The sequence below is a fragment of the Streptomyces sp. NPDC055099 genome, from assembly GCF_053607685.1.
The window spans coordinates 582928-639098 of sequence record NZ_JBSGUA010000003.1 but is presented as its reverse complement, the minus strand read 5'-3'; the positions used below and the strand labels follow the sequence as shown (position 1 = coordinate 639098).

The following is a 56171-nucleotide window of genomic DNA, read 5'->3' as shown; positions in this document are numbered from 1 at the left end:
ACCACCCGGTCGACCGTGGCCGCGTCCCGTCCTGCCGTGAACGGCAGCGTGTTGCCGCCCTCTATTCGGAAGGGCTCACCCGAGACGGTCCGGTTGGTGCCGCCCGCCTCGGCCACGAGCAGCAGGCCCGCCGCGTGATCCCAGGCCAGCTCCCAGGAGAAGGCGACCGCGTCCAACTCGCCCCGGGCGATGGCCAGATACTCGAGCCCGGCCGAGCCGCAGGGCCGCGGCGCGACGCCCGCCACGCGCAGGCCGAGCAGGGCCTGCTTCTGCTCGGGGGTGGTGAAGTCCGGGTGCGAGGTCGCCACCTCGAGGACCTCCCCGGGTGAACCGGCCACGAGCCGCTCGCCGTCGAGCCAGGCGCCCTTGCCGCGCAGCGCGACCGCCATCTCGTCGAGCGCCGGGGCGTACGTCCAGGAGGCGATGACCTCACCGCGCCACGCCAGCGCGATCAGCATGCAGAAGCCGGGGTCGCCGTGCACGAACTGCCTAGTGCCGTCCACGGGGTCGACGATCCACACCGCCGCGTCGGTGCGTATCGCCTCGTACAGCGCGGGGTCCTCGTGCACCGCTTCTTCGCCCACGACCACGGAGCCGGGGAGGAGCGTGGTGAGTGCTTCCGTCAGCTGCTCCTCGGCGAGCCGGTCGGCCACCGTCACGAGGTCGTGCGGCCCGCTCTTCTGGAGGACATCGCCCTCGGCGAGCTGGCGGAACCGCGGCATGACCTCGGCCGCCGCGGCCTTGCGGAGGGCTTCTTCGACATCGGGGACGCCACGTACAAGAAAGTCTTCGATCGCTTCGATCATGCATCCATGAGAGCACGCCGGACTGACAATCCGTACGGCTCGGGAAAAGGGGGCATGGATTCGAGATGAATCCCACGTGACCTGCCCTCAGGGCCCTCCCCCCAGGTCAGTAGGGCGACTCACCTCAGCAGGGCGACTCCCTGTCCTCTCAGCAGGGCGACCCAGCCCTCAGTAGGGCGACTCCCGATCCTCGATGTGGCGGCGCAAGCGGGCCGTGTCGGCGTCCGTCCAGCCCTCCCGGGGGACGACCGCCGCCCACCCGTCCACCGGGCCCGCCCCATAGCGGTGGCCGTGGGGCGCCTCCACCCCGTAGGACACCGCCATGTCCACCGACGTCTGCCAGAAGGTGACCGCGGGGAACCAGCGGATCGCCGGGGTGATGTCCGGGCCCAGGGGGCTGTCGAGCCACTCGGGGCGGTGCAGGAGCAGGGCGGTCGACCACCAGACGACCGGGTCCGAGGCGTTTTGCAGGTAGACGGTCCGGGGGCGTTCCCAGACCGCGGGAGGACCCGGCCGCTTCAGGTCCCGCTCGGGGAACTGGGCGAACCGCACGTTCCTGCCGCCCTCGTACAGCGGCCGCCAGACCGGGCTCCCGGCCTCCCGGTGCTCGCGGATCTCCCGCGACATCGGAGCGAAGTTCGGCGTGCCGACGATCAGCGCCCCGTCCGTCCGGGCCAGGAGGTCGTCCACCCCGTCGAACGACGACTCGATCGCGAACCCGCCCAGGCTCTCCCCGGTCACGACGAGCTTGGGCCGGTCGTCCTCGGGCAGCTCGGACCACTTCGCGAGGACCGCGTCCACGAGCTGCCGGGTGGCCTGCGCGGCACGCTCCTTGTCGACCAGGAAGGAGACCCAGCTCGGCAGGTAGGAGTACTGGACGGCGACGATGGCCGTGTCGCCGTCGTGCATGTACTCCAGGGGCTCGCTGATGTCGGCGTTGACCCAGCCGGTCCCCGTCGTCCCGGCGATCGCCAGCACGTCCCGCTCGAACGCGCCGGTCCGCTCCAGCTCCCGCACGGCGAGCCGGGCCTTCGCCGCGAACGGGTCCCGGCTGCTGAAGGCCTCCGGCGCCGACGCGCTGACGTAGACGCGGACGGGGTCCTTCGCGGGCCTGCCCGTGTACGCGCCGATCTGCTGCTTCGTCGGCGTGGACCCCGCGAAGTTACGGCCCTGGAACCCGAGGTCCTGCCACTGCAGGAGCGAGCCGGGCCCGCCGGAGACCAGCGGGGACTCCGGCTGCCGAATGCCTTCCTCGGTGCCGCCGTTCGTCGCGTACGCGATGCGGTCCGCGAGGTCGATGACACCGCGCTGGAAGACCACGTCGCGCAGCCCGACCGTGACGATCAGCGCGCTCAGCGCGACGCCGAGACCGACGGCGACGGGCAGCGGCACGAACCGGTGCAGTCCGCGGATCAGTCTGCGCGCCCCCAGCCGGACACCACGCGCCACGAGCAGGAACAGCGCCCAGAGCAGCACGGCGATCAGCATGATGACCGGCGTGTGCCAGGCCATCGTCGGCGGCAGGCCCTGCAGCTCGCGCAGCCGCCGCTGCGCGTGGTCGCTCTCGGTGATCAGCCAGACGGTGAGGACGAGCCCGGCCACCCAGTACGCCTGCCAGAGGTGGGCCCGCGTCTTCTCGCTCGGCCGCCACCGGAACAGCGCGCGGCAGGCGGTGGCGACCAGCGAGCCGATCGCGTAGCCGATGCCCGCCGTGATCCCTCCGACGACGCCCTGCAGGAACCAGGGGCGGGGCACGAGGGACGGCGTGAGCGAGAGCCAGAAGAAGACGGTGCCGAAGCAGACGGCGGTGAGGTCGGGCCAGCGCCGGACGAGGTGGGCGGGGCCGGGCCGCTCCCAGTACGGCCGCCTCGCGATCGCGCGGACCCGCCCCGCGACCCGCCGCACGGCTCCCCGCGCGGCCTCTCGCCAGGCGCCCGCGCGTCCGGGCTCGCTCTTCGCCGAACGCCTCAGGTTCACCGCCACCTCCCGCTCACCCGAACCACTCGTACCGCGCATATCTCCAATACCGCGCATACCTCGCAAACAGTACGCAGAGGGTGCGGGGGCGGGCGCGCTAACGCTCGGCGTTGAGTGCGTCGACCGCCCCCCTCGCGTCCCCGACGGTCAGATAGTCGACGGCGACGAAGTTCACCGGCCTGCCCCGCTGCCGCTCGCAGTCGTGCACGCGGTCGAGCACGGCGCCGCGCCGGTTGACCGTGCCCGCGTCGAGGCGGCTGCCGCCGTCGATGGTGATGAAGTGGTTGAGCAGGAAGAGCCGCTTGTCGGAGCCGCCCCGGTGCGGGACGCAGGTCATGTCCGCGGGGCTGCGGAAGGCGAACGGGGTCTCCATGCCGTACCGGTAGAAGTTGCGGTACCAGGCCTGCGGCCCGTCGGCGCGCTCGGCGAACACGACCAGGCGCCGACCGCTGTCGATCATCTCGCCCAGCTTGGGCCACGGCTTGTCCGGGTCCGGGTCCGGCGTGAAGAGGAGGTCCGTGAGCCCCGCCTCCTCGAAGGCGTCCGCCGTCTCCTCGGCGCTGACGGCGTCCTGCACGATCAGCGTGATCACGTCGGTGGGGTGGGCCCGCAGCCAGTCTCCGGTCTCGCGCAGGGTCGGCACGAGACCGATCGCCCCGGCCCTGCACACCGAGTGGCAGAGCCACAGTCCGTCGCGGGGCGGGTTGAACTTGTTGATCGCGGCCTTGATCTGCCCCTGAAGGCGCGGCGAGAAGTCCGACCCCTCCAGGCGTTCGGCGATCTGTTCGGGCCCTTCCCACGTGTAGGTGTCGATCTGCATCGCGCGTACGCCGCCGTTGAGCTGGGCCGTGATGCCCGGGTCCTGGAGGGGCCCGATGAACTGGTCGGCCGTGGTGGACATCGCGTTGTGCGAGGTGAGCTGGGCGATCTCGTCGTACGGGCGGTCACAGAGCCGTGCGCTGCCCTGACAGACCCGCGGTTCGGGGCGGCCGGCCGCGAGGGGCGCGAGCATCACACTCCCGAGCGCGGCCCCCGCCACCCCGACGGCGAGCATCTGGACCCGGCGCGGGCTGACCGCGACGGCCGGTCCCGCCTGCCACATCCAGCCGGCGGTGACGAGCAGCGCGCCCGCCCCGAGCAGGATGTACGCCGTCATGGTGGCCATGCCGATGACGCCGGCCAGGGCCGCGTCCCCCACGTCGTGGACGAGCCGCGACACGGACTCCGGCCAGGACGAGGGCGTGTCGATCATGCCGTCGCCGGTGACCGCGCGGGCGGACAGGGCGGCGAGGCCGGTCAGGAGACCGCCCGCGGCCAGCGCCCAGCCGAGGTCCATGAGGCGGCGCGCGGGAGCCCGCGGACCGGTGAACCACAGGACCGCCAGGGCGGCGGCGCCGAACAGGGCGGCGAGCGGTTCGACCACGCCTGTGGCGAGGTGCGTGACGGAGCGCGCGCGGTGCAGCGGGGCGAGCTCGTCCCGCGAGGTGTCGAGGTCGGCGGTGATGTTCCAGGTGTCGCCGCCCGCGGTCGCCCGCAGTCGCTCGGTGGCCAGGCGGGTGCGGTCGGAGACCGCCTCGGGCCCAACGGCGGCGAGCGCCGAGGCCACGTCCCCGCTCTCCAGGGCCACCTCGACCTCGGGACGCAGCGCGTCACGGCTGCTCTCGGGCACCACCTGGAGCAGCGCGCGGGCGGCGGTGACCGCCTGCTCTTTGGACAGCGCGAAGGTGGGGAGCCCGGCGGGCGCCACTCCGGTGCTCACGGCCCGCGCGGCCCCGTCGAGGTCCGCGAGGAAGGCGGGGAAGTCGGGTTCGGGCTCGCGCTGCACGGAGGCGACGAGATCACCGAAGTACGTCTGTGCCAGAGCCCCGACATTGGTGAGGACCGGCCGCAGGTCGGCCGTGAGCCGCAGCGTCTCGTGGTCTCCGCGCAGATAGCCGGTCACTTCCTCGATCTGCCGGTCGGCCATGGCGCGCAAGGTCTCCGGGGGAAGCACGATCTTCAGGTTGGACGTCACCGCCGCTTCGGGGACCGGCAGCCGTCCAAGGAGGTCGCGGGCGACCGGGAGGTTCTGCGGGTCCACCAGGACTTCGTTGTAGAGGCGGTCGTAGGCGTCCTGGTCCTTCAGGACGCCCTGGTGGAAGTCGGAGCTGAGGATCGTGCCGCGCGCCGTCGCCGTGAGGGCCAGGACCGCCGCGCACAGCACCGCGACGACCCAGGCGAGGGGCCGCAGCCACCGCAGGCGATTCAGGCGGTGGCGCTGGCGACGCGGGCGCGGGCGGGACGCGCGCTCTTCCATGGCTTCAGATTGAGTGCCTCCCGTACGCATGGCTAGTCGGCTACGCAGGTGCGCCGGACATCCCTGCCGCACAACCACGGTGGCCCGTCCTGCCCGTCCTGCCCGTCCTTCCGGTCCTTCCGGTCGCCGCGTGTGCCGGGCGACCGCACGATGGACGGATGCACGCCCGCCCCGCCTCGCGGCTGCTGCGGCGTCCGGTCACGACGGCGACCGCGGTCAGCGCCACCGTCGCCGTTCTCGTCCTCACCAACCTCGCGAACAACCGCTGGGCGCGGGACTGGAGCCTGCCCGTCTCCCTCCTGGCCACGGCGGTGCTGCTCGCGATCGTGTACTGGTCCGGCGGGCGGTGGGCCGACGTGGGCCTCGCGCGCGGCACCCTCCTACGCGGTCTGGGGTGGGCGCTGGCCCTGATCGGCGTCGTCGCCGCGGGGTACGCCGTGGCGGCCGCGCTGCCGGTCACCCGCGGTCTGTTCGAGGACCAGCGGCAGAGCGGCCTGAGCGGCGGGGAGGTCGCACTGCGGGTGCTGGTGACGGTTCCGTTCGGCACGGTCCTGCTGGAGGAAGTGGCTTTCCGGGGCGTCCTGTTCGGGCTGCTGCTGCGTACCCGCGGGCCCCTGGCCGCGACCTTGATCTCGTCGGGGCTCTTCGGCCTCTGGCACATCCTGCCGTCGCTCGGGCTCGCCGACGCCAAGCCCGCGCTGGGCGGCGCCTTCGGGGACTCGGTCCTGGGCGTGATCGTCGTCGACGCCGGGGCCGTCCTCTTCACCGCCCTGGCGGGCTGCCTCTTCTGCGAACTGCGTCGCCGCAGCACGAGCCTGCTCGCCCCGATGGGACTGCACTGGGCCACGAACGCCCTCGGGTACGTCTTCGGCTTCCTGCTGCGGTGAACCGAAAGGCTTCCTGTTGCGGTGAACCGAAATCGAAACCGAAGCCGAAGCCGAAGCCGAGACCGCATGCCCGCTGAATCGGCGCCCCCGGGGGAAGTGCCACGGCCGACGAACCGGCATATGGTGCATTTCAAGGCGTAAAACCCTCCTTGGAGGCTTCCTCATCCGCCGCCCCGCCCCGAAAGGGTCACTCCATGCATCCCTCCCTCAACCCGGCCACACTGGCCGGGCTGCGCCGGCCGCGCCCCTACCCCGCCGTCACGGTCCTGCTGCCGACCCACCGCAGGGAACCGGACAACGCCCAGGATCCCGTTCGGCTGCGCAATCTGGTCGCCGAGGCCAAGGAGCGCCTGAAGTCCGACCCGGCCGTGGCCAGGGAACAGCGGATCGACGTGGCCGCCCAGCTCGACCGGGCGGTGGCCGAGATCGACCTGGTGCACGCCGAGGACGGGCTCGCCGTCTTCGCCGCCCCCGGTGAGCACCAGGTGTGGTCGCTGGCCAGGACGGTGCCGTCGCGCGTGGTGCTCTCGGACACCTTCCTCACGCGTAACGTCGTCGCGGCGCAGGCCGCCGAGCGTCCGTACTGGGTCCTCGCCGTCTCGGCCGACCGCGTCTCGCTGTGGAGCGGCACCCCGGAGCGGGTCGTCGAGCACACGGCGGACGGCTTCCCGCTCACCCGGAGCCTCGAAGACCCCGACGCCGAGCGCAAGGAGCGGATCGGCGACGTGCCGAGCACCTTCAGCGACGAGCACACCCGCAAGTTCCTGCGCGAGGCGGACCATGCCGCGGCCGGTGTGCTCCACGCTCACCCGCGCCCCCTGTTCGTGGCCGGGGAGACCCAGGCCCTCTCCCTTCTCGACGACGTCGGCACGGCCATCAAGGGGGCCACGCGGGTGCCCCACGGCGGCCTCGCGCACGGCCCCGCGGACGCGGTGTGGCAGGCGGCGCGCCCCTTCCTCGCCACCCGCGAGAGGGCCGAACTCGACTCGGTGGCCGAAGAGTTGAACGCGGCGCAAGGCCGTCGCCAGTACGCCGCCGGTCTCGACGAGGTCTGGCAGAACGTGACGACGGACCGGGTCCGCCTCCTCGCCGTGGAGGACACCTACCAGGCGACCGTACGCGACGACGGAGGGCATCTCGTGCCGGCCGACGGCGACGACCTCGACGCGGTGGACGACGTGGTCGACGACATCGTCGAGCGGGCCCTGGACACCGGCGCGCAGGTCCGCTTCGTGCCCGAGGGCACGCTCACAGGACGCGGCCGGATCGCCTGCGCCCTGCGGTACTGACGTCAGCCCCACGCGTACGTACGCCGCCCCACGCGCCCCACGCCCAGCACAGCTTCGGGAAAGGACCGCAGCCATGAACCCCCTCCCGCCCCGCGGGAAGCGGCGCCCCACGCGCCTCACCCGCACCGCGCACCGCGGGCCCACGGTGTCCGCCGCCCTCACGCTCGCCGCCACGGTGACGGCCGCCGCCGCGCTCGTCTCGTGCAGCACCGACAGCGACGCCCCGTCCGCCGAGGGCAGCAGGACGGTCAGCGAGCGGCCGACGGCTCCGGAGTCGTCGTCCTTCTCGGAGAAGACGGCGTCGCCACTGAAGTCACAGGCCTCGGAGGCCGCCGAGTCCGCCCGCGCCTCGGCGTCGAAGGCGGAGGCCTCCGCGTCCGAGCGCGCGGACGAGTTCGAGGCGTCCGTCTCCGCCGACACGGAACGGGCCAACCAGGCCGCCAAGGACGCCCTGAAGGGCGTCGACGGGCAGGGCAACGCGATGTCCGACGTCTCCATGACGGGCAAGCCCCGCTCCGAGACCGGCGGTGTGCTCGCCTCCGTGGTGACCTTCACCAACAGGACGGACAAGACGGCGGACTTCGCCGTGCAGGTCGACTTCGTCGACTCATCGGGCAAGGTCGCGGAGACCCGCTACATCGGCACGGAGAACCTCGAACCGGGCAAGCGGGCCCAGCGGTACGCCATCAGCCACGAGCCCCCGGAGCCGAAGCTTTCCGCGAAGCTGGTCAAGGCCCAGCGGTACTAGCCCTCGTACGACGAGGGCTCTCAGAAGTCCACCGCGTCGCGGACGAGCGGGCACGTCATGCAGTGCCCACCGCCGCGGCCGCGCCCGAGTTCGGCGCCGACGATCGTGATGACCTCGACCCCCGCCTTGCGCAGCAGCGTGTTGGTCTGGGTGTTGCGGTCGTAGGTGAAGACGACGCCGGGCTCCAGGGCCACCGCGTTGTTGCCGCTGTCCCACTGCTGGCGCTCGGAGGCGTAGACGTCCCCGCCCGTCTCGATGACGCGCAGCTCGGGCAGGCCGAGGGACTTGGCGACCACGTCGACGAACGCGCGCGAGCCCTCGTCCGTGATCTCGACGCCCGCCGCCTTGTCGCTGGGGCGCAGCGTGAAGGAGTGCACGGCGTCCATGATCTTCGGGTAGAGCGTGACGATGTCGCGGTCGGCGAAGGTGAAGACGGTGTCGAGGTGCATCGCGGACCGCAGCTTGGGCATGCCCGCGACGATGACCTGCTCGGCCGCGCCGTTCTTGAACAGCGCGGCGGCGACCTGCGTGATGGCCTGGCGCGAGGTCCGCTCGCTCATGCCCATCAGGACGACGCCGTTGCCGACGGGCATGATGTCGCCGCCCTCGAAGGTCGCCTGACCCCAGTCGAGTTCGGGGTCGCCCCACCACACCGTGGCGCCGGTGAAGTCGGGGTGGAAACGGTAGACGGCCTTCATGAGGAGCGTCTCGTCGTGCCGGGCGGGCCAGTACAGCGGGTTGAGCGTGACGCCTCCGTACAGCCAGCACGTGGTGTCGCGGGTGTAGAGGGTGTTCGGCAGCGGCGGCATCAGATATTCGCGTACGCCGGTGGATTCACGGACGAGGGCCGCGTATCCGGAGCGGTACTCGTCCGGCAGATCGGCGGTGGCCAGGCCGCCGATGAGGTACTCGGCGAGCTGCCGGGGCTCCAGCGTCTCCAGGAAGGCGCGGGTGTCGTCGATGAGGCCGGGGCCGACCTCGTTCGCGGTGATCTTCCGGTCGAGGAGCCAGGTCCTGGCCTCGGGGAGGGCCACGGTCTGGGCGAGCAGGTCGTGCAGTTCGACGACCTCGACGCCGCGCTGCTGCAGCTTGATGACGAAGTCGGCGTGGTCGCGCTGGGCGTTCTCCACCCACATGACGTCGTCGAAGAGCAGGTCGTCGGCGTTGGTGGGGGTGAGCCTGCGGTGCGCGAGACCGGGCGCGCAGACCAGGACCTTGCGCAGCCTGCCGACCTCGGAGTGGACACCGAACGTCGGTGCGGCGGAATTGTCGTGGCTGGTCACGGTGCGCCTTTCGGTCGGTGGGGTGTCGACTGGGGTCCGGTGGCAACAGGGGCGGTGGGAACAGGAGAGCGGTGGCCGGTCAGAGTTCGATCCAGCCCACCGCTAGGGCGATCACGCCCAGGACGGCGCCCGCGATCGAGATGGCGCAGATGATGGCCTCGCGGGGCGAGAACAAGCGCCGGTTCTGCTCGCGCCGGGCCTTGACGAACAGGAAGGTCGCGGGGGCGTAGATGATGAAGGAGACCAGGACGAACTTGAGCCCGGCGGCGAACAGCAGGAACGCCGTGTAGAGCGTGGCGATCACCGCGATCACCAGTTCCTTGCGCGTGCTGCGCCCGGCGACCTCCGCACGGCCGTACCCGAGGCCGATCCTGACGGCGAACGCGGCGGCGAGCAGGAACGGGATCAGGCTCAGCGCGCTGGTCAGGTCGAGCGCGAAGTTGAACGCGTCGTCGGAGAACATCGTGACGACCAGGACCACCTGGCTCAGCGCGGTGGTCATCAGGAGCGCGGGTACCGGCACGTCCTCGGAGGTGGCCTTCCGCAGGAAGCGGGGCATGTCGTCGTCCTTGGCGGCGACGAAGAGCACTTCCGCTGCCATCAGCGTCCAGGCGAGGTAGGCGCCGAGCACGGAGACGATGAGTCCGACGCTGACGAAGACCTTGCCCCAGGTGCCGACGGCCTCCTCCAGGACGCCCGCCATGGAGGGCTGGCGCAGCTCGGCGATCTCCGCCATCGGCATGATCCCGTACGACACGATCGTGACGGAGGCGAAGACGGCGAAGACGCTGAGGAAGCCCAGGATCGTGGCCCGGCCGACGTCCTCGCGGCGCTTGGCGTGCCGGGAGTAGACGCTCGCGCCCTCGACCCCGAGGAAGACGAAGACGGTGGCCAGCATGGTGCCGCGCACCTGGTTGAACAGTGATCCCGCGTAGTCGGCGCCCCCGAAGTTGTCCGCGAACACCGACGGCTTGAAGAAGAAGAGCGCCAGGATCACAAAGACGAGGATGGGCACGATCTTGGCGACGGTGACGATCCGGTTGATGGCCGCCGCCTCCTTGACCCCACGGCGGATCAGCAGGAAGAACGCCCATAGGCCGAACGAGGAGAGCACCACGGCGAGCAGGGTGTCGCCGTCGCCGAGGGCCGGCCAGATGGCGCCCACGGTCGACATGATGAGCACCCAGTAGGTGACGTTGCCGACGCACGCGCTGGCCCAGTACCCGAAGGCGGAGAAGAAGCCGAGATACTCCCCGAACCCGGCCTTCGCATAGGCGTAGACACCGGCGTCCAGGTCCGGCCTGCGGACGGCGAGAGCCTGGAAGACGAACGCGAGCATCAGCATGCCCGTACCGGCGATGGCCCAGGCGATCAGCGCGCCCGCGACTCCGGTCTCCTGGGCGAACCGCCGTGGCAGCGAGAAGACTCCCGCGCCGACCATCGATCCGACGACCATCATCGTCAGCGTCGCGAGGGTCAGTTTGACGGCCGGTGACGCGCCGGCTGTGGGCTGGTCGGTCGTCTCAGCGTGACTCATGCAGTCCCCTGTGCGGGAATTCATCCCTGGTGGGCAGAGTTGTCCTGTTATGAAATCGCAGGCTGCCGGTGTCCGCGATTCGGCCGCGTCCGGAGGAAGCACAGTGCACGGTGAGTACAAGGTCCCCGGCGGCAAGCTCGTCATCGTGGACCTGGAGGTCGAGGACGGCGTGCTGCGGCATGTACGGGTGGCGGGGGACTTCTTCCTGGAACCCGACGAGGCGTTCGACGCCCTGAGCCACGCCCTGGAAGGCGCCCCGGCCGACACGGACGCGGCGGGCCTCGCCGCCCGCATCGACGCGGCCCTCCCTAAGAACGCCGTCCTGTACGGACTCACGTCGGAGGGCGTGGGCGTCGCGGTGCGCCGGGCCCTCGCACACGCCACCGACTGGACCGACTACGACTGGCAGCTGATCCACGAGGCGCCGCAGTCCCCCGCCCTGCTCATGGCCCTGGACGAGGTGCTCACCGAGGAGGTCGCCGCCGGGCGCCGCCCGCCGACGCTGCGCGTGTGGGAGTGGAAGTCCCCGGCGGTCGTCATCGGCAGCTTCCAGTCGCTGCGCAACGAGGTGGACCCGGCGGGCGCCGACCGCCACGGCATCGAGGTGGTGCGCCGGATCAGTGGCGGCGGCGCCATGTTCTGCGAGCCGGGCAACGCCATCACCTACTCGCTCTCGGTCCCCGACTCCCTCGTGCAGGGCCTGTCCTTCGCCGACAGCTACGCCTACCTGGACGACTGGGTGCTCGACGCCCTCGGCGACATGGGCATCAAGGCGTGGTACCAACCGCTCAACGACATCGCCACCGACGCCGGCAAGGTCGCGGGCGCCGCCCAGAAGCGGGTCGCCGGCGGGCACGGCGCCGTCCTGCACCACGTGACCATGTCGTACGACATCGACGCGGAGAAGATGGTCGAGGTGCTCCGCATCGGCCGCGAGAAGCTCTCGGACAAGGGCACGAAGAGCGCGAAGAAGCGCGTGGACCCGCTGCGCCGCCAGACCGGCCTGCCCCGCGAGGCAGTGATCGAGCGGATGCTCGACTCCTTCCGCACGCGGTACGGCCTGACCCCGGGCAAGGCCACCGACGAGGAGATGGCCAGGGCGCGGGAGCTCGCCCGGACGAAGTTCAGCTCACCGGAGTGGACGGCACGGGTGCCGTAGCCCGGGTCCGGTCCGTCTCGTCCGTCTCGCCCGTCTCGGCCTCTAGCCCGCCGGGCTGCGCTGCCAGGCGGTCGTGCCGATGCGTCCGGTGTTGCCGAGGTCGATCCGGCCTTCCGGGGTCACGGTCCCGGGGCGGGTGCCCGGGGCCGGCGTGACCTTCAGATAGGTGCCGCTGACGGCGGTCGTCGTCGTGTCGGTGACCGTGTTGCGCCAGACGACCACGGTGTAGGCCGCCTCGCCCCGCTTCAGCGTGACCGTGTGACGCGGGCCGGGGTCGTCGTCCCTCGCCATGATGGGCTCGGTGCCTTCGAGAACCTGTACGTCGAGGGGCTCACGGTGCTCGTCGAGGACCCGCATCTTCGGGTACCCCTTCAGTCGGTAGCTGTCCTTTCCGCAGTTGGTCAGGGTCACGCTCATCGCGCGCAGCCCCATGGCTGGGTTGACCATGCCCGCCTCGATGCGGACCCCGGACGCGGGGCAGGAGGGCGAGGCCACGTCGGGCACTTCCGGCGGCCCTGTCTCGACGGGGGCTTCCGTCAGCGAGTCGGGTCCAGGAGAGGCGGCCGTACGGTCCGCTGTGGGAGGCCGCTCGTCCTCGGCAGGCGCCGTACGCGCGGGGTCCCTCTCCCGCTCGAACTCCTCCGAGAGCCCGCATCCGGAAGCAAGCAGGGCCGCTGCCGCGAGGACGGCGACGTGTCCAACCCGGGCGACGTGTCTGAACGGTATGCCGGTCACGCGGAGATCATGCCATGGCCAGAGATTCCCCCTTTCCGTTTCAGGCCGCCTCCAGGAAGTCACGCCATCCGCGACCTCACCTCCTCTCTAGGGCGTCGCATTACGGGCCGCGACGAGCCCCGACTCGTAGGCGAAGACGACCAGTTGGGCCCGGTCACGCGCCCCGAGCTTCGTCATCGCCCTGCTCACATGCGTCTTCGCCGTGAACGGGCTGATCACCATGTGCTCGGCGATCTCCTCGTTCGTCAGCCCACGCGCGGCCAACGCGGTGACCTCGCGCTCCCGACGCGTGAGGTTCTCCAGGCCGGGCGCGGTGGCCCGGTCCGGCGGCCGTGAGACGAACTCACCGATCAGCCTGCTGGTCACCGAGGGCGAGAGCAGCGATTCCCCCCGAGCGACGATCTCGATGCCGTGCAACAGGTCGGCCGGCTCCGTGTCCTTGAGCAGAAACCCACTGGCCCCGGCACGCAGGGCGTCGAAGACGTACTCGTCGAGGCCGTAATTGGTGAGGATCACGACGCGTACACCACTGAGGCGGGGGTCGGCGGCGATCCGGCGCGTCGCCTCGATCCCGGTCATCACCGGCATCTGTACGTCTATGAGCGCCACGTCAGGCATGCACTCCCGCACCAGCGCGATCCCGCTCTCCCCGTCGGCGGCCTCCCCCACCACCTCGATGCCGTCCTCGGCTTCGAGCAGCGCACGGAACCCGGCGCGCATCAACGCCTGGTCGTCGATGAGCACCACCCGGATCACCCGCCCTCCCCCGAGCGCCCGGCCTCAGCGGCCACCCCCGCCTCCACAGAAGCCCCGCCCCGCCCTTCGGCCCCTGCACCGCCCCCTGCACCGCCTCCTCCAACGACGTCCCCTATACCGAAGCCCCCTTCACCGACGCGCCCCGAGGACACCGGAGCCGCCAAAGCCCCGCAATCCAACGGCAGTTCAGCCCGCACCAGAAATCCCCCCTCAACCCTCGGCCCCGCCCGCAACGTCCCGCCCAGCGAGGCAACCCGCTCCCGCATCCCCGTCAGCCCGGTCCCCTCCACCGGCGGCCGCCCCGCATCGGCGACCCCGTCGTCCTCCACCCGTACCCCCAACACCCGCTCCCCGAAGTCGAGCCCGACCACCACCTTGGCAGAGCCCCCCGCATGGCGTGCCGCGTTGGTGAGGCCCTCCTGCACGATGCGGTACGCGGCCCTCTCCAGGTCACCGGTCAGCGTCCGCTCCTTGCCCCGCACGGTCAGCTCCACCGCCAGCCCGGCGGCCCGAGCGCGTTCGACGAGCAGTGCCGGGCTCCCCGCCGGCTCGTCCGTGCGCAACACGGTGAGCGTGGACCGCAGTTCACGCATCGCCTCACCGCTCGCCTCCTGAATCGCGAGCAGCGCGGGCGGTATCTCCTCGCCCCGCTTCCGGGCGAGGTGGACAGCGACTCCCGCCTGGAGCTTGACGATCGAAATGCTGTGCGTCAGCGAGTCGTGCAGTTCGCGTGCGATCCGCAGCCGCTCCTCACCCGCCCTGCGCAGGGCCGCCTCCTCGCGGGTCCGCTCGGCCTCCAGGGCCCGCTGCTCGGTCTGGCGCAGATACGCCTGCCAGTTCTTGTCGGCGAGGCCGGTGACGAGGGCGCACAGGAACCAGCCGGCCAGCAGCAGCGTCCACTGCACGACGTCGTCCGAGGCCTTCCCCGCCACCGCGAAGCCCGCCAGGAACACCCCGGCGGCGACAGCGGCGAGGCCCCGGTGGCCCGCCCGGGATGCCGTGTGTACGGCCGCGACCACCGGTATCGCCGCGACACTGCTCGCGCCCCCGTAGAACACCTCGACGAGCAGGCAGGCCGTGGTGACGGCGAGCACGGCGCGCGGCGCTCTCCGATGCACGGCGAGGGCCAGCGAACCTGCCCCTATAAGTACGTAGTCGAAGAACCCCGCACCGCCGTCGCCCAGGCCCACCGAGAGCGCGACTATCACGCCCACCACGGCCGCGAGCACCGCATCACCGACCCACGCCTGCCGCACCCGGTTCCGCACCCGCTCGCGCACGTTCACCTGACCTGCCGATCTCCCCGCCCGGTCCGCCGTCATCTGAGCCCCCACACCCGTCGCATCCCCGCACCCCCGCATCCCCCGTCGCGGCGCATCCCCCGCCGTGTTCAGAACTTTAGAGGCCGCCGCGGACAACCGCGTCACCCCAGCAGACCGCTCCGGCACTACTCCCCGTGCAGTAGTCGCGGGCCCGAACAGCCCCGGCGACGTACCCCCAACTGCCTTCCGCCGGACGACGACCCGAGACCCTCGGCGCCCCGACCATCTGGGCATGGCAACTTACCGATACACCGATCCAGTACTCGCGAAGTCCGCGACCGGCAGGACCGCCGACGCGTACGCACAGATGGCAGAGGACTTCGGCATCGCCGAGCCCGCGCCGCTGGTCGCCCTCAGCCCCGCACCCGAACTGTTCACCGCCGCCTGGGCCTTGCTCCGCGAGTCCCTGCTGGCCGGCGGTGACGAGGCGTTCGGCAGCGGCGGCACGACCCGCACCGACCGCGAGCTGGTCGCCGTGGGCGTCTCGCTCGCCAACCGCTGCCCGTTCTGCGTGAGCGCGCACACGATGATGCTGCACGCCACCGGCGACCACCGTGTCGCGGAGCGGGTGCTGCGCGGCGAGCAGCCGGAGGACCCCGCGCAGGCGCGGCTCCTCGCCTGGGGCAAGGCCACCCGGACACCTCAGGCGCCGGAGCTGGTCACGCCGCCGTTCCCGCGCACCCACGCCCCCGCGCACATCGGCACCGCGCTCACGTTCCACTTCATCAACCGCGTGGCGTCGTCGCTGATCACCGAGAAGATACTGCCGTGCAACGCGCAGCGCTTCCGGGCGGTGCGCTCGATCGGCGGCCGCACCCTTCAGAAGACCGTGCGCCGCTCCTGCACCCCCGGCGACTCACTCGCCCTGCTCGACGACCCGCAGCCGGGGCCCGCCTGGGCCGCCGGCACGCCCGTCGGTTCCGCCTACGCCGCGCTGCGGGACGCGGCGAGGAGAGGCGCGGGCCTCCTGGACGAGGACGACCGGGCGCTCGTGGAAGCGACGGTGTCCGCGTGGGACGGGGCGCATCCGCCGCTGTCCTGGCAAGCCCTGCCCGACCGCGCGTCCCGCCCGGAAGCACGGCTCGCGCTGCTCGCCGCGCTCGCTCCGTACCGCATCACCGACGCGGACGTGGCGGCCTGGAAGAAGCCGCCGTTCAGCGACCACTGTCTCGTGCACCTGATCTCGTTCGGCGCCTTCACCGCCGTCGACCGCATCGAGACCGTCCTCGCTGCCCAGCACTCCGCCCACCACGCCAGGGAGGCGTCATGACCACAGCGACGTCAGCGAGCCCCAACTCCCGCCAGGCCGAAGCCTGGAACGGCCCTGTGGGCACCCACTGGGCCACCCACCACGAGCGGTACGACACCATGCTGTCCGGGGTGAACGACGCCCTCTTCGAAGCCGCGGCCATCGGTGCCGGCGACCGTGTTCTGGACATCGGCTGCGGCGCGGGCGTCACCACCCGCATCGCGGCCCGCCTCGCCGGGCACGGACACGCGGCAGGAGTCGACATCTCGGCGCCGCTCCTCGACCGCGCCCGTGCGAGCACGGTGTCCGAGGGCATCACGAACGCGGCGTACGAACAGGCCGACGCCCAGATCCACCCCTTCCCCAAGGCCGGGTACGACGTCGCGATCAGCCGTGGCGGGGTGATGTTCTTCGCCGACCACACCGCCGCGTTCACCAACATCGCCCGTGCGCTGCGCCCCGGCGGGCGGCTGGTGTTCGTCTGCCCGCAGCCCGTGGGTGAGGAGACCGAGGAGTCCCGGACGCTCGCCCTCTTCGCCAAGCTCCTCGCGGAACCGGCGGATGAGGCCGGCCCCAAGGCAAGCCCGGGCCCCACAACACCCGACGTACCCGGCGTCCCCGACGCCCCAGATGCCCCAGATGCCCCAGATGCCACGGCCCAAGCCGATGCGACCGCCGCGCGCACCGCCATGGCCTCGCTCTCGGACCCGGCCCGTATACGTGAGGTGCTCACCGCGTATGAGGACGTGACGGTGACTCCCGTGCCGGTGGACGCGGTGTGGGGTCGAACGCCGGCAGACGCGGTCGACTTCATGCTGTCGCGCACCCCGGGCAGGACGGTCACCGCGAAGAAACGGGCCGCCCTGGAGGAGGCGTTCCGACCGCACGCGACCGAGTACGGCGTGCGAATGCGAGCGGGGGTGTGGCTGGTATCGGCAATACGCCCGTCCTAGACGGCCCCCGGCCGACCTTCCTCCGGCTTCTCCCGGCCTTCCCCCGGGCGTCCCCCGGGCATCCCCCGGGCGTCCCCCGGGGCCCGCCATACCCGCAGGGCTCCCGGAGGTCATGCCCGTTCGCCGCCGTTGATGTGGCCGGTCACGTGATGTGGCCGGACACGTGATGTGGCCGGACATGTGGAAGGGCTTCGATGTCGGGACCGGCATGAAAAGCCCTTGATGATTGCCGGATCGCGGCAATGTGCGCCTTCCCTCCCAGATGCGACGATCCCCACCTCACCGAGACATCCGGCAAGTTGAGGAGGTGCTCAGGTGACCGTCTTTCTGGGGCTTGGCATCGCGGGAATCGCTCTGCTGGTCCTCTCTCTCGTCTTCGACGGGGTCCTTGAGGGGCTCTTCGACGGCATCGGAGTCCTCGACGGGCTCTTCGACGGGCTGCTGTCCCTTCCCGTCGTCGCAGGGTTCGTGTCCATGCTCGGCTTCGGCGGGGCGATCGTGCTCGGCACGACTGGGCTCGGGGCCGGCGGCGCGACCGCTGTCGGAGCGGCCGTAGGTGTGGGTGCGGGCTGGCTGACGTGGAAGTTCAGCCGCACCCTGATGCGGGATCAGACCGCGGCCACACCCCGGGGCGACGACCTCGTGGGCACCGCGGGCGCCGTGGTCACCGCGATTCCGGTCGACGGGTACGGCGAGGTGCTGCTTCAACTGGCGGGCCAGCCAGTGAAGTTTGCCGCAAGGAGCGGCGAGGCCGTCACCCGCGGCACCGAGATCTGGGTGGAGGCGGCCTTGTCGCCCACTTCGGTCGCGGTCCGCCCCGTACAGCGCTGACCTCCGCGCCACCGCGGACCCGCACTCCTACCCACACCCGCACCCGCACCCGCACCCGCACCCGCACGAACACGACCCGCGACACCCAACCCACGACCCACAACCCGCACAACATCACCGATCTGCCGCCCCCTTGGGAGGCAGGGGGGAATTCGTCATGAGTCCAGTCCTGACCGCCGTCATCGGAGTCGTCGTACTCCTCGTCCTGCTCGCGCTCGTCGTCGTGACCCGCTACAAGGTCGCCGGGCCGAGCGAGGCCTTCATCGTGACCGGGCGGCGCGGCAAGAAGTCCACCGATCCCGACACCGGCCGGATCTTCACCGACAACAGCGGCCAGAAGGTCGTGGTGGGCGGTGGCGTGTTCGTCGTGCCGTTCGTGCAGCAGAAGTTCACGCTCGACCTCTCCTCGCGGCACATCCCGATCGCGGTGCGCGGCGCCGTCACGCTGCGCGGCGTGAAGGCCAACCTTGAGGGCGTCGCGATCGTCAAGGTCGGCGGTACCGAGGACTCCATACGCGCCGCGGCTCAGCGGTTCCTGGCCCAGCAGGGCGGCATCGTCGGCTTCACCCAGGAAGTGCTCTCCGGCGCGCTGCGATCCATCGTGGGCCGGATGTCGGTGGAGGACATCATCCGTGACCGCGCCGCGTTCGCCGGGCAGGTCGCCGAGGAGGCCGAGGCGAGTCTGTCCGGGCAGGGCCTGGTGCTCGACGCCTTCCAGATCCAGGACATCACCACCGAGGGTTCGTACCTGGAGGACCTGGGCCGGCCCGAGGCGGCCCGCGCCAAGCAGGAGGCCGACATCGCCGAGGCCGTGGCGCGCCGCGCCGCCGAGCAGGCCCGGCTGAAGGCCGAGGAGGAGATCGCGGTCGCCCAGCGGACCTTCTCCCTCAAGCAGGCCGAGATCAAGGCCGAGACCGACGAGGCATCCGCCCGCGCCGGGGCCGCCGGGCCGCTCGCCGAGGCCGCGCGCCAGCAGGAGGTCCTCGCCGAGCAGGAGAAGGTGGCCCAGCGGCAGGCCGCCCTCACCGACCGCGAGCTGGACACCAAGATCCGCAAGCCCGCCGACGCCGCGCGCTATCAGGCCGAGCAGGAGGCCGAGGCCCGCCGTGTCTCCCTGGTCAAGCAGGCCGAGGCCGATGCCGAGCGGGCCCGTCTGACCGGTGAGGGCGAGAAGGCACAGCGGGCCGCGCTCGCCGACGCCGTACGTCTGGAGGGCGAGGCCGACGCCGCCGCGATCGGCGCCAAGGGGGCCGCCGAGGCGGAGGCGATGCGCAAGAAGGCCGACGCGTTCGCGCAGTACGGCGACGCGGCGGTGCTACAGATGCTCGTCGAGGTGCTGCCCTCCGTGGTGGCCAAGGCCGCCGAGCCGCTCGGCGCGATCGACAAGATGACCGTGATCTCCACGGACGGCGCGAGCAGTCTCTCCCGCACGGTCGCCGACAACGTCGCCCAGGGCGTGGAACTCCTCAGCTCCACCACGGGAGTCGACGTGGCCGGCCTCCTCAAGGGCATCACCGGCGGCATGTCCCCCACCCCCATGGACCCCGCCGTCACCCCCGCCCCCACCCCGGCCGCAAAGCTGAACGGCAAGATCGACGTAACAGACTGACCCGGACCGACTCCCCCGGGCTCACCCGGGCTCCCCCCGGGTTCACCCGGACTTTCCCGCCCCCGCCCCTCACAGCGAGGTGGCAGGCCAGCCGAGGAGTCGCGCGCCGATGACCGCCGTCTGCAGGGTGTAGCGGTCCAGGGGGTCGGCGGGGTCGGATCCGGTGAGGGCGCGGATGCGTTCCAGGCGGTACGTGAGTGCTCGTACGCTCAACGACAGTTCACGTGCCGCCTGGGCCGCCACGCACCCGGTGTCGAAGTAGGCGATCAGGGTGTCCAGGAGGGGTTCGGCGCCGCCCCGCGCTTCTTCGAGCGGGCCGAGCGTGTTGAGCACCAGGTCCACCAGGGCCTGCCGGTCACGCGCGAGGACGGGAAAGACCAGGAGGTCGGCGGCGCGCAGCACGGGTTCGTCGAAGCCCATGCGGGTCGCGAGTTCCAGGGTGCTGACGGCTTCCTCGTAGCTGTGGGCGATACCGGCCGCGCCCGGCTGGGGACGGCCGATGGCGATGCGGCCGCCGTCGGTGGCGGCGTGCGCGCGCTTGGCGAAGTGGGTGAGGACCTCGTCCTGGTGGGCGGGGGCGATACAGACGAGGCGCCCGTCCTTGGTGGTGAGGAGGATGTGGCGGTCGCCGAAGCGGCCGACCATCTCGTTCTCCACGTCCCGCGACACGGGGTCGGTCTCGTCGTAGGCGCAGGGCCCCTCGGCCACGGCCACCGCGTGCGCGTGGGACAACCGCAAGCCGAACCGTTCGGCCCGGGCGCCGAGCCGGCCCAGGTCGCCTCGCCCGTACAGGAGGTCGTCGATCAGCTCGCGGCGGGCGGCCTCTTCCTGGCGGACGACTAGACGCTGGGCGTGTTCGTAGCCCTCGGCGAAGGCGTCGATGGCCTGTTCGGCGGTCGCGAGGAGGTGGTCCGGGTCGCCGGTCGCGGGGCGGTGGATCCGGGTGGCGCTGAGGTGCTCGCGTATGAGGACGCGCCACGCGTATCCGGCGTGCGCGGCCTGCGCGCCGAGTGCCCGGCGTGACGTCAGTTCCTCACGGGTCAGTCGGCGCCCGGTCGCGGCCGCGCGGGTGAGGATGTCGGCGTAGCCGTCGAGCAGTTGCTCGGGGATCTCCTGGGTGGTCATCAGCTCTCCCTCGACGGGTTCGATGGCTGGGGAGCGGGCCGCGCGAGGCGGCGTAGGCACGCACGGCAGCGCGGCGCGGGTGGGCGGTACACCGGGTGAGCGGTACACACTGCCGGGCAGGCGGAAGACGGCAACTGGGCGCAAGAAGAGGGGAGTTGGAGCCCCGGCCACACCAGGGGTGGTCACACCAGAGGCGGTCACACCGGGGGCGGTCACTCAGCGGCGCGGGTCGCTCGTCATGGTGCCGTAGATATCAGGAACGCTGTCGCGGGCGGAGTTGTCGACACGTACGACTCGGGGGGCGCGCACTGCGTGGCCCATGCCTCGCCCCCACCTCTCCGGCCTCGGCGATCGGCGTCGCCTGCTTGATGGTTGAGCGACCAGTCGCTCAACAGAGCCGGTCGACCGCTCAACAGAGCACCTTGGCTCAATTCATCACTTTACCGTACGAGGTCCAGGGCCTCAGTTTCTCGGGGTTACGTACCGCCCACAGGCGCGTGATCCGGTCGTCCTCGACGTCGAAGGCCAGCACGGACGTGGTGATGCCGTCGTGCTGGACCACCAGGCCGGGCTGGCCGTTGACCGTGCGTTCCAGGATCGTCTGGTGGAACGGCTGCTCGTCGATGACGGCGGAGACGGCGACCAGGTACCGCGCGATCTCCTCGCTTCCCGTGAGGGGGTGGGGCACGGAGTTGACCAGCCCTCCGCCGTCGGCGAGGGCCGTGGCGTCGGGGTCGAGTACGCCGATGAGCGCGGCGATGTCCTTGGTCTCCCAGGCGTGCTTGAAGTCCCTGACGACGGCGGCTCGCCGGGCCGCCGGAGTGGCGGGCATGTGCGAGGCACGGGTGCGGCGGCGCGCCGATGACGCCAGTTGGCGACAGGCAGCCGGGCTGCGGCCGACGATCTCGGCCACTTCCGCGAAGGAGTAGCGGAAGACGTCGTGCAGGATGAACGCGACGCGCTCGGCAGGGGTCATCGACTCAAGCACGACGAGGAAGGCCATGTTGACCGACTCGTCGAGAGTGACCCGGTCGGCCGGGTCGGCGGTCGCCCCGCCCTGCCGCCCGTCGGCCCACTCCGTGCGATCGGGCAGCGGTTCCGGAATCCATTCGCCCACGTAGCTCTCGCGCCGGACCCGTGCCGAGCGGAGCTGGTCGAGGCAGATGCGCCCGGCGACCCTCGTCAGCCAGGCACCGGGGGATTCGATGGCCTCTTGCTGCTGCGGGGACATCGCGTACCAGCGGACGTAGGCCTCTTGTACGACGTCCTCGGCGTCCGCCAGGGAGCCGAGGAGCCGGTACGCGAGATTGATCAGCTGCCGCCGTTCGCCCATGACTGCACTCAGGCTCGCGTCGATGTGTCCGTCTCCGGGCTCGTGCTGGGTCCCCATGGTGTCGCCACTCCCTTGCCGCGTCAGCCGTCCCGCATCCGACGGGACGGGACAGCCTCTCCGACATCCGACGAGACAGCCCCTCGAAATGTGACGTCGCGCCCGCGCCGCACATTCCGCAGGGCCTCCCCGCGGCACATTCCGCAGGGCCTCCACGCCTCGCATTCCGCGGGACCTCCACGCCTCGCATTCCGCAGGGCCACCCGCCTCACATTCCGCCGACCCGCCTCGTCGGTACTGCTGGGACCAAGACGATCCCGCGAACAGCCGTTCCGCCCACCGGGCGGGCCGCTGCCCGAGCAGGCCAAGAAACAGGGAGATCACCATGGAAGCCCGTCTCGACTTCCTCGCCAATCCGGTCTCGGCCGGTGCCGTCAAGCACCTCGCCATCGCGGGCAGGTCGCTCCTGGAGTCGACTCTGCCGGCCGCGACGCGGGAGCTGGTCGAGCTCCGCGTCAGCCAGATCAACGGCTGCGGATTCTGCGTCGACATACACACCAAGGAGGCCGCGCACGCCGGAGAGACCCAGCAGCGCCTGCACCTGGTCGCCGCCTGGCGCGAGGCCACGGTGTTCACCGACGCCGAACGGGCCGCCCTGGAGCTGGCGGAGGAGGCCACCAGGATCGCGGACGCCGCCGGTGGCGTGCCGGACGAGGTGTGGGCGAACGCCGCCAAGCACCACGACGAGGACCAGCTCGCCGCCCTGGTGTCGGCCATCGCCCTCATCAACGCCTTCAACCGTCTGAACGTGCTCACGCAGCACCCGGCGGGCGACTACAAGGTCGGCCAGTTCGGCTGACCCGGATCCACCACGGCTGGCGCCCCGGCCCGAGCGGCCGGGCCCAGCCGTCCACGCGCATGGACGAGAAGCAATCACAAGAAGCAACCACGAGAAGCAATGACGAGAAAAGAGGCAGGAGGCACGATGCCCACCCCCATCAGCGTCGGCGAACTGACCGGCGCCTATGTGCTCGACGCGGCCCACTCCCGGGTCGGTTTCGTCGGTCGGCACACCTTGTCGACCAGGGTCCGCGGGGAGTTCGAGGAGTACGAGGGCAGCGCGTACCTGTTCGGCGACCAGCCGTCGAAGTCGAGCGCACGCCTCACCATCCGGGCGATGAGCCTGCAGACGCACCAACGGCAGCGCGACGACCATCTGCGCGGCACCTTCCTGGACACGGACAATCACCCCTTCATCCTCTTCGCGTCCACCGAGGTGCGGCCGGTCGACGAGACCACCTACCAGGTCACCGGCGACCTGACGATGCGCGGCGTGACCAAGCCGGTCACCCTCCACGTCGAGCTGACCGCCGCCGAGACGGACGCGCGGGGCAACCTCCGGGTCGGTTTCCTGGGCAAGACCACCATCAACCGCAAGGACTGGGGCCTGAACCAGAACGCCGTGACGTCCGTCCTCGTGAGCCCGAAGGTGACGCTGGAGTTCGACGTCATCGCCGTACGGCAGCCCTGACCGCCCGACGACCCAGAGCCCGCGGGGCAAGGACAAAGGAAAGGAACACGATGGCGACGAGACTGCGCGTCGTGACACTGAACGTCTGGAACAGCCGCGGCGACGCCCCCGCACGGGCGGCCCTGATCAACGCCGAGCTGCGGCGGCTCGCGCCGGATCTCGTCGCCCTCCAGGAGGTTCTGCCGGACCAACTGCCCGACCTGATCGAGGGGACAGGCCTGCACGGCACCCACCAGACGCAGACCGCCGCGACGACCCCGCCCCACGCTGATCGCTACGGCGGGACGGCGATCGCGACACGGTGGCCGCACCGCGTCGTCGAAGTCCTCGACCAGCGCGGCGCGGACGCGCCCGACGTCCCCTGGCTCACACCGGCCGCCCTCGTGCCGCTGCCCGGCCTCGACGACGTGCTGTTCATCGCGCCCACGACGTCCTTCCGGCTCGAGGCCGAAGCGCAACGGGAGCGTCAGGTACTGGCCTTGAGCGACCTGGATGCCCGGCACCGCACCGCCCTGCCAACGATCATGGCCGGTGACTTCAACGCGGACCCGGACTCCGCGAGCATCCGCTATCTGACCGGCCGGCAGTCACTCTCGGGGCGCGGCACCCACTTCCACGACGCGTGGGACGTGGCCGGTTCCGGCCCCGGACACACCTGGACCGCCGACAACCCCTACGCGGCCGAGGACATCGAGCTCCTGGTGCGGCAGCCCGGCCACCGCCGCCGGATCGACTACGTCTTCGTCGGCTCCCCGCACGCGCACCCGAATGCCTTCGCTCGCGTACGGAGCGCCGACCTCGCCTTCGACAAACCGACCGACGGCATATGGCCCAGCGATCACTACGGGGTCGTCGCCGACCTGGAGGTGGGGCTGCTCACGACAGAGCGGGGATGACCGTCGTGCCGTACCCCTCGATGACGTCCTCGCGTGCGTCGTGCATCGCGTACAGGGCGAACTGGTCGACGCCCAGGCGCTTCAACTCCCCGAGCTTGTCGACGTGTTGTTGTGCCGTGCCGATGACGCAGAAGCGGTCCACGATCTCGTCGGGGACGAAGGCCGTGTCGGGGTTGTCGGTGCGGCCGTGGTGGGAGTAGTCGTAGCCCTCGCGGGCCTTGATGTACTCGGTGAGTGCCTCGGGGACGAGGTCCGAGTGTTCGCCGTACTTCGCCACCAGGTCGGCGACGTGATTGCCGACCATCCCGCCGAACCAGCGGCACTGCTCACGGGCGTGGGCGAGGGCGGCGGGTGAGTCGTCCTCCGTGAGGTAGGCGGGGGCAGCGACGCAGATCGTGACCGAGGACGGGTCGCGGCCCGCCGCCGCGGCGGCGTCGCGGACCGCCTTGACCATCGTCTCCGTCAGATACGGGTCGGCGAGCTGGAGGATGAAACCGTCCGCCTCCTCGCCCGCCATCTTCAGCGCCTTGGGCCCGTACGCGGCCATCCACACCGGAAGCCGTGCGTCCGGTCCGATCCAGGGGAAGCGGACGGTGGTGCCGCCCAGGTCCGCCTCCTCGCCCGAGGCAAGCGCGCGGATGACCTTCATGGCCTCGCTGATCCGGGCGAGGGTGTTCGGGGTGCGGCCCGCCACCCGCATCGCGCTGTCACCGCGGCCGATGCCGCAGACGGTGCGGTTGCCGTACATGTCGTTGAGCGTGGCGAACGTGGAGGCCGTCACCTCCCAGGTCCGGGTGCCCGGGTTGGTGACCATCGGGCCGACGACGAGACGGTCCGTGTTCGCCAGGATCTGGCTGTAGATGACGAAGGGCTCCTGCCACAGCACGGCCGAGTCGAAGGTCCAGCCGTAGCGGAAGCCGTTCCGTTCGGCGCGCTTCATGAGGCTGATGACCTGCGCGGCCGGCGGATCGGTCTGCAGGACGAGTCCGAAGTCCATGGTGCGTCGCCTCTCCTAGCCGAGGTACTGGGTGGTGCCGCGCGGGACGTACGCGCCGTGCCCGGCGTGGCCGGTGAACTTCCGCTGGTCGATGACCACTTCACCGCGGGACAGGACCGTCTCCACCTGACCCATGACGTGCTTGCCCTCGTATGCGGAGTAGTCCACGTTCATGTGGTGCGTTTCCGCCGACATGACCTGCTCGGCGGTCGGGTCGTAGATGACGACGTCCGCGTCCGCGCCCGGCGCGATCGTGCCCTTCTTGCCGTACAGGCCGAACATCCGGGCCGGGCTGGCGCAGGCGATCTCGATCCAGCGGCGGCGGCTGATGTGCCCGTCGACGACGGCCTGGTGCAGGAGGTCCATGCGGTTCTCGACGCCCGGCAGGCCGTTCGGGATCTTGGAGAAGTCGCCGCGGCCGAGCTCCTTCTGCCCCACGAAGCAGAACGGGCAGTGGTCCGTGGAGACCACCTGGAGGTCGTTCGTGCGCAGGCCGCGCCAGAGCGCCGCCTGGTGCTCGCGCGGCCGCAGCGGGGTCGAGCAGACGTACTTGGAGCCCTCGAAGTCGGGCTCCGCGAGGTTGTCCGTGGAGAGGAACAGGTACTGCGGGCAGGTCTCCCCGAAGACCGGCAGGCCCTCGTCACGGGCCCTGGCCAGCTCGGCCACCGCCTCCTGCGCCGACACGTGCACCACGTACACCGGCGCCCCCGCCACCTGGGCGAGCTTGATCACCCGGTGGGTCGCCTCCGCCTCCAGGAGCGACTTGCGCACCTCTCCGTGGTAGCGCGGGTCCGTCTCACCGCGTGCGAGGGCCTGCTCCACCAGGACGTCGATGGCGAGGCCGTTCTCCGCGTGCGTCATGATCAGCCCGCCGTTGACGGCGGCCCGCTGCATCGCCCGCAGGATCTGGCCGTCGTCGCTGAAGAAGACGCCGGGGTACGCGGTGAAGAGCTTGAAGGAGCTGACCCCTTCCTCGACGAGGTAATCCATTTCCTTCAGGGTCCTCTCGTTGACGTCCGAGAGGATCATGTGGAAGCCGTAGTCGATCGCGCACTTGCCGTCCGCCTTTGCGTACCAGGCGTCGAGGCCCGCGCGCAGCGCCTGTCCCTTGGTCTGCACGGCGAAGTCCACGATGGTCGTGGTGCCGCCCCAGGCCGCGGCCCGGGTGCCCGTCTCGAAGTCGTCGGACGAGAAGGTGCCGCCGAAGGGGAAGTCCATGTGCGTGTGCGCGTCGACTCCCCCCGGGATCACGTACTTGTGGGAGGCGTCTATGACGCGGTCCGCGGTCCACGCCTCGGCGGCGCCCGAGCCGTGGGCGGCGAGCGCGGCGATCCTGCCGTCCTCGATCAGCACGTCGGCGTGGGTCTCTTCGGCGGCGGTGATGACGAGTCCGCCGCGGATCAGGGTGCGGGTACTCATGATGGGGCGCTCCCTTTCATGCTCGTACGTCTCTCCGGTCGGGCACCTGAACTAGGCGCTCCGCAGCGCTTGTTCGAGGATCGACGCCCCCTCTTCCGCCTCCGCGACGGTCAGCGAGAGGGGCGGGGCGACGCGCAGGACGCTGGTGTCGTGGCCGCCGCCCTTGCCGATGAGGAGTCCGCCCTCGCGGGCTGCTTCGAGGACGGCGGCCGCCGCCCGCGGATTGGCCCGGCCGGTCTCGGGGTCGGTCAGCTCGATGCCGATCATCAGACCCCGTCCGCGTACTTCGCGTACGACGGGAAGCTGGGCGCAGATGGCGCGCAGTCGCTCGATGAGCAGACCGCCGACGCGCCGCGCGTTCCCCTGGAGGTCGTGTTCCAGGAGATACGTGAGGTTGGCGAGGCCGGCCGCCATGGTGACCGGTGAGCCGCCGAAGGTCGAGATGGAGTTGGAGTCGAGGGAGTTCATGACCTCGGCGCTCGCGACGACACCGCCGATGGACATGCCGTTGCCGATGCCCTTGGCGAAGGTCAGGATGTCCGGCGGGCCGTTCTCGGCGTGCGCCTGCCAGCCCCAGAAGTGGTCACCGGTGCGTCCCCAGCCGGTCTGCACCTCGTCCGAGATCCACAGGACGCCGTGCTCCCACAGGACTTCACGGAAGGCGGCATAGAGCCCGTCCGGTGGCGAGGTGAAGCCGCCGACGCCCTGGATGGGCTCGGCGATCAGCGCCGCCACTCCCCCGCGCGCCTGCCCGAGCATGTCCTTGAGGTCGGCGACGCAGGCCTCGATGAACTCGGCGTCGCTCAGCGCGGCGTACGGTCCGCGGCCGCGGACGCCGCCGTGGACGTACAGCGTCTGGAGCGGCGAGAGGCTGGTGGGTGACCAGGCGTTGTTGCCGGTGATGCCGACGGCCGTGAAGGAGCGGCCGTGGTAGCTGTTGCGCATCGCCAGGATCTGGTTCGAGCGGCGGTGCGCGGTGGCCAGGAGCAGGGCAGTGTCGTTGGCCTCGGTGCCCGACGTGGCGAAGAAGACGCGGGCGTCCGGGATGCCGGAGAGGCCGGCGACCCGTTCCGCGAGGTCGATCATCGGCCGGTTGAGGTAGAGCGTGGAGGAGTGGATGATCCGCCCGGCCTGCTCGCTGACCGCCTTGGTGACCTCGGGCAGCGCGTGGGCGGTCATGGTGGTGAGGATGCCGCCGAAGAAGTCGAGGTACTGATTGCCGTGCGCGTCCCAGACGCGGCGGCCCTCCCCGTGGGTGATCTCCAGCGGGTCGGCGTAGTAGAGGGCGAGCCACTCGGGCAGGACGGCCTTGTGGCGGGCGTGGAGGTCACTCACGGCTGTACCAGTCCTTCGTACGCGTCGGGTCGGCGGTCCCGGTAGAACGCCCACTGCTGGCGTACTTCCTCGATCAGGCCCAAGTCCAGATCCCTGACGACGAGTTCCTCGGTCTTGTCGCTCGCCCTCTCGCCGACGAACTGGCCGCGCGGGTCGACGAAGTACGACGTGCCGTAGAAGTCGTTGTCGCCGTACTCCTCGACGCCCACGCGGTTGATGGCGGCGACGAAGTACTCGTTGGCGACGGCCGCGGCGGGCTGTTCCAGTTGCCAGAGGTAGGCGGAGAGGCCGCGGGACGTGGCGGAGGGGTTGTAGACGATCTGGGCGCCGTTCAGGCCGAGCTGGCGCCAGCCCTCGGGGAAGTGGCGGTCGTAGCAGATGTAGACGCCGACCTTGCCGACCGCCGTCTCGAAGACGGGCCAGCCCGCGTTGCCCGGCTTGAAGTAGTACTTCTCCCAGAAGCCCTTGACCTGGGGGATGTGGTGCTTGCGGTACTTGCCGAGGTACGAGCCGTCGGAGTCGATGACGGCGGCGGTGTTGTAGTAGAACCCCGACTGCTCGACCTCGAAGACCGGGACGACGACGACCATGCCGGTCTCGCGGGCGAGTTCCTGCATCCGCGTGACGGTGGGCCCGTCCGGCACCGGCTCGGCCCAGCGGTAGTGCTCGGGCTCCTGCACCTGGCAGAAGTAGGGGGCGTTGAACACTTCCTGGAAGCCGATGATCTTCGCACCCTGGCGGGCCGCCTCGCGGGCGTGCTCCTCGTGCTTGGCAATCATGGATTCGGTGTCGCCTGTCCAGGTTGCCTGGACCAGTGCGGCGCGTACGACGTTGGCCATGAGCTGCTCCTTCGACGGGACGTCAGAGAGCCTCTACGCCCGTAGACTTGGTGCGTAGACAGGAAAACGTAAGCCTCCCCGACGGGCTGGGCAAGACCATCGCCGTGAACCGGCGGAGTCGATCATGTTTCGCACCCAAGCGGGCGAGAAGCGGCGCGTAACGCGCAGACGAAACAGGTGCGGCAGGCGCTTCAGGCGCTGAATCCGGCAACACGCAACGCGTGCACGAGGTCCCAGTGGCGCTCGTCCGAAACGCCCTGCGCCGCTTGCAGGAGCAGCGGGATGAGGCGGTACGGATCGGTGTGCGCGCAGCCCGCCGTGTCCTCGGGGGTCCGTACGCGGATGTAGGCGTCGAGCAGGGCGCGGGCCTCGCGCTCGCGGCCCGCGTCGATCAGCGCGAGCACCGCTTCGGCGATTTCCGGGGCGGGCCGGGAGACTCCCTGCCGCAGCAGCTTGCGGCAGTCGTCGGCGCGGCCCGCTCCGGCGAGGGCGTCGGCCAGCGCGACGAGGCGGTCGGGCGGCAGCGACGCGGCCTCCCAGAGCAGCGTCGACCAGTCGGCGCCGAGGCCCGCGCGGTGCAGTTCACCGGCGAACACGGGAAGGCGCCGCGCGGGCCAGCCCGCGGCCTCCACGAGGACGGCGTGCGCCTCGCCGCTGCGGCCCTCGCCCCGGAGCTTGATGAGCGCGGCGACGGCTTCGGCGGTGGCCCGCTCGGCGTCATGGTCCGGCTCCGCGACGTCACGGCGCCCGCTGACGTCCGGCTCTTCGGCGGAGCCCCCGAACCGCGCGCCGCGCGGGCTGTTCACGGCGGGCGACCGGGCGCCCGTACCCGGTGCGGCGCCGGTACCGGTCTCGTCCGCGCCCTCGTCGTCCGCCCCGGAGAACCCCGCGAACCGGGCGCCGCGGGGCCGTCGCGGACGGCGGGACGTGTCGCGCGACTTACGGCCCTGCTTGGGGACGTGGGTCTCGTCGGACCGCACCGCGGAGTCGGCCGACAAGGTGCGGGCGTCGGGAGCTGGGGCGTCCTGCCCGTCCGGCGCGGCACCGAACTCCGGCGCGCGGGCGCCGGGATCGACGGCCGCGTCTCCGGGGCCACCGGCACCGACCCCGAAGCCCTCGTCAGTACGGGAGCCGAAGTCGTCGGCGGCAGGCACCCCGAAGGCGTTCCGCGGCGGCTCGTCATGGTCACCGGGTGCCGTGAAGTCCTCCGCTCCCGCAGCCGCGAAGTCGTCCGCGCCCACGGCCGCGAAATCGTCCGAGACCGGTGTCCCGAAGTCGACCCACTGCGGGCGGTCCGCCCGGTCCAACCGCTCGATGCGCTGTCGGAGTTCCGCACACCGCGCGGTCGCCCGCTCGTGGTCGTCGCGCACCCAGGCCAGATCGCGGTTGAGCCGCTCCACCTCCTCCGGTGTGTCCGCGGCCGCGAGGGAGTAGCCCAGTTCCACCTGCCGCTCCACGGCGAACCGCTGCTCGGTGAGCATCATGTCGAGGCGCTCGCCGAGCAGCCCGCGGCCTCCGGGGCGCGCGTCGTACGCGGCCAGTGAGGCCGCGTGCAGAGCCCTCGCCCGCTCCGTCTCGCGCTCGGCGGCCTGCGCCCCGTACCTCGCGGCCAGGTCGTGCAGCAGCGCCTCCACCACGTCCCAGGGCGGCACTTCCGAGCCGTCCAGGCAGGCCTGCATCCCCTCGGGGTCACGCGACCAGAACACGCCGCACCACCCGGCGCCCGGGTCGAGGCGCGCCAGGAGGTCTCTCAGGTACCTCGCGAACTCCCGGACCTGTTCAGGGAGTTGTCCTACTGCCATCCGAGCCAGCACCGCCCCATGGAGCCTGGAGTCTTCCGGTCCGGAAGATAACACCAGACGTGTTACGGGACGACTACACGCGGTTTTCCGACCGCCCGACAGCACCTCACACGCCACTGCCCGCGCCGTGAGCGAGGGCGCGGGAGCGCCTCACCTCACGCCGGCGTGAGCGGCACCAGCGCGCATGTCTCGGCGACCTCGTCCAGCGAGAGGCCGAGGGTCACCGCGAGCGCCGACACGGTGAAGAACGCGGGCGTGGGGGCCCGCCCCGTCTCGATCTTGCGGAGCGTCTCGGCGGAGAGCCCGGCGCTCGCGGCCACCTCCACCATGCTCCGCTCGCCACGCGCCGAACGCAGGAGACGGCCGAGCCGCTCGCCGCGTTCGCGCTCCTCAGGGGTCAGGGGGGTCCGCACCATGCGGCCAGTCTAGTCCGTCTCCGCGCGGAATCCCATTCTCATACCGGTATAGTAATTGGCATGGTGGAACTCAAGACAGACACATCTATCGACGCGATGCGCGAAGCGGGCCGGATCGTCGCCCAGGCCCTGACGGCCGTGCGGGAGGCGGCGGGCGTCGGCGTCTCGCTGCTCGAACTGGACGAGGTGGCGCACGCCGTGCTGCGGGACGCGGGCGCGACCTCGCCCTTCCTCGGCTACCGCCCCTCGTTCGCCCCCACACCGTTCCCCGCGGTCCTCTGCACCTCGGTGAACGACGCGATCGTGCACGGCATCCCGACCGACTACCGGCTGCGGGAGGGCGACCTGCTCTCCGCGGACTTCGGCGCCGAGTTCGGCGGCTGGGCCGGCGACTCGGCGATCAGCTTCATCGTCGGCACGCCCCGCCCCGAGGACGTACGCCTCGTGGAGACCGCCGAGCGCGCCCTGGAGGCGGGCATCGCCGCGGCCGTCGTGGGCAACCGCATCGGCGACATCGCCCACGCGATCGGCACGGTGTGCAGGAAGGCGGGTTACGGCATCCCGGAAGGCTTCGGTGGGCACGGCATCGGCCGCCGCATGCACGAGGACCCGGGTGTTCCGAACGAAGGCCGCGCGGGCCGCGGCATGCCCCTGCGGCACGGCATGGCCCTGGCCATCGAGCCGATGGTGATCGCGAGCGGCAGCGACCACTACCACCCGGCGCCGGACGGCTGGACCCTGCGCACGAACGACGGCAGCCGCGCCGCCCACGCGGAGCACACGGTCGCGATCACGAACGACGGACCGCGCATCCTGACGGCCCTGTGACGCCGTAGGACCGCCCTGGGACTTCGCTGGACGGCCCTGTGACGTCGTAAGGCAATGGGGCGGGCGCGCCCTCGCAGGCCCGCCCGCCCCTGTCTCAGTGCGGCCGCACCACCATCGCCGAGCCGCCACCGCGCCGCGTCTTCTCCGCGGCGGCCAGCCACTTGCCGCCGGGCAGCCGCTGCACCCCGGTGGCCGCGCCGATCTCGGGGTTCTGCTTGAAGGAGTGCCCGATCGCCTCCAGGTCGGCCCGCAGCGGGCTCTCCCAGAGTCCCGGCTCCAGCTCGGTCTGGGCGGCGTTGCGCTGGCTCGCGCGCGGCGCGGCGATCGCGTCGACGAGCGGAAGGCCACGGTCGACGAACCCGGTCAGGGTCTGCAGCACGGTGGTGATGATGGTGGCACCGCCGGGCGATCCCAGCGCGACCAGCGGCCTGCCCTTCTCCAGGACGATCGTCGGCGAGATCGACGAGCGGGGCCGCTTGCCCGGACCCGGCAGGTTCGGGTCGTGCACGGCCGGGTCGGCCGGCGCGAAGGAGAAGTCGGTCAGTTCGTTGTTGAGCAGGAACCCGCGCCCCGGCACGGTGATGCCGCTGCCGCCGGTCGACTCGATGGTCAGGGTGTAGGCGACGACGTTGCCCCACTTGTCGGCCGCCGTGAGGTGCGTGGTGTTCTCCCCCTCGTACGTGGTCGGCGCGGCCTTGTCACCCGCCTTGCAGGAGGCGGGGTCCCGCGGGTTCCCCGGCGCGAGCGGGCTCTTCAGGACCGCGTCGTCGCGGATCAGGCACTCCCGCGAGTCGGCGAACCTCTGCGAGAGCAGTTCCTTCGTCGGTACGTCCTCGAAGGCGGGGTCGCCCACCCAGCGCCCGCGGTCGGCGAAGGCGATCCGGCTGGCCTCGATGAAACGGTGCAGGTACTTCTTCTTCGAGGCCTTCGAGAGGTCGGTCCGCTCAAGGATGTTGAGCGCCTCACCGACGGTCGTGCCGCCGGAGGACGAGGGAGCCATCGAGTAGACGTCGAGCCCCCGGTAGGAGGTCTTCGTCGGCGCCTGCCGCTTCACCGCGTACGCCTTGAGGTCCTTCGCCGACAGGTCGCCGGGCCTGGCCACCCGCCCCGACGCCGGGTCCACGGGCGGTTTGTTCACGGTCCGTACGACGTCCTTGCCGATGCCGCCCCGGTACATCGCCCCGACGCCCGCGCGCCCCAGCTCCTCGTACGTCTTGGCGAGGTCGGGGTTCTTGAACGTCGAGCCGACCACGGGCAGCGCACCGCCGGGCAGGAACAGCTTCGCGGAGTCGGGGAAGTCGGCGAACCGCGCCTGGTTCGCCTCGGTCTGCGAGCGGAAGGTCCCGTCCACCGTGAACCCGTCGCGCGCGAGCCGCTCGGCGGGCTTCAGGAGCGTGCCGAGCCGTTTGCTGCCCCACTTGTCCAGGGCGGACTGCCAGGTCGCCGGGGTGCCCGGCGTGCCCACGCCCAGGCCGCTGGTGACGGCGTCCGCGAAGGGGATCGGTTTGCCGTCCTCCAGGAAGAGGCCGGAGTCGGCCGTGCGCGGGGCCGTCTCGCGGCCGTCGATCGTGCTCACCTTGCGGCTCTTGGCGTCGTAGTGGACGAAGTAGCCGCCGCCTCCGACACCCGCGGAGTAGGGCTCGGTCACGCCGAGGGCGGCGGCCGTGGCGACCGCCGCGTCCACCGCGTTGCCGCCCTTCCTCAGGACCTCGATCCCGGCGGCCGACGCGTCCGCGTCGACGCTGGAGACGGCGCCGCCGGAGCCGACGGCCACCGGCACCTTCTCCGGGGACGAGACGCGAGGCGACGAGGCCGTTTCGGCCGAGCGCGGAGACGAAGGGGGCGCGGCCGCTCCGACCGACACCAACACCCCTCCGACCGCCAATAGCGTGAGATTCCGTACGACAGCACGACGCATCCGTACCTCCAGTCAACAGCCGTCCGCGCAGCGTAACTTCGCTGTCCCGTCCACGTCAGGACCCCCTCGAACACCGGTCCTAGAGACCGCTAGCATGCGCCCCCATGACTGAAGACGTGCGCAACATCGTCCTCGGCCTGATCGCGGCCGGCCTCGCTGCCGCGCTGGGCTGGCTCGCCCGTACCTACCTCTGGCGGCGCAAGCTCCGCCGCAAGCAGGCCTTCTTCGGGCTGCCCGACAACTCCGAGTCGCTGCTCGTGGTCAACCGCGAGGCGGGCGGCCCCGAGCTGACCGTCGTACGCCACGACGTGTTCGCGCTGCTCGAACTGGCCGCGCTGATCAAGGACTGCGGGGCGCACGCCCAGCTCGTCGCGCACGACGCCGCCCAGCAGAGCTTCGGCGAGCGCACGGAATTCTGCGTCGGTTCGCCGACCGTCAACCGCCGTATGGCCGCGCACATGCACTCCCTGCTGCCCGGCGTCCGCGTCAACACCGACCCGGAGCCGGGTCCGGACCGCGGCGCCTTCCAGATCGGCAGCGAGCGCTACCGCATGGAGGGCGGCATCGCGGAGTACGTGATCCTCGCGCGGCTCACGGCGGGCCAGGGCCAGGAGGCGAGACCCGTCTTCCTCTTCTGCGGCCAGCGCGCGATCACCAACCAGGCGGCGACCCGCTATCTCGCGCGAAACCACGAGCGCCTCGCCCGCAAGCACGGCGGCAACACCTTCGTCCTGCTCCTGAAGGTCGTCAACTCCCAGGCGTACGGTGCCGACGTCGTCGAGCTGGTCGGCGACGTCACGCGCGCCGCCCAGGCCCCGGCTCCGGCGGCCGCTCCACCGCGCGCGTCCCATCGCGCCAAGTAGCCGCGCCCTCACCGAGCGCCGACGGCCGCGCCCGGCTCATACACCGCCTCTGTGACCTAGTCGGGAAATTCAGGGCAAGAGGCAACCCACCGGGACCTTTGACCCTCTCACCGTGCGGTTCCACATTCGCACGGAGGTACGTTCCCTTGAGGCCCCTGAGCTCGCCGAGTCGCCGACGCCCGATACGCTCCCGCCACACCGGGGCCGCGGTCACGGCCGCGGGCCTGGCGGCGCTGACCGCCACCCTGACCGCCTGTTCGGGCAGCTCCCCCGCATCCGCCGACACCTCGGCAGACAAGCCGGACATTTCCGTCAACTTGCAGGGCAAGCAGGCCAAGGCCGGCTCCCCGGTCAAGGTCGAACTGGCCGACGGCAAGCTGAAGCAGGTCACGGTGACCGACGCGAAGGGCGCGAAGCTCACCGGCAAGGTCGCCGCGAACGGCACGACCTGGACCTCGGACCGCAAGGCGGTGCCCGGCACCTCGTACAAGGTGAAGGCGACGACGGACGAGGGCGGCAGCGCGCGGGCCTCCTTCAGGACGGCCGCTCCGGAGCAGGTCAACAAGCTGTCCCTGACCCCCGGCAAGGACACCACGGTCGGCGTCGCGCAGCCCCTGTCGGTCATCTTCGACCACCCGGTGAAGAACAAGGCGGAGGTCGAGAAGCACCTGAAGGTGACGACCTCGAACGACACGACCGGGTCCTGGGGCTGGATCAAGAACTACGACGGCAAGGACCGCGTCGACTGGCGCCCCAAGGACTACTGGGAGTCCGGCACCAAGGTGAAGCTCGACGCCCGCCTCGGCGGGGTCGACTCCGGCACCGGCGGCGGCTGGTTCGTCCGCGACTACGCGACGGGCTTCACGGTCGGCAAGAGCCAGAAGGTCAAGGTCGACCTCGACAGCAAGCAGGCCACGCTCGTGCGCGACGGGAAGAGCGTGAAGACCGTCCCGATGTCGGCGGGCACCCCCGGCGGCGACAAGGCCTCCTGGGGCGGCACGTCCGTCCTGATGGCCAAGGAGGGCACGATCAACATGCGCTCCGAGACGGTCGGCCTCGGCGACGCCTACGACAAGATGGTCGACAACTCGATGCGTCTGACCTGGTCGGGCATGTACGCGCACGCGGCCCCCTGGAACGCCCGCTACTTCGGCAACACCAACCACAGCTCGGGCTGCATCGGCATGAGCGACGGCGACGCCTCCTGGCTCTACGGCCAGGTCCAGGTCGGCGACCCCTTCGAGGTCTCCGGCAGCGGCTCGAAGGGCGTGCCCGACCCGGGCAACGGCTACGGCGAGTGGAACCTCTCCTGGGCCGACTGGCAGACGAAGAGCGCGCTGAACTGAGGGCCGCCGCGAAGGTACACAGCTCAACAATCGTTACCGGTGCGTAACTTACCGACGGGTTACCACCGGTAAGCCGACGCGGTTACCGTCGGGTCACTTTGCTTGCACGAGTAAGGAGTGACCCGTGGGACAACCGCGCAAGGCTCTGCGTACGACCACCGTGGGCGCCGTGTCGGCGACTCTCGTCGCCGGCGCCGCCTTCGGCCTCGCCCCGGCCGCCCAAGCGGCCCCGGCGGCCGCTCCACAGACGGCAAGCGCCGCGGACGTACGTTTCGTCGACATCCCCGGCGACGGCGGCACGATCCTCAAGGCCAACGTCTTCACCCCCAAGGGCGCGAAGACCGGCGAGAGGTTCCCGGCGATCGTGCTGCCCACCAGCTGGGCCATGCCCCAGGTCGAGTACGTCGCGCAGGCCCAGAAGCTCGCCAACTCCGGCTATGTCGTGGTCAGTTACAACTCGCGCGGCTTCTGGCAGTCCGGCGGCGAGATCGAGACCGGCGGCCCCGAGGACATCGCGGACGCCTCGAAGGTCATCGACTGGACCCTGGAGAACACCCCGGCCGACCCCGGGAAGATCGGCATGGGCGGCGTGTCGTACGGCGCGGGCATCAGCCTGCTCGCCGCGGGCCACGACAAGCGGATCAAGGCCGTGGCCGCGCTCAGCGGCTGGGGCGACCTCATCGACTCGATCTACAGCGGCCGCACCCAGCACCGCCAGGCCGCCGGGCTGCTCGGCGGCGCGGGCGTCCTCACGGGCCGCCCGAGCCCCGAACTCCAGCAGACGCTCAAGGACTTCCTCGCGTCCAACCTGGACCAGGAGGACGAGATGATCGCGTGGGGCGCCAAGCGCTCCCCCGCGACGTACATCGACCGGATCAACGAGAACGGCGCGGCCGTCATGCTGGGCAACGCCTGGGGCGACACCATCTTCCCGCCCAACCAATACGCCGAGTTCTACGAGCAGTTGACGGGCCCCAAGCGTCTCGAATTCCGCCCCGGAGACCACGCGACCGCCGAACTGACCGGTCTGCTCGGCCTGCCCAACGACACCTGGACCTCGACCCAGCGCTGGTTCGACCGCTACCTCAAGGGCGAGAGGAACGGCGTCGACACCGAGCAGCCCGTCCAGCTCAAGTCACGCTCCACGGGCGACTACGAGGGCTACCCCGACTGGAAGTCCGTCGGAGCGACGAAGAAGAAGATCGACCTCGCGGGCTCCACCACGCTCCGCGCGAACGTCGACTCGGGCGCCAACGGCGGCACGGTGCTGCTCTCCAACGCCCTCGACCAGTTCCTCAAGATCCCGCCGGTCGCCTCGATGCCGCTGCTGCCGCGGCGTTACGCGGGCGTCTGGCAGTCCGAGAAGTACGCCACGGCCCAGCGGGTGCGGGGGACGGCGAAGCTGCACACCACGCTCACCAGCACCAAGGAGAGCGGCACCCTCGTCGCGTACCTCTACGACGTGGGCCCGCTCGGCCTCGGCAAGCTGGTCAGCAACGCGCCGTACACCTTCCACGGCAAGGCCCCCGGCCAGCCGTTCGGCGTGGACCTGGAGTTGTTCTCCACGGCCTACGACGTACCGGCAGGACACAGGCTCGCCCTGGTGGTCGACACGGTCGACCCGCTCTACATCGAGCACAACCCGTCCGGCGCGCAGCTGACCTTCTCCTCGCCCGCGTCCGACCCGTCGTACGTGTCGGTCCCGCTGCGCGAACAGTGATCACCGGCTGCTGCCGGGTGGGCCCTGGCCCCTTTAGCTACTGCGGACCCGGCAGCAGCGTCCCTGGTTCGGCCGACGCCACTTCCGCGGCCTCGGTCTTGGGATTGCGGCGCTGTCGCTTGGACACCCACTGGGCGAACCACGAGAGCAGCATGCACATCCCGATGTAGATCGGCGAGATCACCAGAACCACGGGGATGAAAGGTAGATCGTAGTCGAGGTTCGACGCGATCAGCTTCCCGGCGTGGAGGAACTCCTCGTAGGTGATCAGATAGCCGAGCGACGTGTCCTTGAGCGCCACCACCAACTGGCTGATGATGGCGGGCAGCATGGCGCGCACGGCCTGGGGCACCAGGACGTGCGTCATGACCTGTGTCTTGCGCATCCCGAGCGCGTACGCCGCCTCGCGCTGGCCGCGCTCCACGGAGTTCACGCCGGAGCGGAAGACCTCGGCGAGCACCGAGCCGTTGTAGAGCGTGAGTCCGGTGACCAGGGCCGGCAGCGGCTGGACCTTCAGCGCCACGAAGACGAAGAAGATCATCACCAGGACCGGCATCGCGCGGAAGAACTCCACGACAAGCGTGGCCAGCCAGCGCACGGGACGGTGCTCGGAGAGCCGCCCCATGGCGAGCAGTCCGCCGAGCGCGAGCGCGAGCACCGCCGAGATGGCGAAGGCCTTGAGGGTGTTCCCCAGTCCCTTCAGGAGGAGTTCCTGGATGCCCTTGTACTCGAAGGGCGTCCACTTGGTCGCGGTGAACTGGTCGGTGTCGAAGAGCAGGTAGACGATCCAGCCGACCAGGGCGAGCAGGACCACGGTGGAGAGCAGACCGTAGAGCCGGTGTCTGCGCTCGGTCCTGGGTCCCGGCACGTCGTAGAGGGCGGTGGACTCGTGGGAGAGGGCTTTCATCGGGCGACTCCCCAGCGCTTCTCGAGGACGTTGAACACGGCGCTGATGGCGAGGGTGATGATCAGGTAGCCGACGGCGATCCAGACGAACGTCCAGATGATGTTGTAGCCGAGCTCACTGAGCGTCTTGTACGTGCCGAGCAGCTCGGTGACGCTGAACGCGCCCGCGATGGCGGAGTTCTTGGCGAGGGCGATGAGGGTGGAGCCGACCGGCGGGATGACGGACCGGAAGGCCTGCGGGAGCACGACCATCGACAGCGTCTGCCCGAAGGTCATACCCAGGCTGCGGGCCGCTTCGCCCTGGCCCTTGGGGACGGTGTTGATGCCCGAACGCAGTGCCTCACAGATGAAGGCGGAGGTGTAGCAGCCAAGCGCCAGGACCGCGAACACCTTGAAGGGCAGGACGAGTCCGAAGCGCGGGAGTCCGAGCAGCACCGCGAAGAAGAGCAGCGTCAGCGGGGTGTTGCGCAGGACCGTCACCCAGGCGGTGCCGAACGCCCGGAAGGAGCCGACCGGTGCCACCCGGAACGACGCCATCACGAAGCCGAGCACCAGGGCCAGGATCGACGAGTACACGGTGAGCTCGACGGTGCCGACGAACCCCTTGCCGAAGGTGGAGAAGTTGTCTGTCAGTACGTCCACGACGCCTCCTCAGCTCGCCGGGTAGCGGTCGATGGCGGGCGGCTTCGGCGCCGGGACCCCGGAGAGGCCGAGGGTGGCGTCGTAGGCCTTCTTCCAGTCGCCGTTCTTCTCCCGGGCGGCCAGCGCGTCGTCGACGGCGAACCGCAGGGCGTTGTCGCCCTTGGGCACGCCGATGCCGTAGGGCTCCTCGGAGAACGGTTTGCCGACCACCTTGAGCTCGTCGGGCACCTTGGCCGCGTACCCGATCAGGATCGCGTCGTCGGTGGTGACGGCGTCGACCTGATAGGTCAGCAGGTTGTCGACGCAGACCGAGTAGGTGTCGTAGGCGACGAGCGTCGCCTTCGGGTAGTCCTTCTGGATGCGCTGGTAGGGCGTCGACCCGGCCGCCGAGCAGACCTTCTTGCCGTCCAGGTCCTGCGGCCCCTTGATGTCGTCCTCGTCGGTGCGCACGAGGAGTCCCTGTCCCGCCATGTAGTAGGGGCCGCCGAAGCCGACGAGCTTCTTGCGGAGGTCGTTGATGGTGTAGGTGCCGACGTAGTAGTCGATCTGCCCGTTCTGCAGGGCGGTCTCGCGGTTCGCCGACGCGATCGTCTTGAAGGTGATCGACTTGGGTTCGAAGCCGAGCGAGGCCGCGACCATCTTGGCGATCTCGATGTCGAAGCCGGAGTACTGCCCGGTGGCGGGGTTCTTCTCGCCGAGGAACGGCTGGTCCTCCTTGGCGCCGACGACGAGGTGACCGCGCCGCTTCGCCTTCTTCCAGGTTCCGGAGTCCGGCAGCTTGAACTCCTTCGCCACCTGGTACTTGGGCAGTTCGTCGGGCTGCGGCCCCTTCACCGGGGGGCTGCCCTCCTTGCCGCAGGCGGTCGCGGCGCAGGCGGCGAGGACGAGCGCCGCGAGCAGACGTGTCGTACGCATCATGGCGGGCCTCCCGTCAGTGCTTCAGGATCTTGGAGAGGAAGTCCTTGGCGCGGTCGCTCTCCGGGTTGCTGAAGAACTCCTCGGGGGCCCGGTCCTCGACGATGCGCCCTGCGTCCATGAAGACGACACGGTTGGCGGCCGAACGGGCGAAGCCCATCTCGTGGGTGACGACGACCATGGTCATGCCGTCGCGGGCGAGTGCCTGCATGACCTCGAGCACTTCATTGATCATCTCGGGGTCGAGGGCCGACGTCGGCTCGTCGAAGAGCATCACCTTGGGCTCCATGGCGAGCGCGCGTGCGATGGCCACGCGCTGTTGCTGGCCGCCCGAGAGCTGGGCCGGGTACTTGTCGGCCTGGGTCGCGAGGCCCACCCGCTCCAGGAGTTCGCGGGAGCGCCGCGTGGCGTCGTCCTTCTTCTTGCCGCGCACCTTGACCGGCGCGAGGGCGACGTTCTGCAGCACTGTCTTGTGTGCGAAGAGGTTGAAGGACTGGAACACCATGCCTACGTCGGCACGGAGCGAGGCCAGTGCCTTGCCCTCTTCCGGAAGTGGCTGCCCGTCCAGTGCGATGGCTCCCGACTGGATCGTCTCCAGCCGGTTGATCGTTCTGCAGAGCGTGGATTTCCCCGACCCTGACGGGCCGATGACCACGACCACCTCCCCCTTGCCGACGGTGAGGTTGATGTCCTGGAGGACATGCAGCTCCCCGTAGTACTTGTTCACATCACGCAGCTCGATCAGCGGATCGACGGCCATGCCCTGCCCTGCCCACTCTCGGCGGTGTCGGTCCGCGCAAACTATCCACGCGAAAACGGGACTTACTGGACGACACGCACGTATGGGCATTAACCGTATTTCCAGTTACGTCATCCCGCGGCTACGCCTCCGACGCCTCCGCGTAGACCTGGGACAGCTCGGGAGCCCCCGTCACCGCCCAGTCGAGCCCCGCCTCGACCACCTGGATCTCCCGCCCCGACGAGAGCAGCACGACGGGGCTGCCGCCGGGCCAGACGTGCCAGGTGGCGCCGGGCACCACACGGACGATGACCGAACCGAGGTAGAGACCCGCGTCGTTGCCGAGCCACGGCAACAGTTCGGGATCGTCGCGCCAGCGCGGCAGGAGCTGGTCGAGCGCGCTCAACGAGGCCGGGGAATCGTCGAGTTCGAGCCCGGCGGTGGCTGCCTGGGAGCGCAGCAGCTCACATTCGGCGAGGAGTTCGGCCACCCCGGCCGGATCCTCGCCGAACGCCGTGGCGAGTCCTGGGCTCCGGTCGGCGGACTGCTGCCTGCGCCACCTGCCGAAGAAGGAGATGTTCATGATCGGCCTCTCCGTGAGGGTGCCTCTGCTCCCCGGTCCAACGAATGTAACTTGCGTCAGTTGATCACGGAATCATGCGAATCCGGCCACGCGGCGGCGAACTGCGGGAGCGCGTCGATGAGTAGCCCACCGCGGTCGGCGCTCTGACCAGGACAGATCTATGTCAATTCCAGGTGAAGTGCGTTGACTGCCGATCTCGGCCCGAAGACCGTTGGTGATAGCTGCCAGCGCACTGTCTGCGGCACTCACGTCCTGAGAGGTTTATGCATGCCTGAGAACCCGATCAAACTGGCCGTCATCATCGGCAGCGTCCGCGGCGGACGATTCGGGACCACGGTGGCCGAATGGTTCGCGGGTCAGGCGGAGTTGCACGGTGGTGTCGAGGTCGAGACGATCGACATCGCGGACTACCCGCTGCCGCTGGAGATGCCCGCCTTCGGGGAGAAGCCCCCGGAGGACGTCGCCGCCGTGTGGAGCGCCCTGAAGGAGCGGCTCGGCGCCGCCGACGCGTTCGTCGTCGTGACGCCCGAGTACAACCACACCTTGCCCGCGGCGCTGAAGAACACCATCGACTGGTACCTCGCCGAGTGGGCGGCCAAGCCGGTCGGCCTGGTCTCCTACGGCGGTGTGGGCGGCGGCCTGCGCGCCTCCGAGCACCTGCGCCAGATCTTCGCCGAGGTCCACGCCACGACCGTGCGGGAGATGCTCAGCTTCCACAACGCGTGGGCGGACTTCCAGAAGGAGGGCGAGCCGGTCAGCCCCGAGGGCAGCGAGGCCGCCGCCAAGAAGCTGCTCGACCAGCTCGTGTGGTGGGCCGACGCGCTGCGCGCGGCGCGCGAGCGCACGCCCTACACCGTCTGACGACACCCCACCTCAGGTCAGGGGCGCACGGGAGACCGCGCGCCCCTGACCTGTGTCATGTCCGGCCGCGTGGGGTTCCCGGCGGCCCTTCCCAAGGAGGACCTTCATGAGCACGGAGCGCAGAGCACTCGTACTCGGGGGCACCGGGTTCCTCGGCCGCCGGATCGCGGCGGCGTTCGAGGCCGCGGGCACCGAGACCGTGTGCGTGTCACGGACCGCGTCCGCGGGCGGCCGGTCCGTCGCCCTGGACCTGGCCGCCGCCGGACCGGCGGAGCTGGACCGGCTGCTCGCCGACACCCGCCCGGACGTCGTGGTGAACGCGGCCGGCATCGCCTGGCAGTCCGACGAGGACGGCATGCGGCGCCTGAACGCCGACTTCGCGGCCCGGCTCGCCGCGGCGGCCACCCGCAGCCCGCACGGCCCGCTGCTCATCCAGCTGGGCACGGTGCACGAGTACGGCCCCGCGCCCGACGGCACCAGCATCGGCGAGGACCACGAGACCGCGCCGACCACCCACTACGGGCGCACCAAACTGCTCGGCACCGAGGCCCTGCTCAAGGCCGTGCGCGAGGGCGGGCTGCGCGCCACCGTGCTCAGGATCGTCAACGTGTGCGGTCCCGGCACCCCGCCCGCGAGCCTGCTCGGTCTCGTCTCCGCCCAGGTGGCCCGCCACGCGACGGACGAGGAGCCGCCGCCCCCGCTGGAGGTGTCCCCGCTGGTGGCCCGCCGTGACTACGTGGACGTACGCGATGTCGCCGACGCCGTGCTCGCGGTGGCCGACGCGCCGGGCGGGGCCGCCGTGGGCCGGGTCTTCAACATCGGCCGGGGCGAGGCGGTTCCGGTGCGGGAGCTGGTGGAGCGGCTCGTCGCGTTCGGCGGCGCACCGGACGCCGTGCGCGAGCGGCCCGCGGAGCATGGCGCCGGGGTCGGTGGCGCCGCATGGCAGCAGGTGGACATCTCCCGGGCGCGGGACGTACTGGACTGGCGGCCGCGCCGTTCGCTTGAGGACTCACTGCGGGACCAGCTGCGCGACCAGCTGGGTGAGCGACCGGGTGAGCGGCCGAGTGACCAGCCGGGTGGCGTCGCCCCGCGGAGCCCGGCGCTGCGCGTCCTGTTCGTGCCCTTCCCCGGAGTGGCGCATGTGCAGCCGATCGTGCCGCTGGCGTGGGCGCTGCAGGGGGCGGGCCACCAGGTGCGGGTGGCCGTGCACCCGGGCATGGCGGACACCGTCGGGGCCGCGGGGCTCACGGCGGTGCCGCTCGGGGCCACGAAGCAGCTCACCGGCGTGGTCGAGTTCGCGAAGAAGCCCGAGCTGCTCGACGTGCTCAACGCCCGGCTCTCCCTGGACGAGGGTGAGGACGACGGGGACGGCGAGCTGTGGGCCCGCAAGTGGGCCGAGACCCTGGGCCCGCTGCACGCGTCCCGCAGCGCCCTGGACGACCTGGTCGCCTTCTGCGAGAGCTGGCGGCCCGACCTCGTGATCTGGGACCCGTTCAGCATCGCCGCGCCGGTCGCCGCGAAGGCCACCGGCGCCGCGCACGCCCGCCTCCTGTGGGGCCGGGACAACATCGGCTGGCTGCGTGCGGAGTCGCGCCGGCGGCTCACGGGACGCCCGGCCGATGAGGACCCCGTGACGGGCCTGATGGCCCCGATGCTGGAGAAGTTCGGGTACGCCTTCGAGGAGGAGCTGCTGCTCGGCCAGTGGACGATCGACCCGATGCCGCCGGCCCTGCGCCTCCCGCTCGGCCTGGAGAGCGTGCCGGTGCGCCGGGTTCCGTACAACGGGACGGCCGCCCTGCCCGACTGGCTCCGGGAGCCGGTGCGCGCGCCCCGGGTGTGTCTGACGCTGGGCGTGGGCGGCCGTGGCGGACAGGTGTTCCGGGAGAGCGGCGTCACCCTGCCCGAGCTGTTCGAAGCGGTCGCCGACCTGGACATCGAGCTGGTGGCGACTCTGGACGCCGGGCGGTACGCGACCGCGGGACCGGTCCCCGCCAACGTACGCATGACGGAGTACGTCCCCCTCGACCTGCTGCTTCCGACCTGCTCCGCCGTGGTGCACCACGGCGGCGGCGGGACGTTCGCGGCCGCCGTGGCCCACGCCGTGCCGCAGCTGGTGGTGCCGATGGAGTTCTGGGGCGAGAAGGCGATCGCCGGTCACGTCGCGGAGCGCGGCGCCGGACTGGTCGTCGACAGCGAGGAGTTCACCCCGCGGCGGCTGCGGGACGGGATCGTCCGGCTCCTGGAGGAGCCGTCCTTCCTGCAGGGCGCCGTGGACCTGCGCGACGAGGCCGCGGCCGTCCCCAGCCCCGGCGCCATCGTCCCCGTCCTCGAAGAGCTGACCGCGCGGCACCGCAAGTGACACGAGCCCAGGAGAATTTCATGACGTCAACACCGTCAACACCCCTACAGCACACCGCAGTTGGATACGCCGTCTTCGAGGAGCTGCGCACCGACGCGCCCGCCACGGCCGAACGACTCGTCGACCTGCTCGCCGCCGAGATACGAGGGTGGGTCAGCGGACGCGAGGGATTCCTCTCCGCGCGCCTCCACCTGAGCCTCGACCGTACGACGGTGGTCAGCCGCGTCGAGTGGGCCGAGCAGAAGCACTTCGTCGCCACGGCCGAGAACAGCCCCGCCGACAGCCCCCTGCGCACCCTCTCCGAGCAGCCCGGAGTCCTCTCGCACACCTCCTTCGGCGGCGTCCCCCAGAGCGGGCTCGAAGGGCCCGCGGCCGACCGGCCCGCGGGCATCATGTGCTACGCCCTGCGGCACGTCGGCGGGCGCGACAACGCCCTCGCCCTGGCGGCCCTGCTGCGCGACGCGGGCGGCTGGAAGCACCTGCACCCCGGCTTCGTCTCCGCGACGCCGTACATCAGCGACGACGGCTCGACCTACGTCAACTACCCGCAGTGGGTGGACGAGGACTCCTTCCGCGCCTACATGGACCACCCGGAGAACCGCGCGGGGCAGGACGCCCTCGCGCGACTGGAGACCGCTCCCCCGCACCTCGTCCTGTGCACCCTGGCCGAGCAGATCGACGCCGACCCCGCCGGGTCCGGGGGGAGCGCGCACAGCACGGGCTCGCTGACCACCGGGGCGGCGTCCCCGCTCAGCCAGATACGGCTGTTCGAGCTCAAGTACGACCCCATGTCCGTCGAGGTGCTCGACAGCCTCCCCTTCGACCCCGCCTGGCGCTGCCTCGAACTGGGCGCCGGGGCAGGCTCGATGAGCTACTGGCTCGCCGGGCGGGCGCACCTCGGCAGCGTGCTCGCCGTCGACGCCGACACCACGTTCCTCGACACCGGACAGGCCGCCAACCTCACCGTCCGGCAGGCCGACATCGAGGACCTCGACCTCGAACCCGGCTCGTTCGACCTCATCTTCACGCGGGCCACGCTGGAGCACCTGCGGGACCCCGACGCGGCACTCGCGCGCGCCCGCGAGTGGCTGGCCCCCGGCGGCTGGCTCGTCGTGGCCGACTTCTACTACCTGCCCGCCGACGAGGCACCGACCGCGGTCGGCCGCACCCTGCTGCGCGGCTACGTCGCCCACATGAAGTCCGTCGGCGCGGACATGAGCTGGGCGCGCGGACTGCCCGCCGCCCTGTCCCGCACCGGTTTCACCTCGGTCGGCAGCCATCTCACCGGCGCGGGCCCCGGGCAGTCCCCGGCCGACGACGAACTGATCGGGCTGCGCCTGCGGCAGGAGGGCCAGAGTCTCGTCGACAACGGCCTGGTGACGGCCGCGGAGCTCGCCGACTTCCTGGACCTGCTCGGCACCCCCGAGGGCCGGGACCTGACGGCCCTGCTGATCACCGCCTGGGGACAGCGTGCCGCGGACTGACCGCCCCACCCCGCTCAAGGAGACCTGATGCGCGTTCTGATGATGTCCACGCCTGTCCCCACGCACTTCACCCCGATGGTCCCGCTGGCCTGGGCGTTGCGGGCCGCCGGGCACGAGGTGCTGGTGGCGGGACAGCCCGATGTGATGCCCGCGGTCGCCGCGGCCGGCCTCAACGGCGTGAGCGTCGGATCGGCCTACCACGTCGAGGATCTGCTGGCCGACACGGTCAAGGAGGGGACACGGCCGGTCGAGGCGCAGCCTCGCGCCGAGCACGAGAGCAAGCTGGGCAAGGCGGGCATGGGCTGGTCCGTGCACACCCGCTACCTCTGCGAGGCCTACGTGGAGACGGCCCGCGCCTTCGGGCCCGATCTGGTGGTGTGCGATCCGCTGGAGTTCAGCGCACTCATCGTCGGCGCGCTGACCGGCGCCCCCGTCGTGCGCCACCGATGGGGCGTCGATCCGCTCTCGGACACGGCACACGCCCAGGCCAGGCAGTCGCTGCGGGCGATGTCCGAGCGGCTCGGCCTGGGGGCGTACCCCGACCCCGCGGTGGTGCTCGACCCCTGCCCACCCTCGCTCCAACTGCCCGGCGCCACGGCGGGAACCCCGATCCGGTACGTGCCCTACAACGGGAACGGAAGGCTGCCGCAGTGGGTCGGTGGCCGCAGGGCCGAGGACGCGCCGCGCCGGGTGGCCGTCTCGCTCGGCGGTCGCACCCTGGACATGAACGGGGTGCCGATGCTCCGCCGCATGCTCCACGTCTTCGGCGCGCAGCCGGACGTCGAGGTGATCGCGACAGTGGACGAGCGGCACCGCGAGGCGCTCGGCACGCTGCCCGGCACCGTACGCCTGGTGGATCCGGCACCGCTGAACCTGTTCCTGCACACCTGCGACGCGGTCGTCCACCACGGCGGCGCGGGCACCACGATGACGTCCACCGCCTTCGGCCTGCCCCAGCTCGTGGTGCCGCAATTCGCCGACCAGTTCGCGCACGGCGACCGGATCGCCGACGCGGGCGCGGGCATCACGCTCGACGACGCCGATTCCCAGAACGACCCCGAGACGCTCCGTGACGCCTTCACCGAGCTGCTCACGCATCCCGGCCACGCCAAGGCCGCCCAGGAGCTGCGCCGGGAGATGTCGGCCATGCCGTCGCCCTCGCGCGTCGTCGCCGACCTGGAGCAGCTCGCGCGGGGCGAGCACCGGACCCAGTAAGGATCACGTTCACGTTCACCGCCGGTCTACCGGCCCAACGGTGGGACTTCTCATGCGCATTCTCTTCGTCGCCTCCGGCAGTTCGGCGACCGTCTACGCCCTGGCACCCCTCGCGACCGCCGCACGCAACAGCGGTCACGAGGTCTTCATGGCGGCCCACGCACAGGCGATGCCCGCCGTGGTGGGCGTCGGCCTTCCGGCCGTACGACTGACCGACCGCCCCTTGTGGGAGTTCATCAGCCAGGACCGTTCCGGGCGCGAACTCCCCCTTCCCGCAGGCCCAGCCGAGGGCGGCCCCTTCGCCGGGGGCGCGTTCGGCCGGATGGCCGCCGCGAACATCGGGCCGCTCCTGGAGCTGGCCCGCGACTGGCGGCCCGACGTCGTCGTCGGCGGCACCATGTCGTACGCGGCCGGACTGCTCGGGGCCCGGCTCGGCATCCCCGTCGTACGTCACGCCTGGGACATCTCCGAGGCCGACACGATCCACCCCGGAGCCGATGCGGAACTCCAGCCGGAACTACGGGAGATGGGCCTCGACCGGCTCCCGGAGCCCGACCTCCTGATCGACATCTGCCCGCCGTCCCTGCAGCCTCCGGGCGCCGCCCCCGCGCAGCTGATGCGCTGGATACCCGGCAACCAGCAGCAGGTCCTGGAGCCCTGGATGTACGCGAAGGGCGATCGGCCCCGCGTCTGCCTGACCTCGGGCAGCCGTGCCTCGCGCGACGGCCACGACAACAGCTTCGCGTTCCTGCGCGACATGGCGAAGACCATCGGCGCCCTGGACGTGGAGCTGGTCATCGCGGCGCCGGAGGACATCGCCGCCGAGCTGCGCGCCGAGTCCGCCGGAATCCGCGCGGGCTGGCTGCCGCTGGACGTCGTCGCACCCACCGCGGACCTGATGATCCATCACGGGGGCGGGGTCACCATGATGACCGCGATGAACGCCGGAGTCCCGCAACTCTCGCTCCCCAACGGCCCGTTGGCCATCCCGGCGACCCAGCGGCTGACCGCCCAGGGCTGCGCCCTCACCCTCCTGCCGGGGCAGGACAGCCCGCAGGAGACCGCCGCGGCCGCCGAGAAGATCCTGGGCGACGCCTCGTTCCGCCGTAGTGCGGGCGAGCTCGCGCGGGAGATCACCGGACTGCCCCTGCCCTCTGACGTGGTCCGCGAGCTGGAACGGCTCTGACCACCCCTCCCTTCCCATCACTCCCTTCCCACCGCGGAGACCTCCCATGAAGATCCTGTTCGCGATGGTGCCGGCGACGGCACACGTCTATCCGATCGTCCCGCTGGCCGACGCGCTGACCGGCGCGGGGCACCAGGTCCGGGTCGCCAGTCCCCCGGAACTCGTCGACACGGTCGTCAAGGCCGGGCTCACATCCGTCCCCATCGGCGAGGAGGGATTCCTCGCCGCGATCAACGAGGAGATCGAGTCCGGCACCGCGCTGCTCGCCTCCCTCGCCGAATCCCTGCGGGACAAGTCGCCCGTGTGGCACACGCGCAAGCCGCTGCCGCCGCGCCCCATGCTGAGCGCGTTCATGAGCCTGTGCAACGCCGGGCCGCCGACGGACGGCGCGGCCTCGGCGCTGGACGACCTGATCGCGTACGCCCGTTCCTGGGGCCCCGACCTCATCATCTGGGACCCGATGTTCTTCCCCGGCGGCATCGCCGCGGAGGCCGTCGGCGTTCCGCACGCACGCTTCCTGTGGTCGGTCGACGACATGGGCTGGACCCGGGAGCAGTTGCGTCTTTCGGGCGTGCGGCCCGGCTCCGAGGACGATCTGATGGCCACGCGGATGCGTCCGCTGCTCGACCGGCTCGGCCTTGAGTTCTCCGAGGAGCTGCTGGTCGGCCAGTGGAGCATCGACCCGATGCCCTCGGCGATGCGCCTGCCCGTCGGCCTGCGCTACGTCCCCGTCCGCCCGGTGTCCTACACCGGCTCCGCCGCGCTCCCCGACTGGCTGCGCGAGGCACCGGAGCGGCCGCGTGTCGCGCTGTCCGCCGGGGTGAGCATGCGCAAGGTCTTCGCGGGCGCCGGCAGGTTCCCGCTGTCCGGCCTCGTGGAGGCGCTGTCCGACCTGGACGTCGAGGTGGTGGCGACCCTCAACGACGCGCAGATCGCCGAGGTGGGCACGCTGCCGGACAACGTGCGCTGCATCGAGTACGTGCCGCTCGACCTGCTCCTGCCCACCTGCTCGGCGATCGTGCACCACGGCGGCGGGCGGACCTTCGCTGCGGCCGTCGCCCACCAGGTCCCGCAGCTCGTCTGCGCGGAGGACGGGCCGCACGTCACCGACATCGGCCGGTTCGTGGCCGAGCGGGGCGCCGGTCTCGTCGTCGACAACGATCCGTTCGACGTGGACACCGTGCGCAAGCAGTTCGTCGGCATCCTGGACGACCCGTCGTTCAAGGACGGCGTCCGGGGCCTGCACCGGGACGCGCTCGCCGAGCCGAGCCCCAACGACATCGTCGCCACGCTGGAGCAGTTGGCCGCGTCGTACCGGGTCTGAAACGCCGCGAGCCCCTCGTCGTACCGGGAAGGTACGACGAGGGGCTGCGGCACGGCCGGGGACCGGACCCGGGCTCCGGGGGAAGTAAGCCCGTGCCGGTCTCCGGACCGTGGTCAGGGGGTCGTGGTCTTGACCGGGTTGCTCTTCGCCGGGCTGTCGACGCTCACGGCACTCGCGGTCTGCGTGGTCTCTGTGGTCTGCGTGGTCTCTGTGGTCTCTGTGGTCTCTGTGGATTCCACGGGGGCCACCTTTTCTGCGTTCCGGGCGTCTTCGGCGTCCGCGGCGTCCTCAAGGTCCTGCGCCGCCACCGTCCGCAGCGGGACCTCGCGGATCAGCCAGGCGATGGCGAACATGAGCACCGCCAGGACAGCCGCGCCGATGATGGTGCCCTGCAGACCGCTGGTGACCGCGGCCTCGTAGGCGTCCCGGATCTTCTCGGGCATGCCCTTCAGGAGCTCGGGCGTCATGCTGGCGCCGTCCGCGGTCAGCTTCCCGGCCTCCGCCGAACCGAGCCGGGCGGTCAGCTCGCCCGACAGGTTGTTGACGTACACCGCGCCGAGCGCCGCGACACCCAGCGAGCCGCCGAGCGTACGGATCAGCGTGACGGAACCGCTGGCCGCGCCCATGTCGCGGGGTTCCGCGCTGTTCATCGTGATGAGGATCGTGCTCTGCATCATGAAGCCGAGGCCGATTCCGAGCACCAGCGTGAGGCCGGAGACGAGGGCCACAGCCGTGTCCACCTGGAGCATCAGGAGGACCAGCGTGCCCGCCACGCTGAAGACGCCGCCGAGGATCGGGTAGATGCGGTACTTGCCGGTCTTGCTGATGAGCCGGCCGACGGTGATCTGCACGGCCAGCATGCCGAACATCAGGGGCAGCAGGAGCATGCCGCTGGCGGTCGGCGACAGGCCCTTCACGAACTGCATGTACTGCGGCAGGTAGTTGGTCGCGCCGAACATGACCGCACCGACGAGGAGGCTGAGCACCTGCACGATGGTGAAGTTGCGGTTGCGGAACAGCCGCGGCGGCATCAGGGGCTCCTCGGCCCGCTTCTCCACCCGTACGAACCAGGCGAACGCCAGGACCGCGACCGCGGCGAGTCCGAGGATCTGCGGGGAGAGCCACGCGTAGCTGCTGCCGCCCCACGTCGAGAGCAGGGTCAGCGCAAGGACGCTGGTGACGAGGAGCGCCGCGCCCGGGTAGTCGATCTTCGCCTTGGAGCGCTCACGCTTCAGGCGGATGCCCAGGCCGACCACGACCAGGGCGATCGCTCCGAGCGGCGCGTTGATGTAGAAGACCCAGCGCCAGCTCAGGTGGTCGGTGAAGAACCCGCCGATGAGCGGTCCGGAGACGTACGCGATCGGCATCATCACGCCGAGCATGGACTGCAGTTTGCCGCTCTCGCGCGGCGGCACCAGTACGCCGATGATCGACATCGCGCCGACCATCAGGCCGCCCGCGCCGAGCCCTTGGACGGCACGGAACGCGATGAGCTGGTTCATGTCCTGGGCCACGCCCGACAGCATCGAGCCGATCAGGAAGATCACGACGGCGGTCATGAACGAGCCCTTGCGGCCGTACATGTCGCCGAGCTTTCCCCAGATGGGGGTGGACGCGGCAGTGGTGAGCAGGTAGGCGGTCACCACCCAGGACAGCCGGTCGAGCCCACCCAGGTCACCCACGATCGTGGGAAGCGCGGTGCCGACGATCAGGCCGTCCAGCATGGCGAGGAACATGCCGAGCATCAGCCCGAAGACGCCGAAGTAGATCGACCTCTGGCGTGCCGGGTTCTTCGTTTCGGTTGCCGTGGTGTCAGGTTGCCCGGCTTCGATGGTCGTCATCGCGACTCCCCAATCAGAGGTGGTGGATTCAGGCCGCGTAAGGGCGGATGGACCGGGCGTCGCGCAGGGCGAGGCCCCACCACGCGAGCTGGTCGAGCAGCGACTTGGCCGCGCCGTCGCAGGCGGGGTCCGTGGGCTTTCCTTCGGCGTCGAAGTTCGCCGGGTAGTTGTGGAAGCTGACGGTGTTGCGGATGGTCACCGCGTTCAGCTCCGCCAGGACGGGGCGCAGCCCCTCCACCGCGCGCAGGCCACCGGACAGGCCGCCGTACGAGACGAAGGCGACCGGCTTGCCGTGCCACTGCGGGTTGTGCCAGTCGATGGCGTTCTTCAGGCCGCCGGGGAAGCTGTGGTTGTACTCCGGCGTGACGATGATGAACGCGTCGGCCGCCTCCAGCCGCGGGGAGATCTTCTCCAGGAGGGCGGAGTTGGCCGGCTCGGGGGCCTTGGTGAAGTCCGGCAGGACCGCGGGGACCGGCGTCTTCACCAGGTCGACGAGATCGGCGGTCATGTCGTCGCGCTGGCCGAGGTGACCGAGCACCCAGTCGGCGACGACCGGCCCGAAGCGCCCGTCACGGGTCGATCCCATGATGACCGCGACGTTCAGGGGGCCATCGTTCTTCTCGGCCATGCGAAGCTCCTTGAGAGTGTTTGTGTACGCCGTATCCGGCGACAAATACAACGTACACATCAGTGTGTACGTTGTCTACTGCTGATACGCTGTATCCAGGTGAACGGGAAGGAGGCCACACCCGTGGCCAGTGAGAAGAAGTCCCCCGCCGCGTCGCAGTGCGAGGTCGGCGACAAGGTTTCCCTGTGGGAACGCCTGGAGCGGCCGATCGCCGCACCGCGCGCCCAGGTGCTCTCCTCCGCTCGGATCGCGTCGGTCGCCGTCGCGATCGCCGACGCGGAGGGGATCGACGCCGTCACCATGCGACGGCTCGCCACCGAGCTCGAGGTCGCGCCCATGGCCGCGTACCGGTACGTGTCGGGCAAGGACGACGTCCTCGAGCTGATGGTCGACACCGTCTACGGCGACCTGAAGGTCCCCGACGACCCCAGCGACTGGCGCGAGACCATGCGCGTCCTCGCCGTCAACACCCGCGAGCTGGTGCTCACACACCCCTGGCTGGCCAGGCTCTCGAAGGCCATGTTCGCGCCGACGCCGAACCGTCTCGCCGTCAACGAACAGGCGCTGGTCGCGCTCGACGCGGCAGGGCTGAGCCCCGAGCTGAGCATGGCCGTGTTCGAGACGGTCAACGCCTACGCGTACGGAAGTGCCTACACCGAGGCGTCGATGCAACTGCTCATGAAGGGGCAGGGCTGGACCCACAGCGATGACGTCAAGATGGCCATGGCCCCCGAGTTCACCTGGCTGATGAACACCGGCCGCTACCCCACCTACCAGCGCAGTGCCAGTGCGGCCAGCCACTTCGGAGACCCACGGGCGAAGTTCGAGTCAGGTCTTGACTGCGTGCTCGACGGGATCGGTGTCCGCATGGGCATCTGACGCGGGGCGCCGCCGGGCGGCCCGGTCGATTGCCAGCGCCGCGACGGCCGCCGCGCAGGAGACGAGCCCGCCGACGTACAGCCCCGAGCGCGCGCCCGCCTCCTCGCTGAGCCGGCCGACGAACAGGGCGCCGAGCGGGGTGGAGCCCTGGAAGACCAGGGTGTAGAGCGCCATCACCCGGCCGCGGAACTCCGTGTCGGTGCCGAGCTGGACGCGGTGGTTCGCCGCCTGGGCGAACCAGACGGTCGCGAAGCCGGTGAGCACCAGCAGGACCACGACCGCCGCGTACGACGGCGCCAGACCGGTGGCCGTCTCCAGGACGCCGAAGCCGAGCGCCGCCACCAGGACCGTGCGGCTCGTGGGGCGGCCACGGCGCGCGGTGGTGACGAAGGCCGCCGCGAGGGACCCGGCGGCCAGGGCCGCCGTGAGCAGGCCGAACGCGCTGACGTCGGAATGGAACTCGGTCTTGGCGAGAAGCGGGAGCGTGAGCTGGAAGTTGAACCCGAAGACACCGATCACCGCGACGAGCGCGAGCGGCAGCATGAGGTCCGGGCGGCCCTTCACATGACGGAGCCCGTCGACGACCCGGGCACGCGAGGCCGGGCGCGCGGCCCGGTGCAGCTCGCCGGGCCGCATCATGCGCAGCGCCACCACGGTCGCCGCGTAGCTCAGCGCGTTCAGGGCCATCACCTGACCGATGCCGAAACTGCTGATCAGCAGGCCGGCGAGGGCAGGTCCGACGACGCGGGCGACATTGAAGTACGCCGCGCTGAGCGCCGACGCGTTGGGCAGCAGCTCGGGGCCGACCATCTCGCTCACGAACGCCATACGGGTGGGAATCTCCAGGGCGTTGACGGTGCCGAGGCCCAACGCGAAGAGGTAGACCTGCCACAGTTCGGCCCGGCCGCCGAGCACGAGGAGACCGAGCGGCAGCGCGAGCAGCCCCGACGTCACGTTCGCGCCGGTGAGCAGCAGCCGCTTGTCGTGGCGGTCCGCGAGCCGGCCGCCGTACAGCGTGAGCAGGAGCAGCGGTGTGAACTGCAGGGCCGTGACGATGCCCAGGGCGGTGGCGGAGTCGTCCGTGAGGGAAAGCACCAGCCAGTCCTGGGCCACGACCATCATCCAGGTGCCCGCCACGGAGACGACCTGACCCGCCGTGAAGAGACGGAAGTTGCGTACGGCGAGCGAGCGGAACGTCTGCATGGGAAGCGCTCACACCCGTCCGGCGAGGCATTCCTCCAGGAACGCCAAGGCCTTGAGGTGGTACGAACGGGCCGCCCAGCCGAGGCTGATGTTGTGCCCGGCCTCGGGGACCCGGTCGATGACGACGCGCGGCGAGGCGAGGCGGGCGGTGAGGTCGGCGACGGCTGTCTCGTCGTGCCGCCACCAGGCCTCGTGCGCGGCGAAGGTCAGCCGGACCGGTATGCGCACGCGGGCGGCGACGTCCGGGAACGTGTCCGGCCAGAGCGCGGCCTCCCTGCCCTCGCGGGCGGGCATCGGGGCGACGAGCGAGGCGCTGCTGCGGAACGTGTTCGGCGGGTAGTAACGCAGCGCGCCCCAGGTCAGCGACCAGCGCCCGTGGCCGCGGGCGCCCGGCAGATCGTCGGGGCCGACGGCGTACTGGTGGCCGCAGCCCGATATGTCGAGCCCGATCAGGGCGGCGCCCTGCTCGTCGGCGGCGGCGGTGAGCGCCAGTTTGCCGCCGTAGGAGTGCGCGAGCACGAAGTACCCCGCGCCGGTCTCGTACTGCGTGGCGTAGTGCTTCAGCGCCGCGTACAAGGTGGCCGCCTGCTCCACCAGGGTCTGGCCGTCCGGGAGTTGGGCCGCGGAGGTGCCGTAACCGGGGCGGTCCACGGACAGGACGTTGTAGCCGAGACTCGCGGCGAGGGTCAGCAGCGAGAGGTCGGGGTGCGCCTGCCCGTCGAAGTAGCCGGCGCTCATCCCTCCGCCGTGCAGCGCCACGATCGTGGCGCGCGGCGGGCGGTGCGGGGCTTCGGCGAGAAGGGCGGACAGGGTGACGCCCGCTCCGTCGAGGAGGATGCGGCGGACTCCCAGGGACGTGGAGGCGGGCGAGGCGGACAAGGCGGGCGAGGCAGGCACAGGGATCAGGCTCCGGTGGTCGTGCGGGCAGGGCTGGGCCGGGCGGTGGGCAGTGGACGGCAGGGCAGGCGGGGCGGGACGGCGGGCTCCTCAGTCGAGTCCGCGCAGGATGTGCGGCTCACCCGCGTCGGTCTCGTCCTCACCGGCGAGGAGGGGCACCGGCAGGGGTGTGGCGTGCAGGGAGCGCGGGTCGGGTCGACGGCGGGCGGTCAGCTCGGACTCATCGGTGATCACAGGGGTGTTCCTTCCTCGGCGGATACGACTGGGCTGCGAAGGGGCCACGACTGGGCGCGGGCGTGCGAACGCGGCGGGATCGCCCGGCTCAGGCACGCCAGCTGCGCGGGCCCGGCGAGCGCGGGCTCCGGTCGGGCCGGCTCCAGCGGGCGGTCGCGCGGTGGTGGCGGGAGATGTCGTCGGGGGTGGCGTCCGGGGCCTGGCGGCTCAGCAGGACGGCGGTGAGGGCGGCGAGCTCCTCCGGAGTCGGGAAGCCCTTTTCCACGCAGATCAGCTCGGTCGACGGCATGTCGTCTCCTCAAGGTTCGTGATGGGCGTGCGGTGGGTGTGCGGTGGATGTACGGGCACGCAAAGCAGCGGGTTGGGGGGGGGGTGGGGGGGGCACCCCCCCGGGGGGGGGGGGGGGGTTTTTTGGGTTTTTGTTTTGGGAAGCCAAAAAAAAGGGGAAAATAGGTTGGTTGGAAAAAACCAAA

Annotated in this window: 51 protein-coding genes (2 of these 51 only partly in view); 23 read left to right on the top strand and 28 right to left on the bottom strand. The window is 70.9% G+C overall.

Going from position 1 to position 56171, the window contains the following annotated elements; genetic code table 11:
* Window positions 1-40, top strand: partial view of a hypothetical protein gene (locus tag ACWFRU_RS10815; protein ID WP_453685762.1) — the final stretch only. It extends 569 nt beyond the left edge of the window; only the last 40 of its 609 coding nucleotides appear in the window; the start codon falls outside the window, past its left edge; its stop codon occupies window positions 38-40.
* Here the strand turns inward: ACWFRU_RS10815 and ACWFRU_RS10810 are convergent.
* The 3 genes from ACWFRU_RS10810 to ACWFRU_RS10800 all read right to left on the bottom strand — a co-directional run.
* Window positions 1-806: the 5' portion of an inositol monophosphatase family protein gene (locus tag ACWFRU_RS10810; protein WP_453685761.1), read on the bottom strand. Its footprint begins 25 nt before the window's first position; 806 of the gene's 831 nt are visible here — the first part of the coding sequence; its start codon is at window positions 804-806; its stop codon lies off the left edge, out of view. The genes ACWFRU_RS10815 and ACWFRU_RS10810 overlap by 65 nt on opposite strands.
* Before the next feature lie 168 nt (window positions 807-974).
* Window positions 975-2822, bottom strand: a complete 1848-nt coding sequence (locus tag ACWFRU_RS10805; RefSeq protein WP_453685760.1) for an alpha/beta hydrolase — start codon at window positions 2820-2822, stop codon at window positions 975-977.
* A 58-nt stretch (window positions 2823-2880) separates the two neighbouring features.
* Entirely contained in the window at window positions 2881-5079 is a 2199-nt protein-coding gene (locus ACWFRU_RS10800) for a hypothetical protein (protein WP_453685759.1), read from the bottom strand.
* A 158-nt stretch (window positions 5080-5237) separates the two neighbouring features.
* Between ACWFRU_RS10800 and ACWFRU_RS10795 the strand changes: the two genes are divergently transcribed.
* The 3 genes from ACWFRU_RS10795 to ACWFRU_RS10785 all read left to right on the top strand — a co-directional run bounded on the left by ACWFRU_RS10795 (window position 5238) and on the right by ACWFRU_RS10785 (window position 8003).
* Window positions 5238-5966 (top strand): CPBP family intramembrane glutamic endopeptidase, encoded by a 729-nt coding sequence (locus ACWFRU_RS10795; protein WP_453685758.1) that lies wholly within the window; start codon window positions 5238-5240, stop codon window positions 5964-5966.
* A gap of 194 nt (window positions 5967-6160) precedes the next feature.
* A complete protein-coding gene (locus tag ACWFRU_RS10790; protein ID WP_453685757.1) occupies window positions 6161-7255 on the top strand; it encodes a baeRF3 domain-containing protein in 1095 nt (364 codons plus the stop codon).
* 73 nt (window positions 7256-7328) lie between these two features.
* Window positions 7329-8003, top strand: a complete 675-nt coding sequence (locus ACWFRU_RS10785; RefSeq protein WP_453685756.1) for a hypothetical protein — start codon at window positions 7329-7331, stop codon at window positions 8001-8003.
* 20 nt (window positions 8004-8023) lie between these two features.
* Here the strand turns inward: ACWFRU_RS10785 and arcA are convergent, their stop codons facing one another.
* Both arcA and ACWFRU_RS10775 read right to left on the bottom strand, forming a co-directional pair.
* On the bottom strand, window positions 8024-9286 hold the full coding sequence (gene arcA / locus ACWFRU_RS10780) for an arginine deiminase (protein WP_453685755.1): 1263 nt from the start codon (window positions 9284-9286) through the stop codon (window positions 8024-8026).
* Window positions 9287-9365: 79 nt separating this feature from the next.
* Window positions 9366-10823, bottom strand: coding sequence for a basic amino acid/polyamine antiporter (locus tag ACWFRU_RS10775; protein WP_453685754.1), 1458 nt, complete (start codon window positions 10821-10823; stop codon window positions 9366-9368).
* Between the two features lie 103 nt (window positions 10824-10926).
* On the opposite strand from ACWFRU_RS10775, the gene ACWFRU_RS10770 reads away from it, so the two are divergent.
* Window positions 10927-11982, top strand: coding sequence for a lipoyl protein ligase domain-containing protein (locus tag ACWFRU_RS10770; RefSeq protein WP_453685753.1), 1056 nt, complete (start codon window positions 10927-10929; stop codon window positions 11980-11982).
* Window positions 11983-12024: 42 nt separating this feature from the next.
* Here the strand turns inward: ACWFRU_RS10770 and ACWFRU_RS10765 are convergent, their stop codons facing one another.
* From ACWFRU_RS10765 to ACWFRU_RS10755, 3 genes are all read right to left on the bottom strand, one after another.
* Window positions 12025-12717: a DUF4232 domain-containing protein gene (locus tag ACWFRU_RS10765; protein WP_453685752.1), complete on the bottom strand. Its 693-nt coding sequence runs from the start codon at window positions 12715-12717 to the stop codon at window positions 12025-12027.
* An 87-nt stretch (window positions 12718-12804) separates the two neighbouring features.
* Window positions 12805-13473, bottom strand: coding sequence for a response regulator (locus ACWFRU_RS10760; protein WP_453685751.1), 669 nt, complete (start codon window positions 13471-13473; stop codon window positions 12805-12807).
* A complete protein-coding gene (locus tag ACWFRU_RS10755) occupies window positions 13470-14795 on the bottom strand; it encodes a sensor histidine kinase (RefSeq protein ID WP_453685750.1) in 1326 nt (441 codons plus the stop codon). Before ACWFRU_RS10755 ends, ACWFRU_RS10760 begins: the two co-directional genes overlap by 4 nt.
* Window positions 14796-15027: 232 nt before the next feature.
* Between ACWFRU_RS10755 and ACWFRU_RS10750 the strand changes: the two genes are divergently transcribed.
* The 4 genes from ACWFRU_RS10750 (at window position 15028) to ACWFRU_RS10735 (ending at window position 19437) form a co-directional block, all read left to right on the top strand.
* Entirely contained in the window at window positions 15028-16065 is a 1038-nt protein-coding gene (locus tag ACWFRU_RS10750; RefSeq protein WP_453685749.1) for a carboxymuconolactone decarboxylase family protein, read from the top strand.
* Window positions 16062-16997 carry a class I SAM-dependent methyltransferase gene (locus ACWFRU_RS10745; RefSeq protein ID WP_453685748.1) on the top strand — a complete coding sequence of 312 codons (936 nt, stop codon included), beginning with the start codon at window positions 16062-16064 and terminating at the stop codon, window positions 16995-16997. The genes ACWFRU_RS10750 and ACWFRU_RS10745 overlap by 4 nt, the downstream gene beginning before the upstream one ends.
* 315 nt (window positions 16998-17312) lie before the next feature.
* Window positions 17313-17828, top strand: a complete 516-nt coding sequence (locus tag ACWFRU_RS10740) for a hypothetical protein (protein ID WP_453685747.1) — start codon at window positions 17313-17315, stop codon at window positions 17826-17828.
* 157 nt (window positions 17829-17985) lie between these two features.
* Window positions 17986-19437, top strand: coding sequence for a flotillin family protein (locus ACWFRU_RS10735; protein ID WP_453685746.1), 1452 nt, complete (start codon window positions 17986-17988; stop codon window positions 19435-19437).
* A gap of 69 nt (window positions 19438-19506) precedes the next feature.
* Here ACWFRU_RS10735 and ACWFRU_RS10730 read toward each other — a convergent pair whose 3' ends face one another.
* Window positions 19507-20562, bottom strand: a complete 1056-nt coding sequence (locus ACWFRU_RS10730) for a PucR family transcriptional regulator (protein WP_453685745.1) — start codon at window positions 20560-20562, stop codon at window positions 19507-19509.
* 427 nt (window positions 20563-20989) lie between these two features.
* Complete coding sequence (sigJ, locus tag ACWFRU_RS10725; protein WP_453685744.1) at window positions 20990-21952, bottom strand: RNA polymerase sigma factor SigJ; 963 nt, start codon at window positions 21950-21952, stop codon at window positions 20990-20992.
* A 325-nt stretch (window positions 21953-22277) separates the two neighbouring features.
* Here sigJ and ACWFRU_RS10720 point away from each other — a divergent pair, with 325 nt between their 5' ends.
* The 3 genes from ACWFRU_RS10720 to ACWFRU_RS10710 all read left to right on the top strand — a co-directional run bounded on the left by ACWFRU_RS10720 (window position 22278) and on the right by ACWFRU_RS10710 (window position 24319).
* Complete coding sequence (locus ACWFRU_RS10720) at window positions 22278-22751, top strand: carboxymuconolactone decarboxylase family protein (protein ID WP_453685743.1); 474 nt, start codon at window positions 22278-22280, stop codon at window positions 22749-22751.
* A gap of 126 nt (window positions 22752-22877) precedes the next feature.
* A complete protein-coding gene (locus tag ACWFRU_RS10715) occupies window positions 22878-23423 on the top strand; it encodes a YceI family protein (protein WP_453685742.1) in 546 nt (181 codons plus the stop codon).
* A 50-nt stretch (window positions 23424-23473) separates the two neighbouring features.
* On the top strand, window positions 23474-24319 hold the full coding sequence (locus ACWFRU_RS10710; protein WP_453685741.1) for an endonuclease/exonuclease/phosphatase family protein: 846 nt from the start codon (window positions 23474-23476) through the stop codon (window positions 24317-24319).
* Here ACWFRU_RS10710 and ACWFRU_RS10705 read toward each other — a convergent pair.
* The 6 genes from ACWFRU_RS10705 to ACWFRU_RS10680 form a co-directional block, all read right to left on the bottom strand.
* Window positions 24300-25316, bottom strand: coding sequence for a TIGR03842 family LLM class F420-dependent oxidoreductase (locus ACWFRU_RS10705; RefSeq protein WP_453685740.1), 1017 nt, complete (start codon window positions 25314-25316; stop codon window positions 24300-24302). The two genes, ACWFRU_RS10710 and ACWFRU_RS10705, sit on opposite strands and share 20 nt — an antisense overlap.
* 15 nt (window positions 25317-25331) lie before the next feature.
* Window positions 25332-26735, bottom strand: a complete 1404-nt coding sequence (gene hydA, locus ACWFRU_RS10700) for a dihydropyrimidinase (RefSeq protein WP_453685739.1) — start codon at window positions 26733-26735, stop codon at window positions 25332-25334.
* Between the two features lie 51 nt (window positions 26736-26786).
* The gene (locus tag ACWFRU_RS10695; RefSeq protein WP_453685738.1) at window positions 26787-28070 is read right to left on the bottom strand and encodes an aspartate aminotransferase family protein; all 1284 of its coding nucleotides are present in this window, start codon (window positions 28068-28070) and stop codon (window positions 26787-26789) included.
* Window positions 28067-28909, bottom strand: a complete 843-nt coding sequence (locus ACWFRU_RS10690) for a nitrilase-related carbon-nitrogen hydrolase (RefSeq protein WP_453685737.1) — start codon at window positions 28907-28909, stop codon at window positions 28067-28069. The genes ACWFRU_RS10695 and ACWFRU_RS10690 overlap by 4 nt, the downstream gene beginning before the upstream one ends.
* Window positions 28910-29100: 191 nt before the next feature.
* Window positions 29101-30711, bottom strand: a complete 1611-nt coding sequence (locus ACWFRU_RS10685; RefSeq protein ID WP_453685736.1) for a hypothetical protein — start codon at window positions 30709-30711, stop codon at window positions 29101-29103.
* A gap of 155 nt (window positions 30712-30866) precedes the next feature.
* A complete protein-coding gene (locus ACWFRU_RS10680) occupies window positions 30867-31127 on the bottom strand; it encodes a helix-turn-helix domain-containing protein (RefSeq protein ID WP_453685735.1) in 261 nt (86 codons plus the stop codon).
* A gap of 60 nt (window positions 31128-31187) precedes the next feature.
* Here ACWFRU_RS10680 and map point away from each other — a divergent pair, with 60 nt between their 5' ends.
* On the top strand, window positions 31188-31955 hold the full coding sequence (gene map / locus ACWFRU_RS10675) for a type I methionyl aminopeptidase (RefSeq protein ID WP_453685734.1): 768 nt from the start codon (window positions 31188-31190) through the stop codon (window positions 31953-31955).
* 94 nt (window positions 31956-32049) lie between these two features.
* Here map and ggt read toward each other — a convergent pair whose 3' ends face one another.
* Window positions 32050-33873, bottom strand: coding sequence for a gamma-glutamyltransferase (gene ggt / locus ACWFRU_RS10670; protein ID WP_453685733.1), 1824 nt, complete (start codon window positions 33871-33873; stop codon window positions 32050-32052).
* Between the two features lie 104 nt (window positions 33874-33977).
* On the opposite strand from ggt, the gene ACWFRU_RS10665 reads away from it, so the two are divergent.
* From ACWFRU_RS10665 to ACWFRU_RS10655, 3 genes are all read left to right on the top strand, one after another.
* The gene (locus tag ACWFRU_RS10665) at window positions 33978-34736 is read left to right on the top strand and encodes a hypothetical protein (RefSeq protein ID WP_453685732.1); all 759 of its coding nucleotides are present in this window, start codon (window positions 33978-33980) and stop codon (window positions 34734-34736) included.
* Between the two features lie 146 nt (window positions 34737-34882).
* Window positions 34883-36082: an Ig-like domain-containing protein gene (locus ACWFRU_RS10660; RefSeq protein WP_453685731.1), complete on the top strand. Its 1200-nt coding sequence runs from the start codon at window positions 34883-34885 to the stop codon at window positions 36080-36082.
* Between the two features lie 124 nt (window positions 36083-36206).
* On the top strand, window positions 36207-37802 hold the full coding sequence (locus ACWFRU_RS10655; protein ID WP_453685730.1) for a CocE/NonD family hydrolase: 1596 nt from the start codon (window positions 36207-36209) through the stop codon (window positions 37800-37802).
* 37 nt (window positions 37803-37839) lie between these two features.
* Here ACWFRU_RS10655 and ACWFRU_RS10650 read toward each other — a convergent pair whose 3' ends face one another.
* From ACWFRU_RS10650 to ACWFRU_RS10630, 5 genes are all read right to left on the bottom strand, one after another.
* Window positions 37840-38709, bottom strand: coding sequence for an amino acid ABC transporter permease (locus tag ACWFRU_RS10650; RefSeq protein WP_453685729.1), 870 nt, complete (start codon window positions 38707-38709; stop codon window positions 37840-37842).
* Window positions 38706-39350 (bottom strand): amino acid ABC transporter permease, encoded by a 645-nt coding sequence (locus tag ACWFRU_RS10645; RefSeq protein WP_453685728.1) that lies wholly within the window; start codon window positions 39348-39350, stop codon window positions 38706-38708. Before ACWFRU_RS10645 ends, ACWFRU_RS10650 begins: the two co-directional genes overlap by 4 nt.
* A gap of 9 nt (window positions 39351-39359) precedes the next feature.
* Entirely contained in the window at window positions 39360-40265 is a 906-nt protein-coding gene (locus ACWFRU_RS10640) for a glutamate ABC transporter substrate-binding protein (RefSeq protein ID WP_453685888.1), read from the bottom strand.
* A 16-nt stretch (window positions 40266-40281) separates the two neighbouring features.
* Window positions 40282-41025 carry an amino acid ABC transporter ATP-binding protein gene (locus tag ACWFRU_RS10635; protein WP_453685727.1) on the bottom strand — a complete coding sequence of 248 codons (744 nt, stop codon included), beginning with the start codon at window positions 41023-41025 and terminating at the stop codon, window positions 40282-40284.
* A gap of 121 nt (window positions 41026-41146) precedes the next feature.
* Window positions 41147-41587 (bottom strand): DUF6278 family protein, encoded by a 441-nt coding sequence (locus tag ACWFRU_RS10630; RefSeq protein WP_453685726.1) that lies wholly within the window; start codon window positions 41585-41587, stop codon window positions 41147-41149.
* A 267-nt stretch (window positions 41588-41854) separates the two neighbouring features.
* On the opposite strand from ACWFRU_RS10630, the gene ACWFRU_RS10625 reads away from it, so the two are divergent.
* From ACWFRU_RS10625 to ACWFRU_RS10600, 6 genes are all read left to right on the top strand, one after another.
* Window positions 41855-42448 carry an NADPH-dependent FMN reductase gene (locus ACWFRU_RS10625; protein ID WP_453685725.1) on the top strand — a complete coding sequence of 198 codons (594 nt, stop codon included), beginning with the start codon at window positions 41855-41857 and terminating at the stop codon, window positions 42446-42448.
* 106 nt (window positions 42449-42554) lie between these two features.
* Entirely contained in the window at window positions 42555-44807 is a 2253-nt protein-coding gene (locus ACWFRU_RS10620) for an activator-dependent family glycosyltransferase (protein WP_453685724.1), read from the top strand.
* A gap of 20 nt (window positions 44808-44827) precedes the next feature.
* Window positions 44828-46291, top strand: coding sequence for a methyltransferase domain-containing protein (locus ACWFRU_RS10615; protein ID WP_453685723.1), 1464 nt, complete (start codon window positions 44828-44830; stop codon window positions 46289-46291).
* Window positions 46292-46318: 27 nt separating this feature from the next.
* A complete protein-coding gene (locus ACWFRU_RS10610; protein ID WP_453685722.1) occupies window positions 46319-47506 on the top strand; it encodes a nucleotide disphospho-sugar-binding domain-containing protein in 1188 nt (395 codons plus the stop codon).
* A gap of 52 nt (window positions 47507-47558) precedes the next feature.
* Window positions 47559-48692: a glycosyltransferase gene (locus tag ACWFRU_RS10605; protein WP_453685721.1), complete on the top strand. Its 1134-nt coding sequence runs from the start codon at window positions 47559-47561 to the stop codon at window positions 48690-48692.
* A gap of 46 nt (window positions 48693-48738) precedes the next feature.
* Window positions 48739-50016, top strand: a complete 1278-nt coding sequence (locus ACWFRU_RS10600) for a nucleotide disphospho-sugar-binding domain-containing protein (protein WP_453685720.1) — start codon at window positions 48739-48741, stop codon at window positions 50014-50016.
* Window positions 50017-50129: 113 nt separating this feature from the next.
* Here the strand turns inward: ACWFRU_RS10600 and ACWFRU_RS10595 are convergent, their stop codons facing one another.
* Together ACWFRU_RS10595 and ACWFRU_RS10590 are read right to left on the bottom strand one after the other, a co-directional pair.
* Entirely contained in the window at window positions 50130-51857 is a 1728-nt protein-coding gene (locus ACWFRU_RS10595; protein ID WP_453685719.1) for an MDR family MFS transporter, read from the bottom strand.
* 28 nt (window positions 51858-51885) lie between these two features.
* Entirely contained in the window at window positions 51886-52485 is a 600-nt protein-coding gene (locus ACWFRU_RS10590; RefSeq protein ID WP_451220793.1) for an NADPH-dependent FMN reductase, read from the bottom strand.
* 123 nt (window positions 52486-52608) lie between these two features.
* Here ACWFRU_RS10590 and ACWFRU_RS10585 point away from each other — a divergent pair, with 123 nt between their 5' ends.
* On the top strand, window positions 52609-53364 hold the full coding sequence (locus ACWFRU_RS10585; RefSeq protein WP_453685718.1) for a TetR/AcrR family transcriptional regulator: 756 nt from the start codon (window positions 52609-52611) through the stop codon (window positions 53362-53364).
* On the opposite strand, the gene ACWFRU_RS10580 is transcribed toward ACWFRU_RS10585, so the two are convergent.
* The 4 genes from ACWFRU_RS10580 to ACWFRU_RS10565 form a co-directional block, all read right to left on the bottom strand.
* Window positions 53314-54567 (bottom strand): MFS transporter, encoded by a 1254-nt coding sequence (locus ACWFRU_RS10580; RefSeq protein WP_453685717.1) that lies wholly within the window; start codon window positions 54565-54567, stop codon window positions 53314-53316. The two genes, ACWFRU_RS10585 and ACWFRU_RS10580, sit on opposite strands and share 51 nt — an antisense overlap.
* Window positions 54568-54576: 9 nt before the next feature.
* Window positions 54577-55464 carry an alpha/beta hydrolase gene (locus ACWFRU_RS10575; RefSeq protein ID WP_453685716.1) on the bottom strand — a complete coding sequence of 296 codons (888 nt, stop codon included), beginning with the start codon at window positions 55462-55464 and terminating at the stop codon, window positions 54577-54579.
* A 90-nt stretch (window positions 55465-55554) separates the two neighbouring features.
* Window positions 55555-55698, bottom strand: coding sequence for a hypothetical protein (locus ACWFRU_RS10570; protein WP_451220784.1), 144 nt, complete (start codon window positions 55696-55698; stop codon window positions 55555-55557).
* Window positions 55699-55786: 88 nt separating this feature from the next.
* Entirely contained in the window at window positions 55787-55987 is a 201-nt protein-coding gene (locus tag ACWFRU_RS10565; RefSeq protein ID WP_453685715.1) for an acyl-CoA carboxylase subunit epsilon, read from the bottom strand.
* Window positions 55988-56171 lie beyond the last annotated feature (184 nt).

Bases quoted from the DNA above. Each gene is read 5' to 3' on its own strand.
- ACWFRU_RS10805 (WP_453685760.1), bottom strand. From the start codon at position 2,822: ATGCGCGGTACGAGTGGTTCGGGTGAGCGGGAGGTGGCGGTGAACCTG.
- ACWFRU_RS10800 (WP_453685759.1), bottom strand. From the start codon at position 5,079: ATGGAAGAGCGCGCGTCCCGCCCGCGCCCGCGTCGCCAGCGCCACCGC.
- ACWFRU_RS10795 (WP_453685758.1), top strand. From the start codon at position 5,238: ATGCACGCCCGCCCCGCCTCGCGGCTGCTGCGGCGTCCGGTCACGACG.
- ACWFRU_RS10790 (WP_453685757.1), top strand. From the start codon at position 6,161: ATGCATCCCTCCCTCAACCCGGCCACACTGGCCGGGCTGCGCCGGCCG.
- ACWFRU_RS10785 (WP_453685756.1), top strand. From the start codon at position 7,329: ATGAACCCCCTCCCGCCCCGCGGGAAGCGGCGCCCCACGCGCCTCACC.
- ACWFRU_RS10775 (WP_453685754.1), bottom strand. From the start codon at position 10,823: ATGAGTCACGCTGAGACGACCGACCAGCCCACAGCCGGCGCGTCACCG.
- ACWFRU_RS10755 (WP_453685750.1), bottom strand. From the start codon at position 14,795: ATGACGGCGGACCGGGCGGGGAGATCGGCAGGTCAGGTGAACGTGCGC.
- ACWFRU_RS10750 (WP_453685749.1), top strand. From the start codon at position 15,028: ATGGCAACTTACCGATACACCGATCCAGTACTCGCGAAGTCCGCGACC.
- ACWFRU_RS10745 (WP_453685748.1), top strand. From the start codon at position 16,062: ATGACCACAGCGACGTCAGCGAGCCCCAACTCCCGCCAGGCCGAAGCC.
- ACWFRU_RS10735 (WP_453685746.1), top strand. From the start codon at position 17,986: ATGAGTCCAGTCCTGACCGCCGTCATCGGAGTCGTCGTACTCCTCGTC.
- ACWFRU_RS10730 (WP_453685745.1), bottom strand. From the start codon at position 20,562: ATGACCACCCAGGAGATCCCCGAGCAACTGCTCGACGGCTACGCCGAC.
- sigJ (WP_453685744.1), bottom strand. From the start codon at position 21,952: ATGGGGACCCAGCACGAGCCCGGAGACGGACACATCGACGCGAGCCTG.
- ACWFRU_RS10720 (WP_453685743.1), top strand. From the start codon at position 22,278: ATGGAAGCCCGTCTCGACTTCCTCGCCAATCCGGTCTCGGCCGGTGCC.
- ACWFRU_RS10715 (WP_453685742.1), top strand. From the start codon at position 22,878: ATGCCCACCCCCATCAGCGTCGGCGAACTGACCGGCGCCTATGTGCTC.
- ACWFRU_RS10710 (WP_453685741.1), top strand. From the start codon at position 23,474: ATGGCGACGAGACTGCGCGTCGTGACACTGAACGTCTGGAACAGCCGC.
- ACWFRU_RS10705 (WP_453685740.1), bottom strand. From the start codon at position 25,316: ATGGACTTCGGACTCGTCCTGCAGACCGATCCGCCGGCCGCGCAGGTC.
- hydA (WP_453685739.1), bottom strand. From the start codon at position 26,735: ATGAGTACCCGCACCCTGATCCGCGGCGGACTCGTCATCACCGCCGCC.
- ACWFRU_RS10690 (WP_453685737.1), bottom strand. From the start codon at position 28,909: ATGGCCAACGTCGTACGCGCCGCACTGGTCCAGGCAACCTGGACAGGC.
- ACWFRU_RS10685 (WP_453685736.1), bottom strand. From the start codon at position 30,711: ATGGCAGTAGGACAACTCCCTGAACAGGTCCGGGAGTTCGCGAGGTAC.
- ACWFRU_RS10680 (WP_453685735.1), bottom strand. From the start codon at position 31,127: ATGGTGCGGACCCCCCTGACCCCTGAGGAGCGCGAACGCGGCGAGCGG.
- map (WP_453685734.1), top strand. From the start codon at position 31,188: ATGGTGGAACTCAAGACAGACACATCTATCGACGCGATGCGCGAAGCG.
- ggt (WP_453685733.1), bottom strand. From the start codon at position 33,873: ATGCGTCGTGCTGTCGTACGGAATCTCACGCTATTGGCGGTCGGAGGG.
- ACWFRU_RS10665 (WP_453685732.1), top strand. From the start codon at position 33,978: ATGACTGAAGACGTGCGCAACATCGTCCTCGGCCTGATCGCGGCCGGC.
- ACWFRU_RS10650 (WP_453685729.1), bottom strand. From the start codon at position 38,709: ATGAAAGCCCTCTCCCACGAGTCCACCGCCCTCTACGACGTGCCGGGA.
- ACWFRU_RS10640 (WP_453685888.1), bottom strand. From the start codon at position 40,265: ATGCGTACGACACGTCTGCTCGCGGCGCTCGTCCTCGCCGCCTGCGCC.
- ACWFRU_RS10635 (WP_453685727.1), bottom strand. From the start codon at position 41,025: ATGGCCGTCGATCCGCTGATCGAGCTGCGTGATGTGAACAAGTACTAC.
- ACWFRU_RS10630 (WP_453685726.1), bottom strand. From the start codon at position 41,587: ATGAACATCTCCTTCTTCGGCAGGTGGCGCAGGCAGCAGTCCGCCGAC.
- ACWFRU_RS10625 (WP_453685725.1), top strand. From the start codon at position 41,855: ATGCCTGAGAACCCGATCAAACTGGCCGTCATCATCGGCAGCGTCCGC.
- ACWFRU_RS10620 (WP_453685724.1), top strand. From the start codon at position 42,555: ATGAGCACGGAGCGCAGAGCACTCGTACTCGGGGGCACCGGGTTCCTC.
- ACWFRU_RS10615 (WP_453685723.1), top strand. From the start codon at position 44,828: ATGACGTCAACACCGTCAACACCCCTACAGCACACCGCAGTTGGATAC.
- ACWFRU_RS10610 (WP_453685722.1), top strand. From the start codon at position 46,319: ATGCGCGTTCTGATGATGTCCACGCCTGTCCCCACGCACTTCACCCCG.
- ACWFRU_RS10605 (WP_453685721.1), top strand. From the start codon at position 47,559: ATGCGCATTCTCTTCGTCGCCTCCGGCAGTTCGGCGACCGTCTACGCC.
- ACWFRU_RS10600 (WP_453685720.1), top strand. From the start codon at position 48,739: ATGAAGATCCTGTTCGCGATGGTGCCGGCGACGGCACACGTCTATCCG.
- ACWFRU_RS10595 (WP_453685719.1), bottom strand. From the start codon at position 51,857: ATGACGACCATCGAAGCCGGGCAACCTGACACCACGGCAACCGAAACG.
- ACWFRU_RS10590 (WP_451220793.1), bottom strand. From the start codon at position 52,485: ATGGCCGAGAAGAACGATGGCCCCCTGAACGTCGCGGTCATCATGGGA.
- ACWFRU_RS10580 (WP_453685717.1), bottom strand. From the start codon at position 54,567: ATGCAGACGTTCCGCTCGCTCGCCGTACGCAACTTCCGTCTCTTCACG.
- ACWFRU_RS10565 (WP_453685715.1), bottom strand. From the start codon at position 55,987: ATGCCGTCGACCGAGCTGATCTGCGTGGAAAAGGGCTTCCCGACTCCG.